52 protein-coding genes (2 of these 52 running past the window's edge) are annotated in these 57,671 nt (G+C 43.9%); 47 read left to right on the top strand and 5 right to left on the bottom strand.

Features of this window, described 5'->3' with window-relative positions; all coding sequences use genetic code 11:
* From ACZ42C_RS11960 to ACZ42C_RS11890, 15 genes are all read left to right on the top strand, one after another.
* Positions 1–29 carry the final stretch of a CTP synthase gene (locus ACZ42C_RS11960; RefSeq protein WP_461180082.1) on the top strand. It extends 1,588 nt beyond the left edge of the window, so the window shows 29 of its 1,617 coding nt (coding positions 1,589–1,617); its start codon lies off the left edge, out of view; it ends in the stop codon at positions 27–29.
* Positions 30–214: 185 nt separating this feature from the next.
* Positions 215–574 carry a response regulator gene (locus tag ACZ42C_RS11955; protein WP_461180083.1) on the top strand — a complete coding sequence of 120 codons (360 nt, stop codon included), beginning with the start codon at positions 215–217 and terminating at the stop codon, positions 572–574.
* Positions 575–806: 232 nt separating this feature from the next.
* Positions 807–1,445, top strand: a complete 639-nt coding sequence (gene fsa / locus ACZ42C_RS11950; RefSeq protein WP_461180084.1) for a fructose-6-phosphate aldolase — start codon at positions 807–809, stop codon at positions 1,443–1,445.
* A gap of 121 nt (positions 1,446–1,566) precedes the next feature.
* A complete protein-coding gene (locus ACZ42C_RS11945; RefSeq protein WP_461180085.1) occupies positions 1,567–2,853 on the top strand; it encodes a UDP-N-acetylglucosamine 1-carboxyvinyltransferase in 1,287 nt (428 codons plus the stop codon).
* 169 nt (positions 2,854–3,022) lie between these two features.
* Positions 3,023–3,991, top strand: a complete 969-nt coding sequence (gene glpX, locus ACZ42C_RS11940; protein WP_461180086.1) for a class II fructose-bisphosphatase — start codon at positions 3,023–3,025, stop codon at positions 3,989–3,991.
* A gap of 718 nt (positions 3,992–4,709) precedes the next feature.
* Positions 4,710–5,987: a transcription termination factor Rho gene (rho, locus tag ACZ42C_RS11935; RefSeq protein ID WP_461180087.1), complete on the top strand. Its 1,278-nt coding sequence runs from the start codon at positions 4,710–4,712 to the stop codon at positions 5,985–5,987.
* Positions 5,988–6,198: 211 nt separating this feature from the next.
* Entirely contained in the window at positions 6,199–6,444 is a 246-nt protein-coding gene (locus ACZ42C_RS11930; protein WP_461180088.1) for a type B 50S ribosomal protein L31, read from the top strand.
* Between the two features lie 521 nt (positions 6,445–6,965).
* Entirely contained in the window at positions 6,966–7,589 is a 624-nt protein-coding gene (locus ACZ42C_RS11925) for a thymidine kinase (protein ID WP_461180089.1), read from the top strand.
* 265 nt (positions 7,590–7,854) lie between these two features.
* Entirely contained in the window at positions 7,855–8,829 is a 975-nt protein-coding gene (locus ACZ42C_RS11920; RefSeq protein ID WP_461180090.1) for a nuclease-related domain-containing protein, read from the top strand.
* Between the two features lie 1,421 nt (positions 8,830–10,250).
* Positions 10,251–11,321 (top strand): peptide chain release factor 1, encoded by a 1,071-nt coding sequence (gene prfA, locus ACZ42C_RS11915; RefSeq protein WP_461180091.1) that lies wholly within the window; start codon positions 10,251–10,253, stop codon positions 11,319–11,321.
* 1 nt (position 11,322) lies between these two features.
* On the top strand, positions 11,323–12,189 hold the full coding sequence (prmC, locus tag ACZ42C_RS11910) for a peptide chain release factor N(5)-glutamine methyltransferase (protein ID WP_461180092.1): 867 nt from the start codon (positions 11,323–11,325) through the stop codon (positions 12,187–12,189).
* A 126-nt stretch (positions 12,190–12,315) separates the two neighbouring features.
* Positions 12,316–12,906, top strand: a complete 591-nt coding sequence (gene spoIIR, locus ACZ42C_RS11905) for a stage II sporulation protein R (RefSeq protein ID WP_461180093.1) — start codon at positions 12,316–12,318, stop codon at positions 12,904–12,906.
* Positions 12,907–13,109: 203 nt separating this feature from the next.
* Complete coding sequence (locus ACZ42C_RS11900) at positions 13,110–13,457, top strand: GNAT family N-acetyltransferase (RefSeq protein WP_461180094.1); 348 nt, start codon at positions 13,110–13,112, stop codon at positions 13,455–13,457.
* Positions 13,458–13,850: 393 nt separating this feature from the next.
* Complete coding sequence (locus tag ACZ42C_RS11895; RefSeq protein WP_461180095.1) at positions 13,851–14,876, top strand: L-threonylcarbamoyladenylate synthase; 1,026 nt, start codon at positions 13,851–13,853, stop codon at positions 14,874–14,876.
* Positions 14,877–15,018: 142 nt separating this feature from the next.
* Positions 15,019–15,567, top strand: a complete 549-nt coding sequence (locus ACZ42C_RS11890) for a manganese efflux pump MntP (protein WP_461180096.1) — start codon at positions 15,019–15,021, stop codon at positions 15,565–15,567.
* Between the two features lie 237 nt (positions 15,568–15,804).
* Here ACZ42C_RS11890 and ACZ42C_RS11885 read toward each other — a convergent pair whose 3' ends face one another.
* The 5 genes from ACZ42C_RS11885 to ACZ42C_RS11865 form a co-directional block, all read right to left on the bottom strand.
* Positions 15,805–17,394, bottom strand: a complete 1,590-nt coding sequence (locus tag ACZ42C_RS11885; RefSeq protein WP_461180097.1) for a bifunctional metallophosphatase/5'-nucleotidase — start codon at positions 17,392–17,394, stop codon at positions 15,805–15,807.
* Between the two features lie 59 nt (positions 17,395–17,453).
* On the bottom strand, positions 17,454–18,254 hold the full coding sequence (gene phnE / locus ACZ42C_RS11880) for a phosphonate ABC transporter, permease protein PhnE (RefSeq protein WP_461180098.1): 801 nt from the start codon (positions 18,252–18,254) through the stop codon (positions 17,454–17,456).
* On the bottom strand, positions 18,254–19,003 hold the full coding sequence (gene phnE, locus ACZ42C_RS11875; RefSeq protein ID WP_461180169.1) for a phosphonate ABC transporter, permease protein PhnE: 750 nt from the start codon (positions 19,001–19,003) through the stop codon (positions 18,254–18,256). Before phnE (ACZ42C_RS11875) ends, phnE (ACZ42C_RS11880) begins: the two co-directional genes overlap by 1 nt.
* 56 nt (positions 19,004–19,059) lie before the next feature.
* The gene (gene phnC, locus ACZ42C_RS11870) at positions 19,060–19,836 is read right to left on the bottom strand and encodes a phosphonate ABC transporter ATP-binding protein (RefSeq protein ID WP_461180099.1); all 777 of its coding nucleotides are present in this window, start codon (positions 19,834–19,836) and stop codon (positions 19,060–19,062) included.
* A 488-nt stretch (positions 19,837–20,324) separates the two neighbouring features.
* Complete coding sequence (locus ACZ42C_RS11865) at positions 20,325–21,317, bottom strand: phosphate/phosphite/phosphonate ABC transporter substrate-binding protein (protein ID WP_461180100.1); 993 nt, start codon at positions 21,315–21,317, stop codon at positions 20,325–20,327.
* Between the two features lie 346 nt (positions 21,318–21,663).
* On the opposite strand from ACZ42C_RS11865, the gene ACZ42C_RS11860 reads away from it, so the two are divergent.
* The 32 genes from ACZ42C_RS11860 to ACZ42C_RS11705 all read left to right on the top strand — a co-directional run.
* Entirely contained in the window at positions 21,664–22,575 is a 912-nt protein-coding gene (locus ACZ42C_RS11860) for a diacylglycerol/lipid kinase family protein (protein ID WP_461180101.1), read from the top strand.
* A gap of 214 nt (positions 22,576–22,789) precedes the next feature.
* Positions 22,790–23,395: a low molecular weight protein arginine phosphatase gene (locus tag ACZ42C_RS11855; RefSeq protein ID WP_461180102.1), complete on the top strand. Its 606-nt coding sequence runs from the start codon at positions 22,790–22,792 to the stop codon at positions 23,393–23,395.
* A 16-nt stretch (positions 23,396–23,411) separates the two neighbouring features.
* Positions 23,412–24,707 carry a methyl-accepting chemotaxis protein gene (locus ACZ42C_RS11850; protein WP_461180103.1) on the top strand — a complete coding sequence of 432 codons (1,296 nt, stop codon included), beginning with the start codon at positions 23,412–23,414 and terminating at the stop codon, positions 24,705–24,707.
* A gap of 37 nt (positions 24,708–24,744) precedes the next feature.
* Positions 24,745–25,185, top strand: a complete 441-nt coding sequence (gene rpiB, locus ACZ42C_RS11845; RefSeq protein ID WP_461180104.1) for a ribose 5-phosphate isomerase B — start codon at positions 24,745–24,747, stop codon at positions 25,183–25,185.
* 97 nt (positions 25,186–25,282) lie between these two features.
* Positions 25,283–25,858, top strand: coding sequence for a TIGR01440 family protein (locus tag ACZ42C_RS11840; protein WP_461180105.1), 576 nt, complete (start codon positions 25,283–25,285; stop codon positions 25,856–25,858).
* A 610-nt stretch (positions 25,859–26,468) separates the two neighbouring features.
* Positions 26,469–27,704 (top strand): serine hydroxymethyltransferase, encoded by a 1,236-nt coding sequence (locus tag ACZ42C_RS11835; protein WP_461180106.1) that lies wholly within the window; start codon positions 26,469–26,471, stop codon positions 27,702–27,704.
* A 321-nt stretch (positions 27,705–28,025) separates the two neighbouring features.
* On the top strand, positions 28,026–28,655 hold the full coding sequence (gene upp, locus ACZ42C_RS11830) for a uracil phosphoribosyltransferase (protein WP_461180107.1): 630 nt from the start codon (positions 28,026–28,028) through the stop codon (positions 28,653–28,655).
* A 421-nt stretch (positions 28,656–29,076) separates the two neighbouring features.
* Positions 29,077–31,254, top strand: a complete 2,178-nt coding sequence (locus ACZ42C_RS11825) for a S8 family serine peptidase (RefSeq protein WP_461180108.1) — start codon at positions 29,077–29,079, stop codon at positions 31,252–31,254.
* Positions 31,255–31,927: 673 nt separating this feature from the next.
* On the top strand, positions 31,928–32,326 hold the full coding sequence (locus ACZ42C_RS11820; protein ID WP_461180109.1) for an ATP synthase subunit I: 399 nt from the start codon (positions 31,928–31,930) through the stop codon (positions 32,324–32,326).
* Positions 32,327–32,475: 149 nt separating this feature from the next.
* Positions 32,476–33,198 carry a F0F1 ATP synthase subunit A gene (gene atpB / locus ACZ42C_RS11815; protein WP_461180110.1) on the top strand — a complete coding sequence of 241 codons (723 nt, stop codon included), beginning with the start codon at positions 32,476–32,478 and terminating at the stop codon, positions 33,196–33,198.
* A gap of 133 nt (positions 33,199–33,331) precedes the next feature.
* Positions 33,332–33,538 carry a F0F1 ATP synthase subunit C gene (atpE, locus tag ACZ42C_RS11810; protein WP_018930781.1) on the top strand — a complete coding sequence of 69 codons (207 nt, stop codon included), beginning with the start codon at positions 33,332–33,334 and terminating at the stop codon, positions 33,536–33,538.
* Positions 33,539–33,957: 419 nt separating this feature from the next.
* Positions 33,958–34,485, top strand: a complete 528-nt coding sequence (gene atpF / locus ACZ42C_RS11805) for a F0F1 ATP synthase subunit B (RefSeq protein ID WP_461180111.1) — start codon at positions 33,958–33,960, stop codon at positions 34,483–34,485.
* Complete coding sequence (locus ACZ42C_RS11800) at positions 34,482–35,027, top strand: F0F1 ATP synthase subunit delta (protein ID WP_461180112.1); 546 nt, start codon at positions 34,482–34,484, stop codon at positions 35,025–35,027. Before atpF ends, ACZ42C_RS11800 begins: the two co-directional genes overlap by 4 nt.
* 18 nt (positions 35,028–35,045) lie before the next feature.
* Positions 35,046–36,560, top strand: coding sequence for a F0F1 ATP synthase subunit alpha (gene atpA, locus ACZ42C_RS11795; protein WP_461180113.1), 1,515 nt, complete (start codon positions 35,046–35,048; stop codon positions 36,558–36,560).
* 44 nt (positions 36,561–36,604) lie between these two features.
* Positions 36,605–37,462: an ATP synthase F1 subunit gamma gene (gene atpG, locus ACZ42C_RS11790; protein WP_461180114.1), complete on the top strand. Its 858-nt coding sequence runs from the start codon at positions 36,605–36,607 to the stop codon at positions 37,460–37,462.
* A gap of 40 nt (positions 37,463–37,502) precedes the next feature.
* Positions 37,503–38,909, top strand: coding sequence for a F0F1 ATP synthase subunit beta (gene atpD / locus ACZ42C_RS11785; protein ID WP_461180115.1), 1,407 nt, complete (start codon positions 37,503–37,505; stop codon positions 38,907–38,909).
* An 85-nt stretch (positions 38,910–38,994) separates the two neighbouring features.
* Positions 38,995–39,390 carry a F0F1 ATP synthase subunit epsilon gene (locus ACZ42C_RS11780; RefSeq protein ID WP_461180116.1) on the top strand — a complete coding sequence of 132 codons (396 nt, stop codon included), beginning with the start codon at positions 38,995–38,997 and terminating at the stop codon, positions 39,388–39,390.
* 470 nt (positions 39,391–39,860) lie between these two features.
* Positions 39,861–40,091 carry a DUF1146 family protein gene (locus tag ACZ42C_RS11775; RefSeq protein ID WP_461180117.1) on the top strand — a complete coding sequence of 77 codons (231 nt, stop codon included), beginning with the start codon at positions 39,861–39,863 and terminating at the stop codon, positions 40,089–40,091.
* An 873-nt stretch (positions 40,092–40,964) separates the two neighbouring features.
* Complete coding sequence (murA, locus tag ACZ42C_RS11770) at positions 40,965–42,296, top strand: UDP-N-acetylglucosamine 1-carboxyvinyltransferase (RefSeq protein ID WP_461180118.1); 1,332 nt, start codon at positions 40,965–40,967, stop codon at positions 42,294–42,296.
* 638 nt (positions 42,297–42,934) lie between these two features.
* Positions 42,935–43,759 (top strand): M55 family metallopeptidase, encoded by an 825-nt coding sequence (locus ACZ42C_RS11765; RefSeq protein WP_461180119.1) that lies wholly within the window; start codon positions 42,935–42,937, stop codon positions 43,757–43,759.
* Positions 43,760–43,875: 116 nt separating this feature from the next.
* The gene (locus ACZ42C_RS11760; protein WP_461180120.1) at positions 43,876–44,808 is read left to right on the top strand and encodes an ABC transporter permease; all 933 of its coding nucleotides are present in this window, start codon (positions 43,876–43,878) and stop codon (positions 44,806–44,808) included.
* A gap of 1 nt (position 44,809) precedes the next feature.
* Positions 44,810–45,766: an ABC transporter permease gene (locus ACZ42C_RS11755; protein ID WP_461180121.1), complete on the top strand. Its 957-nt coding sequence runs from the start codon at positions 44,810–44,812 to the stop codon at positions 45,764–45,766.
* Positions 45,767–45,775: 9 nt separating this feature from the next.
* On the top strand, positions 45,776–46,780 hold the full coding sequence (locus ACZ42C_RS11750) for an ABC transporter ATP-binding protein (RefSeq protein ID WP_461180122.1): 1,005 nt from the start codon (positions 45,776–45,778) through the stop codon (positions 46,778–46,780).
* A gap of 17 nt (positions 46,781–46,797) precedes the next feature.
* Positions 46,798–48,477, top strand: a complete 1,680-nt coding sequence (locus ACZ42C_RS11745) for a peptide ABC transporter substrate-binding protein (protein ID WP_461180123.1) — start codon at positions 46,798–46,800, stop codon at positions 48,475–48,477.
* Between the two features lie 93 nt (positions 48,478–48,570).
* Positions 48,571–49,488, top strand: a complete 918-nt coding sequence (locus ACZ42C_RS11740; protein ID WP_461180124.1) for a S66 peptidase family protein — start codon at positions 48,571–48,573, stop codon at positions 49,486–49,488.
* A gap of 83 nt (positions 49,489–49,571) precedes the next feature.
* Positions 49,572–50,663: a dipeptide epimerase gene (locus ACZ42C_RS11735; protein ID WP_461180125.1), complete on the top strand. Its 1,092-nt coding sequence runs from the start codon at positions 49,572–49,574 to the stop codon at positions 50,661–50,663.
* 97 nt (positions 50,664–50,760) lie between these two features.
* Positions 50,761–51,702, top strand: coding sequence for a C40 family peptidase (locus tag ACZ42C_RS11730; protein WP_461180126.1), 942 nt, complete (start codon positions 50,761–50,763; stop codon positions 51,700–51,702).
* Between the two features lie 14 nt (positions 51,703–51,716).
* Positions 51,717–52,733 (top strand): ABC transporter ATP-binding protein, encoded by a 1,017-nt coding sequence (locus ACZ42C_RS11725; RefSeq protein ID WP_461180127.1) that lies wholly within the window; start codon positions 51,717–51,719, stop codon positions 52,731–52,733.
* A 142-nt stretch (positions 52,734–52,875) separates the two neighbouring features.
* Positions 52,876–54,063 (top strand): stage II sporulation protein D, encoded by a 1,188-nt coding sequence (gene spoIID / locus ACZ42C_RS11720; RefSeq protein ID WP_461180128.1) that lies wholly within the window; start codon positions 52,876–52,878, stop codon positions 54,061–54,063.
* Between the two features lie 944 nt (positions 54,064–55,007).
* The gene (locus ACZ42C_RS11715; RefSeq protein ID WP_461180129.1) at positions 55,008–55,922 is read left to right on the top strand and encodes a peptidoglycan DD-metalloendopeptidase family protein; all 915 of its coding nucleotides are present in this window, start codon (positions 55,008–55,010) and stop codon (positions 55,920–55,922) included.
* Positions 55,923–56,258: 336 nt separating this feature from the next.
* On the top strand, positions 56,259–57,266 hold the full coding sequence (locus tag ACZ42C_RS11710; protein WP_461180130.1) for an AimR family lysis-lysogeny pheromone receptor: 1,008 nt from the start codon (positions 56,259–56,261) through the stop codon (positions 57,264–57,266).
* A gap of 141 nt (positions 57,267–57,407) precedes the next feature.
* Positions 57,408–57,671: the 5' portion of a hypothetical protein gene (locus ACZ42C_RS11705; RefSeq protein ID WP_461180131.1), read on the top strand. Its footprint extends 60 nt past the window's final position; 264 of the gene's 324 nt are visible here — the first part of the coding sequence; its start codon is at positions 57,408–57,410; its stop codon lies off the right edge, out of view.

Below are 57,671 nucleotides of genomic sequence, written 5' to 3'. Positions count from 1 at the left end.
TAACATACCGTGAATCCGAAAAAGAATAATATGAGCATATAAAAGACTGTTTAACCGGGTTAAGCAGTCTTTTTGTTTTTATTTGTAAAAGAAGGATTTTTAACTGTTGTCATAGAATAGGTATGATAAATAGAAAAACAAAGATACAGAAAAAACGTGCCTTGTAAATGGGACAGTAAGGTAAGCTACTTTGGGGGAAAGAAGGAGCTTGGTGATGGAGAAAGAAATACTGATTATTGACGACCAGCCTGGAATTCGAATGCTATTAACGGATATTTTTGAAAACGAAGGATATAAAATTACCACTGCAGCAGACGGCAAAGAAGCAGTAAATAAAATTTATAAAAATGAGTATGATTTAGTGCTTGTTGACTATAATCTGCCTATAATGAACGGAATGGAAATTCTTGAAAAACTGGAAAGGGACAATATGAAGACGAAGATTATTGTCATGAGTGGTCTCAGTGACGAAGTTGAAAAAGAACTGGATGGTTTTCATCTCGTAAAAGAAGTTTTTGCAAAGCCATTTGACATACAGCAGCTTGTGGAGACAGTCAAAAATATTATCGGCTGATACCCCGGGATTGTTGCTTATCATTCCCGTTGTTGGTATTCTAATAACAGGGACACGGACACAGATCATTACAGTGGGACTAGTATGTAGCGCAGTCCCAGGTTTATCGTCCCGGCGCATGGCAACAGGTATCCGTTTTCTTGGAAAACGAAAGAGATTCATTATTCGTGAATACAACGTTGGGTGTGTGACCCCGCCATTAAATACATAGATGAACGAAGGAGGAATTCTGATGAAGTTTTTTATAGATACAGCAAATATTGAAGAGATCAAAGAGGCAAATGAACTTGGTATTTTGGATGGTGTAACAACCAATCCAAGTCTTGTATCCAAGGAAGGTGTGTCCTTCCATGACCGTCTGCGTGAAATTACCGCTGAGGTGTCCGGATCCGTCAGTGCCGAAGTTATTGCAGAAGATGCGGAAGGGATGATCAGTGAAGGAAAAGAACTGGCAGCCATTGCTCCGAATATTACGGTGAAGGTGCCGATGACACTCGAAGGCTTAAAAGCAGTGAAGGCATTCAGTGATTTGAACATAAAAACGAATGTCACATTGATTTTTAATGCCAATCAGGCTCTGCTCGCTGCCCGCGCAGGTGCTACCTATGTATCCCCGTTTCTTGGCCGCCTGGATGATATAGGCCACGATGGAATGGAATTGATTGCAACGATATCCGAAATATTTGAGAAACATGACATCCGTGCACAGATTATTGCTGCATCCATCCGCCATCCATTACATGTAATCGACGCTGCCATGAATGGAGCACACATAGCCACAATACCTTATAAAGTACTTGAGCAGCTTGTGAAACACCCGTTGACAGATCAGGGAATCGAAAAATTCCTGGCAGATTGGAATAAAGCCTAAATACTCATAAATGAAGACAAAATTGCCCAAACTATTAAAGAAAAACTTAAATGGGATTGGCTCTTGTTTGAAAATTCGGAATTGAGGGGTCAGACCCCATGAAAGCGGGGTAAATTAGGATATGCAAAAAATGCTAGTTGAAGGTGGTCACCTACTCCATGGCCAGGTGAGGATCAGTGGTGCGAAAAACAGTGCTGTAGCTTTATTGCCTGCAGCCATATTGGCAGATTCGGATGTTACGATTGAAGGGTTACCGGATATTTCCGATGTGTATACGCTAGGGGAATTGCTGGAGGAAATTGGCGGAACGGTTTCCTGGGACGGACAGACTGTTCATATTGATCCGGCAAACATGATTTCTATGCCATTGCCAAATGGAAAAGTCAAAAAGCTCCGTGCATCCTATTATTTCATGGGAGCCATGCTTGGGAAGTTTAAAAAAGCAGTCATTGGGCTTCCGGGAGGATGTTTTCTCGGGCCGCGCCCCATTGACCAGCATATTAAAGGATTTGAAGCGCTTGGTGCCGAGGTAACCAATGAACAGGGTGCCATTTACTTGCGTGCCAATGAATTAAAAGGGGCAAGGATTTACCTGGATGTGGTCAGTGTAGGTGCGACAATCAATATTATGCTTGCTGCAGTGAAAGCAAAAGGAAAGACGATTATTGAAAATGCTGCCAAGGAACCGGAAATCATTGATGTTGCTACTCTCCTTACTAATATGGGTGCAAAAATTAAAGGGGTGGGCACGGATGTGATCCGCATTGAAGGGGTGCCCCACTTAAGCGGTTGCGAACATACAATCATCCCCGACAGGATTGAAGCAGGTACATATACCATTGCTGCAGCAGCGCAGGGTAAAGAAGTGGTAATTGATAATGTTATCCCGCAGCATTTGGAATCGCTGCTCGCAAAACTGCGGGAAATGGATGTTACCGTGGAAGAAAGCGATGAACAGTTATTAATTAAACCGGGGAAAGTTCTTAAAAGCGTGGATATAAAAACACTCGTCTATCCCGGGTTTCCCACGGATCTTCAGCAGCCATTCACCTCCCTTTTAACGAAAGCGGCAAACACCGGTGTGGTGACAGATACAATTTATTCCGCCCGTTTAAAGCACATAGATGAATTAAGAAGGATGAATGCATCGATAAAAGTGGAGGGGGGATCTGCCATTGTCTCCGGCCCGGTTCAATTGGAAGGGGCCAGGGTGAAGGCAACTGATTTGCGTGCAGGCGCCTCCCTGATTATTGCCGGCCTGATGGCAAATGGGATTACGGAAATAACCGGTATTGAGCATATCGAAAGAGGCTATGAAAAGATAACTGATAAATTAAATCATCTTGGCGCAAAAGTGTGGCGTGAAGAGATGACAGAGGATGAAATAATTCAATTTCAAAACTCATAACTACCAATGTTTTACATTAGAAGGCCTGGCTGTCACTAAGCTTTAAGGTGACAACTTCATCACCGCAAGGGTACGCAACTGAAGGTAGACCAAAATTGGTCTGCCTAAAGGCTCTTGTACTTATGCAGAAAAAATACTTAAGAAGCTTACTAACGAGGAGAGGGAAATAATGGAAAGAAGCTTAACAATGGAATTAGTACGTGTGACCGAAGCTGCGGCTTTAAAATCAGCCCGCTGGATGGGAAGGGGCAAAAAAGAGGAAGCGGATGATGCGGCAACTTCAGCCATGCGTATGGTATTTGATACGATTCCAATGAAAGGAACCGTTGTAATTGGTGAAGGGGAAATGGACGAGGCACCGATGCTTTATATCGGAGAAAAGCTCGGTACCGGAGATGGCCCCGGTGTTGATGTAGCCGTCGACCCATTGGAAGGAACCTCCATTGTTGCGCAGGGCACATGGAATGCACTGTCAGTCATTGCCATTGCAGATGAAAAAACTTTATTGCATGCACCGGACATGTATATGGATAAAATTGCTGTAGGCCCGGAAGCCGTTGGGAAAATAGATATAAATGCCCCTACGATCGATAACCTAAGTGCTGTGGCAAAAGCAAAAAATAAAAATATTGAAGACGTGGTTGTAACGGTCCTGGATCGTCCCCGTCACAGTAAATTAATTGAAGAAATCCGACAAGCAGGTGCCAGAATTAAATTAATTCCAAACGGGGATGTGGCGGGAGCCATTAATACCGCTTTTGAAGAAACCGGCGTCGACCTGTTAATGGGTATTGGCGGTGCTCCTGAAGGCGTTATTTCAGCCGTTGCACTGAAATGTCTTGGTGGGGAAATACAGGGCAGACTTGTACCATCCAATGAAGAGGAGGAAACGCGCTGCAAAAGCATGGGAATTACCGATATCAACAAGGTTTATTACATGGACGACTTTTGCAGCGGGGACGATGCTATTTTTGCTGCAACCGGTGTAACAGACGGTGAATTATTAAAAGGGGTCCAGTTTAAAGGTGTGAAAGCAACAACACAAACAGTAGTCATGCGGGCAAAAAGCGGAACAGTCCGATTTATTGATGGGCAGCACAGCCTGCAGAAAAAGCCTGATCTTGTCATGAAAGGTTAATATGGATTGATAAGAAAAAAATAAACGAATACAGTATGGGAATAAGTTGAAATGGACAGACTGGAGTATACCCCCATGAAACCGTACTTTCCCGTAATATCCGGTTGAGAATCAGGAAAAGGAAGCCTGTATTTATATCCTGGCTTCCTTTTCTATTAAATTTAAAAAATAGTGTTGAATATTAATAAATAAAAGAGTAAGATTAAATTGCTCACTATATTTTCTGTTCAGTTCTAAAAAAGGATGCTCACCCTCTTGACATGTATTTGAATGCTTGACTGATTAAGAATAATGAAGGTGTACAGCAGCCTTGACGGTAAACTATTTTGCCGGCTTTGCATCTGTGTCATTTGACATAATGAGCCGGGTTTTCCCGATACGGACTTCTAATCTAGCTTCTAAATCTTTCTTCTTGCCAGATCCGGTAATGACCTTCCATAGCAGTAAGGAATCTCAATATAGATAAGATGCTACAGTCGGGGCGCTTCTGATTTTGGTTAAATAACTAAGCAAAAATGAAGGAATTGGCTTACCACTAAAGTAATTCCTGAAATGTAATGTATATTTGGAAGCTTGATGCCCTGGTTTACAAGACTTACATGCGGATTCCCCAGGTCAACGATTTGTGATGTACCGCTTCAAAGCACTTTTTGTGCGGGCAGGAAATTCATGCTTTCTTACCTGAAAAATAATAACAGTTAGATAGGTTGGTGATTACATGGCATTAACAATCTCTCATTTGGAAACCTTAACATTGAAAGAAATTTACACATTAGCGAAAGAATATAAAGTTTCCTACTATGCCAAATTGACAAAAAAAGAATTAATATTTGCGATATTAAAAGCACAGGCAGAAAAAGACGGCTATCTGTTTATGGACGGGATTTTGGAAATCATTCCTTCTGAAGGTTTTGGTTTTCTGCGTCCGATCAATTATTCACCGAGTGCAGAGGATATTTATATTTCCGCTTCACAAATTCGCCGTTTTGATTTGCGGAACGGGGACAAGGTGTCCGGAAAAGTAAGACCACCGAAGGAAAATGAGCGTTATTACGGTCTCCTTCACGTGGATGCGGTTAATGGGGATGACCCGGAAACCGCCAAGGAGCGTGTACATTTTCCGGCATTGACGCCACTATATCCGGAACGTGCAATGACATTGGAAACCAACACGAGGAAAATTTCCACACGGATTATTGATCTGATGACACCGGTAGGTTTTGGTCAACGTGGTTTAATTGTAGCACCGCCGAAAGCCGGGAAAACGATGCTGCTAAAAGAAATTGCCAACAGCATTTCGGAAAACCATCCGGAGGCCAAGCTGATTATTTTGCTGGTGGACGAGCGTCCGGAGGAAGTGACCGACATTGAGCGTTCTGTACACGAAGATGTCGATGTAGTCAGTTCCACTTTTGATGAAGTACCGGAAAGCCATATCAAAGTGTCCGAGCTCGTGCTGGAAAGGGCCATGCGGCTTGTTGAGCATAAACGGGACGTCATTGTGCTGATGGACAGTATTACCCGGCTTGCCCGGGCATATAACCTGGTGATTCCGCCGAGCGGAAGGACCCTTTCCGGTGGGATTGACCCTGCCGCATTTCACCGTCCAAAACGATTTTTCGGTGCAGCAAGAAACATTGAAGAAGGCGGCAGTTTCACGATTCTTGCTACCGCACTCATTGATACCGGGTCACGAATGGATGATGTTATTTACGAAGAATTCAAGGGTACGGGCAATATGGAACTGCATCTGGATCGCAGCCTGGCGGAACGCAGGATTTTTCCCGCGATCGATATTTTACGGTCCGGTACAAGAAAAGAAGAATTGCTGGTTGATAAAAGCCACCTGGATAAAATGTGGACGATCCGTAAAACAATGCAGGATTCCAACGACTTTTTCGATCGCTTCCTGAGAAAATTAAAGTCTGCAAAGAGCAACGAGGAATTCCTCGAGCAAATGGAAGAGGAAATGAAACGGAGGGGAATGAAACGATAACTGGTAATGCGGGTTTTATTGTAGAAAAAAGCAGCTTTGTTACAGGCGAGGAAATGATTGGATAGGACTTATTTTATATTTCTTCTATTGCAATCAAAACGGGAGACTGTTATAATCTTTTTATGTGAGTTTTGATAAGGTATTTCACCTGTGACGGCTCTTACAATAACTCTGATTCAACAAAGATTCAGGGCAAAAAGGAGTGGAAGACATGAAAAAGGATATTCATCCGGAGTACAGAAAAGTTGTATTTTTGGACACGAGCTCAGACTTTAAGTTTCTAAGTGGTTCTACACAAAGTTCTGAAGAAACGATTGAATGGGAAGACGGTAACACGTACCCGTTAATTCGTGTGGAAATCAGCTCTGATTCCCATCCATTCTACACCGGGAAGCAAAAAGCGGATAAAGTCGGCGGCCGTGTAGATCGATTCAAGAAAAAATATAATATGAAATAAAGGCGGAAGCATCGAAGCAGCCCTTCTTTAAGGCTGCTTTTGATAGCTGAAGCAACTGGAATAAAGGACTTGGCTAAAGTCTGAGGAAAACAGGCAAAACGTCTACATTTGCCTGTTTTTCGTTTTTATACGAGTTAATTGTATAATTGCTTATTTTTATTAAGTATCCGAACATTAATTAATAAAAACATTTTATGATGTGTTAATACAGAACGCCAGCCTGTTGGTTGGAGCGGAAGACAGCGACCCCAGCGGGAACAGCGATAGCCGAAGACCCCGCAGCGTAACGAGGAGGCTGAGGCAGAGCCCGCGGCAAAGAAAACACGACGAAAACGAGTTTGAGTCGATGTTGCACTTGTGCCAGTGGTGAAGGCGTCCGTCTGGAGCGGAAATCAACTTTGTTCGGATTCCTATACTAACTTCTCTATTATGAAATTGATTCATACATAAAAAAGGTTCAACTTGTGTTAAAAGTGGTATTGTTATATGAGAAAAAGCATTGGGGAAGGGAGTACCTGACCATGTACGTCATGAAACAAAACGGGTGGGTGGAAATCATATGCGGCAGCATGTTTTCCGGAAAATCCGAGGAGCTGATCCGCCGCGTCAAAAGAGCGACATATGCCAATTTATCGGTACGCGTGTTTAAACCTGCCATTGATGATCGATATAATGAGGAGGCTGTGGTGTCGCACAGCGGCCATTCCACTATGGCCCTTCCAGTCACGTCTTCAGAGGAAATACTTCACCATGTGGATGGGTCCATAGATATCGTTGGAATCGATGAAGCACAATTTTTTGATGAAAATATTGTAGAGGTTGTGGAAACACTGGCAAACGAGGGAGCCATTGTCATTGCAGCCGGATTGGATACTGATTTCCGCGGGGAACCGTTCGGCCCCATGCCTGCACTGATGACGCTGAGTGAATCGATCACCAAGCTGAATGCCATATGCCCTGTTTGCGGCTCACCTGCCAGCCGTACCCAGCGCCTGATTAATGGTAAACCGGCTTCCTACCATGATCCGGTCATTCTTGTCGGCGCATCCGAATCCTATGAACCAAGATGCCGCCACCATCACGAAGTACCGGGAAAGCCGGGAAAGAAAATAACGGAAAGTCTGGCAGAAGCTGCCACAGAGTAGAAGCACCCGAATGAGGTGCTTTTTTTACTTATAGGAAATGGAATTGCCCTAATGTCTGGCTTAGTAAGGTGGAACCCCCCCGAAACCCGAGGAAGAAGGCAATATCTAATTCCTGTTTTCTACTCTACATAAAAAGGATTTTGACCGTTTGCGTCGAATGGTATATACAATGGAAATGTAGTAATGAAAACCTTGTGTTCAGGGAGATTACTGGGTTTATCCATTTTTATTTCACTTTACCCACCAATAATTAAAAAAGGAGTGGATGATTACGATTTTTAAAGAACGTAATAAACAGATGGAAATAATGAGGTTTGATGCTTTGTTCAGAAGGACCCCTGCCCATCACCCGGAAAAAGAAAATATGCTAACTGATATTAAAAAGAAACAATCAGAAATTAACGGTGAAAAACAGGTGGATTATCCCTTGGGCTTTTTGGATGAACAAAAGTATTTCATATTGCATAATTTGCGGCTGCCGGATGACCATGGTTCTTTCCAAATGGATACACTCCTGTTGGTCGTAAACCTTAACTTAATAATTGAAGTGAAAAATTGGCAGGGTACTGTCATCTTTGGTGAGAATGGTCAAGTGACACGCAGGACCCCGGATGGCAGGGAAGAAGGTTTTGATAATCCGGTTACGCAGGTGAGGACACAGGTTCACCGACTTCAGAAATGGTTTCAAAAAAATAATTTCCCCGTAATGCCTTTTGAATACGTCGTAGTGATAAGCCATCCGAAAACGATGATCACCACCTCTTCCCCAAAAGTCAAAATCCCGCATGAAGTCATCCATAATAATGAACTCTTTTTTAGAATTCAAGCGCTGGAGGAAAAACATACGAAAAGAAATGTTTCTATGGAGCAGCTCCACAACATGGCAAACAGGTTAAAAGCAGCCCATGTGCCACCCCGTGTGAATCTTTTGGAAAAATATCATATACATCCCGACAACTTAATAAAAGGTGTGTTTTGCCCAAAATGCGGATTTCTGCCAATGATGAGAAACAGGCAGCAATGGTTTTGCTCACAATGCGAACACTACGACGATGCTGCTCATATTTCCGCACTAAATGATTATATGTTAATACTGGGCGATAAAATAACCAATAGGGAAGCACGTGCTTTTTTACGCATTCAATCCCGCGATGTTATGAAAAGACTAATGAAAAAGGGTGGTTACAATTTACTTGGATTTAAAAAAGGAAGTGTGTATGAGCTGAAATTAAAATTTTAACTATAAGGTGGGGGATTCGCTCAAAAGTCAGGGAAAGCGCTCATAACCCCGGGGATTCGCTCAAAAGTCAGGGGAAGCGCTCATATCCCCGGGGATTCGCTCATAAATCCGGGAAAGCGCTCATACCCCCGAGGATTCGCTCATAAATCCGGGGAAGCGCTCATATCCCCGGGGATTCGCTCATAAATCCGGGGAAGCGCTCATACCCCTGGGATTCGCTCATAAATCCGGGGAAGCGCTCATACCCCTGGGATTCGCTCATAAATCCGGGAAAGCGCTCATACTCCTGGGGAAGCGCTCATAAATCCGGGAAAGCGCTCACACCCCTGGGGATTCGCTCATAAATCCGGGGAAGCGCTCATATCCTCGAGGATTCGCTCATACCCCAGGGAAAGCGCTCATATCCCCGGGGATTCGCTCATATCCCGTGGGATTCGCTCATAAATCAGGGAAAGCGCTCATATCCCCGGGGATTCGCTCATAAGTCAGGGGGAGCGCTCATATCCCCGGGGATTCGCTCATAAATCCGGGGAAGCGCTCATATCCCCGGGGATTCGCTCATAAATCCGGGGAAGCGCTCATATCCCCGGGGATTCGCTCATAAGTCAGGGGAAGCGCTCATATCCTCGAGGATTCGCTCATAAATCCGGGGAAGCGCTCATACCCCTGGGATTCGCTCATAAATCAGGGAAAGCGCTCATACCCTCGAGAATTCGCTCATAAATCCGGGGAAGCGCTCATACCCCTCGAGGATTCGCTCATAAATCCGGGGAAGCGCTCATACCCCTGGGATTCGCTCATAAATCCGGGGAAGCGCTCATATCCCCGGGGATTCGCTCATAAATCCGGGGAAGCGCTCATATCCCCGGGGATTCGCTCATAAATCCGGGGAAGCGCTCATACCCTTGAGGATTTGCTCAAAAGTCAGGGGAAGCGCTCATATCCCCGGGGATTCGCTCAAAAGTCAGGGGAAGCGCTCATATCCCCGGGGATTCGCTCATAAATCCGGGGAAGCGCTCATATCCCGTGGAATTCGCTCATAAATCCGGGAAAGCGCTCATATCCCCGGGGATTCGCTCATAAATCCGGGGAAGCGCTCATATCCCCGGGGATTCGCTCATAAATCCGGGAAAGCGCTCATATCCCCGGGGATTCGCTCATAAATCCGGGAAAGCGCTCATACCCCCGGGAAAGCGCTCATACCCCCGTGGAATTCGCTCATACCCCCGGGAATTCGCTCATAACCCCGTGGAATTCGCTCATAACCCCGGAGAAGCGCTCATACCCGCCCGACAGGCCCACCCTAACCTAGCAGAAAAGCACTAACTATCACGTCCGCATCCCGGCCACCTCAAAATAATTTTGACCTCTCCCCTTGAGTGTACTATAATTATACTGTTAGTCTGAAAGAGGTGACTGTAATGCTGGAACGTTTGCAATCTTTGGAAGATCGTTATAACAAACTGAATGAATTGCTGAGTGATCCGGAAATTATTAATGACACAAAGAAACTCCGTGAATATTCGAAGGAGCAATCCGACCTGGAAGAAGTGGTTCAGGCATATCGAGCGTATAAGGATGCGAATTCCGAGTTGAAAGATGCCAAAGAAATGCTGGAAGATGATTTGGATGATGAAATGTATGAAATGGCAAAAGCGGAAATTGCCGAGCTCACGGAAACGATAGAGGAATTGGAAGAAAAAATGAAGATCTTGCTGCTGCCGAAAGATCCGAATGACGATAAAAACGTATTTATGGAAATACGCGGGGCAGCTGGGGGAGATGAGGCTGCATTATTTGCAGGTGATCTGTACCGCATGTATTCCCGTTATGCAGAGCATTATGGCTGGAAAATAGAAGTGATGGAAGCAAGCTCGACCGGGGTCGGCGGCTATAAGGAAATAATTTTCATGATTAATGGCAATGGTGCCTATTCAAGGTTAAAATATGAAAACGGGGCGCATCGTGTACAGCGTGTGCCTGAGACAGAATCGGGCGGCAGGATCCATACCTCTACTGCGACGGTTGCTGTATTGCCGGAAGCGGAAGAAGTGGAAGTCGACATTAATGAAAAAGATATCCGTGTGGATACATTTGCTTCCAGTGGTCCCGGCGGGCAGAGTGTAAACACGACAATGTCTGCTGTGCGGCTGACACATGAGCCGACCGGAATTATTGTTTCCATTCAGGATGAAAAGTCACAGATAAAAAATAAAGAAAAAGCGATGAAGGTGCTCCGGGCAAGGATTTATGACAAGTACCAGCAGGAAGCGCAGGCTGAATATGATGAAAACAGAAAATCCGCGGTAGGTACCGGAGATCGTTCGGAGCGGATTCGCACGTATAATTTTCCGCAAAACAGGGTGACAGACCATCGGATCGGCTTAACCATTCAAAAGCTGGATCAAATATTGCAAGGCAAGCTGGATGAATTTGTTGATGCCCTCTTGATGGAAGAACAGGCGAAAAAACTGGAACAAATAGGTGAATAACATGGAAAAACTGTACGAAGTCCTTCGCCGGGCTTCTCTTTTTTTAGAAGCGCATCAGCGGGAGCCGAAAGTGGCGGAACTGCTCCTGCAGCATCATTTACAAGTATCCAGGGCGTCATTTTTCACAATGATGCAGGATCCGGTGCCGGAAGCAACTTTGGCATCATTTGAAGCAGATATAAGAAAGCATGCCGAAACCGGTGTGCCCATCCAGCATATAATGGGAGAGGCGGAATTTTACGGGCGAAGCTTTCTCGTAAATGAACATGTGCTCATTCCCAGAATGGAAACAGAAGAGCTTGTCCAGCATGTGATCCAGGAAGGGGAAAAATGGAAAAACGAAGAACGACCACTGACCATCGTGGATGTCGGCACAGGCAGCGGGGTCATTGCCATTTCATTAAAACTCGAGTTGGAAGAGGCAGCGGTCTTTGCAACCGATATTTCTTCCGAAGCCTTATCCACAGCAAAGGAAAATGCAATGCAGCTGGGAGCAGATGTAACTTTTCTGCAGGGTAACTTTTTAACTCCGTTTATGAAAAGAAATATACAGGCTGATATCATTGTTTCCAACCCGCCCTATATTGCCGAAAAGGAGAAATCCCTCCTTGCTGATACAGTGAAGGATTTTGACCCGGAAATTGCATTATTTGCAGGCGATAATGGGTTATCGGCATATAGACAAATAATAGACCAGTCCCAATCAGCCTTGAAGGAAAATAGTCTGCTGGCATTTGAAATTGGTCATGAACAAGGTAACTCCGTGCCACAGCTTATAAAAAGTACCTTTCCCGAAAGCGACATAAAAATAATAAAAGATATCAATGGAAAAGACCGGATTGTTTCTGCGGCGCTCTCTGCAGAATAATCCGGTTTTTTTCGCTGATTTCAGCATCTTCTCAAATATATTAAAAAAATAAGAGATTACTAGTTTAAAATATTTATTCCCTGCCCATACTGATGTTAAATGAGAAAAACAAAGGAGCAGGAAGTCATGAAGAAACTTATCTTTTTTGCATTTATCTTTTTTATTATATTTCTTAGTATGCCGAGTCAAACAGTGAGCCATGAAGCAAATACGGATGGTGAATATCAGGTCATTCCCGATGAAGCGATCCGGCTCCGTATTCTTGCCAACAGTGACAGCGAGTCGGATCAGCAAATGAAATATACAGTGCGTGATCGGGTAAATGAGGAAATTACGGAATGGGTAAAGGATATTACAAATATTGATGAAGCGAGAGATTTAATAGAATCCCGCACTCCGGAAATAGAGAAAATAGTAGAAGAAGTATTGGAAGAAAAAGGGGAAGAAAGGAACTACAGTGTGGAGTACGGAAGTAATGTGGAATTTCCAACCAGACAATATGGACCTTATATTTACCCGGCCGGTGACTATGAGGCGGTACTGATTACACTCGGAGATGGTGATGGAGAAAACTGGTGGTGTGTCCTGTTTCCGCCGCTTTGTTTCCTCGACTTTTCCGATGAAACGAGTGCAGCAGCAGAGGATACGGATGAAGCGGAAAATGCCGAAGAAGCAGAAGTGAAATTTTTCATATTTGAATGGTTCGGCTGGTCATAAATCCGTTCCTATTGCATAGAATATAGAAAAGCTGCCCATACTATCATCGCAACTGGAATAGTTGAGACAGCAGGTTACACTTCCAGACATAACCTGAATACTGGACAGGGAAAGGAGGAAAGCGCGGGAATCAATCTGCGCAACTAACAATGAATCTAATCCGAGCGAACCAAGTTTCTGTAGAAAAGATGGAAGCATTTCTGATGAATAATGAGAATGTAAAAAAAGACGGACTGATGCAGCATGGCTACGTAGTAGAATTGAACGATAAAATTGAGGGATGTTTTGTACTGGAAGAGGTCGACAAGGAAATGTATTGGCTGAAGCAGCTGTACATAACACAAAATGAAGCAGCCAAATTGCCGGTGCTCCTGGAATCCATCCTTGCATTGGCGAAAGAACAGCATGCAAAAAAGGTATATGTACACAGCCATCAGCCGGTTGTTGATATTATTTTGGATGCATTACAATTTCATCCACAAAAAGGGGAGTTGTTTGTGGATAAACATACAAAACAGGAAGGAAATTGGTGGACGTATCAAGTGTCATAGATAACTAATTAACATGGGTAAAAAGATGTGGATAACCTGTGGAGTGTTTGTGTGTAAAACAGGATAGTTGTGCATAACACGTGGTTGTCCAAACGTCTGATACAAAAGATAGAAAAATAGCAAAAAAACACTTATAGTACGCGGTTAGAGAGGTTTTTAAATGAGCGTAATATAGGTGTTTTTTTATTTGTATTTTTCAAATAATAAGTAGTGTAAAAACATCTGAAATTGATGTGGATAGTTCTTTGTGAAATGATGTTTTCCTTCTCTGAACATGTGTGTAATAGTAAGAGAATTAAGGTTATCCACAAATGGCAGAGAGGCGTTCCTCATATTTTTGCGTATTCCGTTTATTTCCTTTAAACTGATAGAGAAGAAATGAGGTTCAAGAAAATGGAAACAAAGTTCTGGAATATAAAAAAGGATAATATATCTATGGAAAAATCCATTGAAGAGGCAGCGGAGTTGTTGTTAAACGGAGAGACTGTGGCCTTCCCGACGGAAACTGTATATGGGCTTGGTGCAGATGCAACAAATCCGTCAGCCGTAAGTAAAATTTTTGAGGCAAAAGGACGCCCCCAGGATAATCCCTTAATTGCACATGTGGCAACGAAGGAGCAATTAATCGGGCTTGTTACAACGAGGCCCGCTTATGTGGATAAGTTAATTGAACATTTCACACCGGGCCCGCTCACTCTCATTTTGCCGCATAATGGGAAGTGTGCAGAAAATGTGACAGCGGGCTTATCGACTGTTGCAATAAGAATACCGGACCACCCTGTGGCAAACCGATTGTTAAAAGCCTGCAATATCCCCCTTGCGGCTCCCAGTGCCAATGCTTCCGGGAAACCGAGCCCAACGACTGCAGCCCATGTACAGGCAGATTTGGACGGAAAAATCGCCGGTATTCTGGACGCAGGAGCTACTGGTGTCGGATTGGAATCTACAGTGGTGGACTGCACTGGGGATGTTCCTGTTATTTTACGGCCCGGCGGTGTGACCGGTGAGCAGCTGGAAAAAGTGCTGGGAGGAGTACTGCTGGATCCCGGCTTACATAGTGTGCATGGAAAACCAATATCGCCCGGTATGAAATATAAACATTACGCTCCTGATATGGATTTATGGCTGGTGGACGGGAAAGCGGAGCAGATACAGGAAATCATAAACAGAGAAAAAAGTAATGATAAAAAGGTTGGCGTCATGGCAACAAGCGGGACAGCAAAAGAGCTCCATGCCGACCAGGTATTTGACCTCGGAGCCCGCCCGGAAGAAATTGCAGCCAGTTTATACGAAGCACTAAGAGCCTTCAAAGAAGGGGAAACGGATCTCATTCTTTGTGAAGCACTACCGGAAAAAGGCATCGGACAAGCCATCATGAACCGACTGAAAAAAGCCGCCACTAAACATATTGGGGTCTGACCCCTCAATTCACACTATTCAGAATTCGGCATGAGGGTCTGACCCCTCAATTCACACTATTCTGAATCCGGCAAGCAAGTGTTGTACATATTCTTTTTTGGACGTGCATATATTTTATAAGTATGTCCAAGGGGGAAGCCGGATGTCAGGTTATATTGGTGAGTTTGTTTCATATATATTTTTAGCTGTAGCATTGGGGACGGATGCTTTTTCTGTCAGTCTCGGTCTGGGGATGCAGCGGTTGCGGCTGAAAAGGGTAGCGCTTATTGGGGTGGTAGTCGGATTGTTTCATATACTCATGCCTTTTCTGGGGATCATGCTTGGAAGAGTCATATCCACCCAAATGAATGAATTAACGGCATTGGCAGGGGGATTGCTGTTAGTGGGAATTGGTGCACAAATGCTCTTTTCCGCATTCAATCACGAAGCGAAAAAATTGATGCAGCCAATCGGCACCGGTCTTATTTTGCTCGCTTTTGGCGTAAGCATTGACAGTTTTCCGGTAGGGCTGAGCCTCGGCCTGTCCGGTGTTCAAACAGCGATGGCATTACTTCTGTTTGGGGCGGCCAGTATGCTGCTGTCCTGGATTGGCATGCTAGCCGGCCGAAAAATGTATGGGTTTCTCGGTGCCTACAGTGAAATGCTCGGCGGGAGCATTTTGATCGGATTTGGTTTGAATCTGATATTTTAACGGTAAGACTGCATTACAGACGAGAAATTTCATATCAAGCGCTCTGTTAATTTTATTGACATCAGCGTTTTGGGATTGAAGGATGGGGAGGCCCAGCTGCCCCACCCAATTCAGGTACGGGCGGCAGGGAAAACCACTACCCGTACAAGCATATAATTATAGGATGTTCTTCCACCGGTATAAAATAAAATGGTTCAGGGTCATTCTGCAAAAAAAATGAAAACTGCCCCGGATGTTTTATTCTGCTTTTATGATAAAATTTTTTGACAGTGTCGCTTTTACGGTTTTATGTTTCTCGAAATATTCGCGAATTAATTCTACGATATCCTTTTGGATTTCCCGGATGACCGGTTTACCTTTAAACATATCAAAATTTCCCCCGCCGGACGCCCGGTAATTATTGAGCACGACGTGATACGATTTATTTATGTCAATCGGATAACCATGATAGGTGATATTCTCCACCCTTTCCCCTGCAGGATGAGCTACATTAATCGTGTAGTCAATGCCTTCCCACATGTCGTAATTGTAATGCTGAGGCTTTGGTTCGGCATATGCCGGGTTTACGGTGATCTGCCCCTGTTCATTCAATACAAAATAGGCTGCGCTCTTTTCCAGAGCGGATATAATGTCCTCTCCCGTTAATTCAAGCACCACAAGCGTATTCGGGTAAATATAATTAGATACGATATCCCGCATTGTCACTGTACCGGAAAACCCTTTTGCGTTGTCATTGAGCAGGGAAGTGACGGAAATATCCGTATGGCCTGCCTCCATTTGTACTTTGTGGATAAATTCAATAAAAGGATGTTTGGACAATCTGACACGGAATGGGTCTTTGACGGACATGTCTCCGTCAATAAAGCCTGTTGGCTGATCAAGCCATTCTTGTGTGGAGGTTTCTAATTCATTCGTATATGCCAGGATGCCCGGGTCTGCCTGTACCCCCTCAAGCGTTTTTACCTGTGCACGTTTATCGGTGATCATCCATTTCCCGGATGCAAATTGCATATCTATGTGAACCTCTCCATATGCCTCTCCATCATGTCCCGGCTGAATGATCAGTACATCATTTATTTTTCCGGCTAGCTGACGATGTTGATGGCCTGTTAATAACACATCAATGCCCTCTATTTCCGTGCACATTTTATATCCCTGATTTTCTCCGGTTAATGGTTCCGTCGGTTCGCCTGTGTGTACATCACGTTCAAAGCCGCCGTGATACATGGCTATGAGAATATCCGGCTTTTCTGTTTCGCGGATTTTCCGGACCCATGTCTGTAAAGTGGAAAAGGCATCGGCAAATGCCATGTCTCTAATATGTTCCGTTGCTTCCCAATTGGGAATATAATGTGTGGTCACGCCGACGATGGCAATTTTTACGCCTTGATCCAATACTTTCATTATATAAGGAGGACCAAAATAAGGTTTACCGGTTCTTTTGTCGAGACAATTTGCCGACAACCACGGAAAGGCGGATTGATTCACGGCATCTGCCAAAATATCTCTCCCAAAATTAAATTCATGATTTCCTATGACAGCTGCATCCAGTCCGATTCGATTTATCACGCCAACCATTGGATTTTCTTTGTCGGCGTGTTCCTTCACATAATGGGTCATTAATGGTGTCCCCTGTATTAAATCCCCGTTATCCACAACGATGATAGCCTCATTTTCTTCACGTACCTGACCCACCGCCGTCGCATACTTCGCCAGGCCGATGTCAGCTGCCTCATTGCTTCCGTAAAAAATGGGCGTCGCCTGACCGTGCACATCACTCGTATATAATAAAATAACGTTTGCTTTATCCTTTTCCATAAGAAGCATCCTTTCTCAGGTGGAAATGTCTCACAGAAAAGAACCGTTCTGTGAGACATCCTTATTCATTATACAATTTTGTTTCTGATTCTGGAGGAAGCAAAGTCGATCACCGTTACAACAATGACGATGGCTAATAAAATCATGCCCATTTCATTCCAATCCCGGTTATTCGCTGCAAAAATAATCATCGTTCCAATCCCGCCGGCGCCCACGATCCCAAGGATGGACGATGCCCGAATATCGATTTCAAAACGATAGATGGCATAAGACAGGAACTCGGGAATAATTTGCGGGATGACCGCATAGAACAGGATTTGTATCCGGTTGGCACCATTTGCTTTCATGGCTTCCACCACTTGCATGTCAATAGACTCGATGATTTCAGAGAACATTTTTCCGAGCATTCCCGTAGAGCCGATAGCGATGGCAAGCACCCCGGCAAAAGCATTCGGCCCGACGGCTACGACGAACAGAATTGCCAAAATCAGATCTGGGAATGCGCGAACGGCGGACAACACCCACTTTCCGATGGTCGAGAATACTTTCCCCCCCATCATATTATGCGCAGCCAGGAAGGAGAGAGGCACGGCTAATATTGCCGCCATTAACGAACCGGCAAATGCAATAAAGACGGTTTCCAGCATGGCCATGGAAACTTCTCCAGCTGCTTCCCAGTCCGGATTGAACAGTCGCGGTACCACTCTCTGGAAGTTATTAACAGCCCGTTCAATGGCCCTGCCCCAGTCAATATTAATACTTACAAATGTCCAGACATACAAAGCAATGACAAGCATGGCGATGGTGATGTTTCTAATTCGTTTAAGGGCGGAGCCTTTTGGTTTTGGAGGTAAGGTGAAATTTTTCATTATAACAGTGCCTCCCTTATTTTCGAGCTGATATATTCAATAATGATCACCACTATGAAAATCATAATAATAATCATCATGGCATTGGGATAATTATAAAAACCCAGTTGCTGATTTAAAATAAGACCGATTCCACCGGCACCGACCAGTCCTAATACAACAGATGCCCGGATATTAATCTCAAAGACATACAGAACCAATGATGTATACTGCGGTAAAACCTGCGGAATTAATGCATACCAGATTACCTGGAACACATTGCCGCCGGATTCGCGCATTGCTTCAAGCGGATTCATATCCACCGATTCGATCGTTTCACTAATCAGTTTGGCCAATATGCCCAATGAAAAAATAATAAGCGCCAGGATACCCGGAAAAACACCGACTCCGAATAACCCAACGAAAATGACTGCCAATACAAGGTCCGGAATGGTACGCAGGATATTCAAGCCGGTCCGGGTCACATAGTATAATGGTTTCCATGCAACTATATTCCGTGCTGCCATCAATGCGAGGGGAACGGTTAAAACAGCCGCAACAGTAGTGGCGATAATGGCCATTTGAATGGTTTCCACCAGTGGCCTCCAAATGGCCGGTATAACTGCAGTGTTCGGCGGGAAAAATTTTTCGGCAACGGTATACATATTGCCGAGTGCACCGCCAAAGCCGCCGACCATTTCTTTTTGTGTCCAGTACATGCTGAAAAGATAAATACCCAATACAACAAAAAACATGAAGGATACCTGCATTTTTGTTTTGGCAGGATAAATGGAAGGGATGGTCTTCCCGGTTGATTTTTCCGTTGTCAAGATTCATTCGCCTCCCCACGCAAGTCATCCTTACGTATGGAGCGGCCGTATATCTCCTCAAATGTTTTTTCGGAAACTTGCGATACAGGTCCGTCAAAAACCACCTCACCCGCACGCATGCCGATAATACGATCTGCATACTCCATCGCCATATCAATAAAGTGCAGGTTTACAATGGTTGTAATGTTATCTTCTTTATTGATTTTTTTCAGGTACTTCATGACTTGGTGTGAGGTTGGAGGGTCAAGTGAAGCAACCGGCTCATCCGCTAATATATATTTTGGTTTTTGTGTCAGTACACGGGCAATACTTACCCGCTGTTGTTGTCCGCCGCTTAATTCATCCGCACGGTTGTATATTTTTTCATCAATATTTACCCGCTTCAGGCTTTCGTAAGCCAAAGACAAATCTTCTTTTTTATATAAATTTAAAATCGACCTTAATGTACCAGTATGCCCCAAACGGCCGGCAAGTACATTTTTCAGTACATTGGACCGTTTAACAAGATTATAACTTTGGAAAATCATACCGGTTTTCGTCCGGAGTTTTCTTAAGTTACTTCCGCGATAGGTAAGAATATTCTCTCCATCTATGTGCAGGGATCCCGAAGTAGGTGTCACCAGGCGGTTTATACTGCGTATGAAAGTGGATTTGCCGGCTCCGGATAAACCAACGATGACGACAAACTCACCATCATTAATGGTGACATTTATATTTTTCAGGCCTTCTGTGCCATTTGGATAGACAAGACCGATATCATTGAATTCAATCATTATATGTATTTCCTCCATAACAAACTAATATCATAAAAAGTGGAAAGATGAGGCCGGGACAAAACAATTTTAGTAAACAGAAGCCCGAACATCCTTATACTTTGCGCCTAAAACCCGCTCCGGAAATATACTTTGCTTTCACCTCAGTCACAAGTGCGACATCCGATCAACCTCCCGTTGGTCGTTTTCTCAGTGTCTTCTTTGCCGCGGGCGGCTGGTAATCCTCCTTGCCCCGACAAGGGATATGCCGACGTTGCCCGCAAAGGGCGTTTTTAGTCGGCCTTCATTAATGTTGCACTGCGGGGTCTCACCGATACCTTTGCTCCCGCTGGACAAGTAACGCTTCGGCAACATTACATCTTCGTGAGAAATGCATAGCATTTTCAAGGAGTCTACGTATATTTCCGGAGCTAATATGATGGTTTGTTCGTCTTTTCTATTCTTACTTCGAGTTCTGTCTCAGACTCTTCCCTAAAGATCCATTCAGCTTAAAGTTCGATATTATCCTGGAATTTTTCGTAAGTTTCTCTTACAACGTCATACTCTTCATCGGCAGCTTCGTCAATTTCATCCCAGTTATACACTTCATTCATGATTTCAATCATTTCGGGATCATCATTAAATGACAGGAAGGTCTCTTTAATTTTCTGAACAAAATCATCATCAAGCTCTTTAGTAACAGAAATGGTATCATTTGGAATGTCATCTGTATAACCTAAAATAGTCAGTTCATCCATAACATCCGGATATTCATCTTCCAATTCTGTACGCACATCATCAAATGTCGTTGCCACATCAGCATCTCCTTCATAAACTGCGATTGCTGAGTTATCATGTCCACCGGTTTGAAGTGTTCCGCCGAAAAAGTCACTTTCCAATTCAGCAGCATTTGCATAACTAAATTCTTCCATTAATTGGTTTGCAGGGAAAAGATATCCGGACGTGGAACCCTGATCCCCATATGCCCAGGTAGTGCCCTCTAAATCTTCCAGGCTCTCAATTCCTGAATCCGAACGTACAACATATTGGGCTTTATATGTACCTGATCCATATCGGATGGATTTTAAAATGACTTCCACATCATACTGCTCTTGGGCCAGCACGTAACCGAAAGCCGGGATGAAGCCGACTTGTACCTGGTTGGCACCCATTGCTTCCACTAATGCGTTATAGTTCGTCATAACCTGGCCCTGCACTTCAATATCCAATTCTTCCCCTAAGCGTTCTGCCAGCGGTTCAACCGTATCAGCGATTGTATCGGAATCCTGAGACGGCACAAACCCCATGACTAATGTGTCCGGAATCATCCCTTCCCCATCGGAGCCTGTTCCAGATCCATCTTCAGCTTCAACACTTGCTTCTTCTTCTGTCCCTGTCTCATCATCAGTGTCTTCCTCCGTGTCTGAGCCTTCAGCACTGCCGCATGCGGCAAGGATCAGTACCAACCCTAAAATAATCAGTAAACTATAAAACTTCTTCATGATGAACCTCCTATGTAATTAAAAAGTAGTTTGTCTTACAAAATATATTAAATACGATATGGGCAAAAAATACTATGCGATTTACTGAAACTTTACAATACTTTACAAGCGCTTAATAAACAGGTACTAAAGCAGTTTTTCAAGCGTGCCAATAAAGCGCATAGCTAATACGATTCTGGTGTCTTGTCCAAAATTCGAATCCCAAAATGAAATAAAAGAAGTATGAAAGGCAAAATCAACGGGTATAGAAAGACTAAACCGACGATGCGTATAATCACTTACACAAGCAGGTTTCCAACCTGAAATAAAAGGCAAGACTTATAAAAAATTGTCAGGAGAAGTGAAAATGTCCGGATTTGAGAGAGCATTATTTTTATATAACAGCAAAGCAGGCAGTGATGGTATAGAACAAAAGCTGGCCAAAACACTGCCCGTATTAGCGAAAAAAATAAAATCAATCACAATAATTCAAACCGCGAGTATTGAAGAGGCACAGGCAGCATGCGTGCGTTTTGCAGAAGAAATCGATCTTCTCATTATACTTGGCGGCGATGGAACTTTACATGCATGCATCAATGCAGTGGCACTACTAAAACGACGCCCGGTTATTGGTGTTTTGCCGGCTGGCACGGCCAATGATTTCAGCCGTATGCTGCAAATACCACAGGATCTTGAACAGGCTGCACAAACCATCGCAGCAGGTGAAGTGATGCCGGTGGATGTCGGTAAAGCAAATGACAGTTACTTTCTCAATTTCTGGGGAATTGGTCTGGTTGCCGAAGCCTCGCAAAACATTGATCAAGCACAGAAAAATAGCCTTGGTGTACTCAGTTATATTATGAGTACGATCCGCACCGTAAACGAGGCAGAAGTATTCCGTTATAAAATCACGACCGAACAACATGAGCATAACGGAGAAGCGGTCATGATCATTGTATTAAATGGTAAATTTATTGGAACAACAGAATTGCCAATCCCGTCCATCCAGCTAAATGATGGCATGTTCGATGTATTAATCATTAAAGAATCCAATCTCGCTGCTTTCCGTGAGTTGCTGTCCATGAAGAACCCGATGACAGATAAGGAGAGTTTTACGGAACTGGAGCACTTTCAGGTGCATAAATTAACATTAAACACCGATCCGCAAAAAGATGCCGACATGGACGGGGAAGTTTCCGGATCAACCCCTAACGAGATCATGTTATTACCAGGGCATCTGAAGATGGTCCGGGGAGTGGGCGATGCCAACAAGTGGTAAATGAAAAAGACATTATTTACGGTGATGTGTAGTAATATGTAAAAATCTGTAATTTCTGCTGCCAAGTCCAGGATGGCCCCGTCTCCTCCTGCTCCCGGCATTTAATTCAACGAAAAAACCCCCTCCTCACGCAATCCGGTTTTAACTTCAGTCTGACATGATCCCATTATCTATGATATATTTAATCTAGAGAAAAATTGTGGAGGTTCAATCAATGAAAATATTGTTTGTCTGTACAGGAAATACATGCCGGAGCCCGATGGCAGAAGCTTTGGTGAAAAAAAGAATGCCGGAAGCGGAAGTGAAGTCAGCCGGGATTTTTGCCATGCATCATCAGCGTGCAAATGAAAAAGCAACAGAAGCATTAAAAAACTATGATATTGAACTGGATCATCAATCCCAGCCTGTAACGAATGACTTATTAAGCTGGGCGGATATTGTATTAACCATGACCACACAGCACAAACAATCATTGATTATGGATTTTCCCGGTTACCAGGAAAAATATTTCACCCTAAAAGAATATGTCTCAGAAGCCGATAAAAAAGTATGGGATGAATTAAAGCAGGTCTATGCAGACTACGAAGAGAAAAGAGCAATGTTTATCAGGCAAAATGAGCATAAATTGAATAATAACCAGCTGGAACAGGAGCTGCACGTTCACATGGCAGAAGATATAGAACGTATTAAAAGCCTGGAAGCAAGCCTGATTAATTACGATATATCCGATCCATTCGGTGGTTCCCTGGAGGTATATGAAAAAACATTGCAGGAGTTATCCCATTATGTCGATCTGTTAAAGAAAAAAATAAATAAATAGACAGGGGAAAACTATCATGGGGAAAAACAAATACCGCTTCAGTCTACGATTAAAACTCGTATTGTTCGCAACGGCATTAGCCATCATTACGTACACGACAAGTGCTTTATTTCTTTATGTAGTGTTTGATTATGTACAGGTGTACTGGCAAATCCCGGAAGAAATTTTTACCATTGCAACACTGACCCTTGGAATCATCTGGTCGGGTCTCTTGGCTTTTTTTGCTGCCCGAGTCATTACAAAACCATTGGAAAAACTGAATGAAGCAGCATCGATGGCTGCAAGTGGAAATTTGAACCAGCAAGTGGAAATACCAAAATCGGATGATGAAATACGGGCCCTCAGCAAATCATTTGATACGATGCTGAAAAACCTGAGGAGCATGGTGCATAATATTGACAAACATTTTGATAATACAAATGAATCAGTGATCCACATGAAAAAAGTATCGGATCAGGCTTCCCGCCATGCTTCGCTCATCCGGGCATCGATCGATGATATTTCAAACGGAGCTGAAAACGCCTCTGAGTCCATTCAATATACGGCAGAATCAATCGAAATGGCGACAGAGCTGGCAAAAAATGTGCAAAGTAAAGCAACACAGTCAAAAGAAAAATCAATCACGATGCTGGATACGTTAACGAACAGTCAAGATGTGGTAAACCAATTAGTAGAGGGGATTCAAAACCTCGCTGATGATCAGGAAGTTTCGCTTGCCGATGTGGAGCATTTAAATCAAAATGCCAGGCAGGTGGAATCGATTATTTCCATGGTCGGGGAAATTGCCGAGCAGACAAATCTGCTGGCATTAAATGCATCCATTGAAGCTGCAAGAGCTGGAGAACACGGAAGGGGTTTTGCCGTAGTAGCGGAAGAAATCCGTAAATTGGCAGATCAAAGTGCAACGGCAGTAAATCAAATTGCCGAATTATTGACAACGATTCAGGAAGATGTGGAAAGCGTAGCAGCGAAAATGAAAAATACTGTAGGATTGGCGAAAGCAGAAGCAAAAAATGGAGAAAAAACAAATACAGCTATTGAACAAATGGCCGGTTCTGTGCAGGACACGGCTTCAGAGATTGATGTTATTTCCAGTCTGGTGGACCAGCAGCTGGAATCCATTCAGGAAACGGTAACCCAATCCCAGGAAGTGGCTGCCATTTCTGAAGAAACTTCCGCGGGTGCCGAGGAAATGAATGCGGCCATTCACGAACAGACCGCTACTATAGAAAAAGTGGATGAACTTGCACATGAACTGGAAGACCAGGCAAAAGAGTTAAACAATCAAATAAATCAATTCAGGGTTTCCTGATATAACGGAAACAATAAACCCGAAAGGAGTCATAAAAATGAAAGTAATTATTACCGGAGACCATGCAGGGATGACCATCCGCAACGCTGTAAAGGAGTTATTGGAAGAAAAAGGAATTGAATATGAGGATACAGGCTGCAGCTGTGAAACTTCCGTGGATTATCCGGACTATGCCCTCCCGGCTGCTGAACGGGTAGCGAGTGGGGAGTTTGATCGTGGTATTTTTATTTGCGGAACCGGCATCGGCATGTCAATTGCAGCAAATAAAGTAAAAGGAATCCGCTGTGCCCTGACGCATGACACATTCAGTGCACAAATGACCCGTAAGCATAATGATGCCAATGTACTTGCCATGGGAGAACGTGTTGTTGGCCCGGGACTGGCACGTGAAGTAGCGAAAGCCTTTCTCGAAACGGAATTTGAAGGTGGCCGCCACGCAAACCGCCTCGGCAAAGTGGACGAGTATGAAAATAAATAACGCTTATATTTAGCTTATATTTATAAGACATCTCACCTGCAGATGTCTTTTTTTGAAAAAGAGGAATATGTTTTAAAAAAATCATGGAGGGATTCAGATGGCGAGTTTACAGCAAAAAACTTCTGAAGATATGCAACACATTGTCAAAGAATGGGTGGCTTCCGGTTACCTGCATCAAGGTGACTTATTTGTCATAGGCTGCTCCACCAGTGAAATTGCCGGTGAAAAAATAGGAACTTCCGGAAGTGAGAATATAGCTGAAGCGGTCCTCAATAAATTGAAAAACCTGCAGGAAAAAACCGGCGTCCATCTTGCATTTCAATGCTGTGAACACTTAAATCGTTCGCTTGTAGTGGAAAGGAATACGGTAAAACAATTTCAGCTCTCGGAAGTATCTGCTGTGCCCGTACCGGAAGCAGGCGGATCTATGGCTTCCTATGCATATAAACATATGGACCATCCTGTTTTGGTCGAACACATTCAGGCCAGTGCCGGAATCGATATCGGCGAAACGATGATTGGCATGCACCTGAAGCATGTTGCTGTTCCTGTCCGTTTGGAAAAGCGCTGGGTTGGAAATGCCAGGTTAACCGCTGCCCGAACACGTCCAAAGTTAATCGGCGGGGAAAGAGCCAAGTATACCGACACAAGTGCAAATAACAGCTGTAAGTGAAGCAAACCGGCAAAGAAGAAGAGGTAGGGACATAACTAATTTTGTCGGAGAAGAATCCAAACAAACACTTACCCAGCTCCGGGAATATACGGAGACTCCAGCAGGAGAAAAGGCATCGATGAGATCCCGCAGGGCAACATTAATGAAGGCCGACTAAAAACGCCCTTTGCGGGCAACGTCGGCATACCCCTTGCCGGGGCAAGGAGGCTCATCATCCGCCTGCGGCAAAGAAGACACTGAGAAAACGACCAACGGGAGGTTGATCGGATGTCGCACTTGTGCCTGAGGTGAAAGCGAAGTATATTCCCGGAGCTGCCGGTGATACTCTATCGTCATAATTTGTTCGGTTTTTTTGATATTTTAAAGTTATGAACCATCCTCAAAGAAGAAGCCTTCTGAACACAAAATTTTCCATTAAACATTTATTTCTGTCTTTTCCCCCATGAAAAATAAATTATATGCTATAATAGCTTCGTAAAAGCAGAAAACACAATCTTTCCTTGGCCCTGTTACCTTAACAGGTCCAGGATTTATCCATCGACTGCGTAAAGCAGAGCACTTCCCATTTATGATCACATGCAACAAAAATATACAGGAGGTTTTCAACAGAATGGAATACATAAAACAGAGTGACAGTGAAGTTTTTGACGCAATACAGGCGGAGAAACAACGACAGCAGCAAAAAATCGAATTGATCGCATCGGAAAACTTTGTCTCGGAAGCAGTCATGGAAGCGATGGGGTCCGTACTTACGAATAAATATGCTGAAGGCTATCCGGGCAAAAGATATTACGGCGGCTGTGAACATGTGGATGTAGTGGAAAACCTTGCCCGTGATCGTGCAAAAGCACTATTTGGTGCCGATCATGCTAATGTGCAGCCACATTCCGGTGCACAGGCAAATATGGCTGTTTATTTTACTGTGCTGGAGCCGGGTGATACCGTATTGGGTATGAACTTGAATCATGGTGGACATTTGACACATGGCAGTCCCGTTAATTTCAGCGGAACCCTGTATAATTTTGTTGACTATGGTGTGGAAGAAGGTTCTGAGAAACTTAATTACGATACGGTGCTGGAAAAGGCAAAGGAAGTAAAACCAAAACTGATTGTAGCAGGGGCCAGCGCTTATTCCCGCACCCTTGACTTTGGGAAATTCCGGGAAATTGCCGATGAAGTGGGCGCATATCTAATGGTGGACATGGCACATATTGCCGGTCTTGTTGCAGCCGGATTGCACCCGAATCCGGTACCGCATGCGGATTTTGTAACAACAACGACGCATAAAACCTTGCGCGGACCACGCGGAGGAATGATTCTCTGCAAAGAAGAATATGCGAAGAAGATAGACAAGTCCGTGTTCCCGGGAATGCAGGGCGGCCCGCTCATGCACATTATTGCCGCTAAAGCAGTGGCGTTCAAAGAAGCACTTTCCGATGAATTTAAAACCTATAACAGACAAATTATTGCTAATGCCCGGACTTTGAGTGAAGCATTGGAAAACGAAGGAGTGCGCGTCGTATCCGGAGGTACAGACAACCACTTGTTGCTTCTGGATGTGACACCATTAAATCTATCCGGAAAAACTGCTGAAAAAGTACTGGATGATATTGGAATTACTACAAATAAGAATACGATTCCTTTTGACAAAGAAAGTCCGTTCGTTACGAGTGGCGTGCGCATCGGAACAGCAGCGGTGACTACGCGCGGATTTGGCGAGTCCGAGATGAAGGAAATTGCAGCGATCATCTCTCTGACCCTGAAAAATCACGAAAATGAAGAAAAACTTTCAGAAGCAAAAGAACGCGTATTTGCGTTAACAAACAAACTGCCAATCTATGCATAAATTTAAGAGGATGCCCGATCAGCGGGTGTCCTTTTTTAATGTGTCCGTAATTGGAAGGGAAGTATCGGCATCGTTCCAGAACTGGTACGTGACGTTCAGGCTATTCGGTAATTGATCAGGCAAATACGCCTGAACGGAAATAAATCACATCCCTTTGGTCCATTACGAATGAAAAATAAAAACCGCTTCTATGTCCTTACTTGAAATATGACGATCTTCGAGGAAAGTAAATTAATTAACTGACTTTCCTGCCACTTGAAACCAGTGTATTTTTTGAGTACAATTTTAAAGATGTTACAAACTTATAAGGAGTGATCGCGAATGGGAAATGTATTTGTACTGGATCATCCGTTAATTCAGCATAAATTGACGTACATAAGGGATAAAAACACGGGAACGAAAGAGTTCCGTGAACTGGTTAATGAAGTATCCACACTGATGGCATTTGAAATTACAAGAAATCTGCCGTTGCAGGAAAAAACGGTGGAGACCCCTGTCACGGAAGCAAAAGCCAAAGTACTTTCCGGCAAAAAGATAGGACTTGTCCCTATTTTGCGTGCCGGCCTGGGCATGGTGGATGGTGTGCTCAAACTGATTCCTGCTGCCAAGGTTGGACATGTCGGGTTATACCGTGACCCGGAAACACTGCAGCCGGTGGAATATTACCTGAAGCTGCCTACCGATATACATGAACGTGAATTAATCGTTATCGATCCTATGCTTGCAACAGGCGGCTCTGCAAATGATGCCATTCACTCCTTGAAAAAGCGCGGCGCGCAAAATATTCGGCTGATGTGTCTCGTAGCAGCCCCGGAAGGCGTGGAAGTGTTAAAAAAGGAGCACCCGGATGTGGACATTTATTTGGGCGCCTTGGATGAAGGACTTGATGAAAAAGGGTATATTGTTCCCGGACTGGGAGATGCGGGCGACCGCTTATTCGGCACCAAATAATATATTTGGTGTCTCTTTTTTTTACTGCTTCACCTGCCGTCCGCTGCCATAACGCCAAGAAAGTTATAATCGGACAAACTTTTCAGTGTAAAAATGAAAACCTGCTTTCCACCGGCACAGACCAAGAACAGCCGGCTCCCTACCCGAATATACTAAAGTATATGTTAAAGGAGGTCTGCTGGCTTATGACTGCAAAAGTACAAACGCCCGAAACGGATAATGAAACGAATGCGATCCAGGATATGATTAATGAAGGCGGCCTGGGGGCCGAGTTTTATTATCTCTATGAAAGTCCGGATGAATAACGAAAGATTCCGCTTTTGATCATCCACGAATGACGGTAAGGCAGGGAACGCCCTCCTACGCCCGTGTATAATATCCTGCTTTTTCCAAAAACTAGATGAAAAAGGAGGGTCCACTCATGCGCTTCGTCCTGCTTCCGGCGATACTATTATTCATCATCCTGCTCCCGCAACCTATACAAGCCGAAAGAGAAGATATCCAATCGGTCATCATTGAAGTGGAAGGAAACCCACAGGCACACAAAGAGTATATTGAGACATACCATCCCTTTATTGAGGTTGTCGCAACATATGAGATTCTGCTGAATGGTCTTGCATTACAAGGGGCGCCTGATAAATTGGAACGAATGGAGTCACTGGAATTTATTAAAAGTATTCACACTGCCCAGACGTATGAAACGATGCCTGCCCCTTTTAAGGATGTAAGTAATTTGGAAGAAGGTGTTGTTTTTCCTTCCGATTTAAATAATACTCCCTACACCGGAAAAGGCGTGAAGGTTGGAGTGATCGATACAGGGGTGGACTATACCCACCCTGATCTGCAGCTCAATTATCGTGGCGGCTATGACCTGGTGGATTTGGACGATGATCCTATGGAAACGGTTCCTGCAGAAGGGATACCAACAAACCATGGTTCCCATGTAGCAGGCATTATTGCTGCAAATGGTGATTTGAAAGGAGTGGCCCCGGATGCGGAGATTTATGCTTACCGGGCCCTTGGGCCTGGTGGAAGGGGGACTTCGGTTCAAGTCATTGCAGCAATGGAAAAGGCAGCCGAACAGGGAGTGGATGTCATCAACCTCTCCCTGGGCAATAATGTAAATGGGCCGGATTATCCGACCAGCTTAGCTGTAAACCGTGCTGCTGAACTGGGAATTTCCGTGGTCACTGCCAATGGCAACAGTGGACCTGAAAATTGGACAGTTGGCTCACCGGCAACCGCTACCGGAGCACTGTCGATTGGAGCATACAGCCCGGAAATGGAAGTTCCCTATTTATATGAAGCAAAAAATGACAGAGAAATAGCCTTCGCTCCAATGGTTGGTTCCCCGCCATGGAACGTGGATAAGGCATATCCGATCACAAGCAATGAAAATGATTATGCCGGAAAAATTGCCTTAATAGCACGTGGGGATGTCTCCTTATTTGAGAAGGCGAAAAGAGCGGAAGAAAATGGGGCAATTGCGGTCATTATTCATAATAACGAAGAAGGGTTATTTCAAGGTATCATTCAGCATGAATACGACCCCGTCACCATTCCGGTTGCAGCAGTTTCCAAGGAAGACGGACTGTGGCTGGAGAAACAATTGAACGAAAAAACAACCTACCTGGAAACCGATTATAAAGAAATGGCGAGTGGGGTTGCAGAGTTCAGCTCCAGGGGACCTGTAACCGTGAACTGGGATATTAAGCCGGACATATTGGCGCCGGGCACAAACATCCTCAGCACTGTTCCGGGCGGGTATCAGGCGATGCAAGGGACAAGCATGGCGGCCCCACATGCCACCGGAGTCATTGCATTACTGAAAGAGGCCCGGCCTGAGTGGACGAATGAACAAATTCATGGTGCATTAAAAACTACTGCTTTCCGCATGGAAACAGAGGATCAAACCCCAATCGAACCGATTATGCAGGGAATGGGAGAAATTAATCCGGAAGCAGCCATCGAAACCAATACTATTATTTATGACCCATTACTTTCTTTTGGAAAAATAGATGCCTATACAGAGATATTATCCACCGAATTTCCGATTGAAAATACAACAGAGAATGAAAAAACATACCATTTTTCCTATCCGAAAAATCAGCCGGGAATCACGTGGGAATTACCACAGCAAGTAACATTGGAAGCAAAGGAAAAAAGAAATATCCCCGTGAGCATCAAAGTGACCGCCCCTCTGCTGGATGAAGGGGTGCATCAGGGATGGCTGACATTGAATGAGGGGGAGGAAAACTATCATCTGCCTTATCTATTTGTGAATCAGAAAGCGGATAATCCGAAAGTGATGGGCTTTGAATTTTCACTGAAGCCTTTTTCCGATGAGGTGTTTGCCTACCAGTTGTATATAACGGATCCTGCGAGAAACGTGCGGGTGGATTTATATGATCCGGATACTTTAAGGTTTGAACGCAATTTACTGGAGTTGGAAGATGTACAGGTTGGAAACAATGAAGGGCAGCTGGAAAAAGCGGAAATAGGAGAGCCGGGACACTATGAAGCAATTATCACTATAGCTTTGGAAGATGGAACCTATGAAAGTTATCAGATGCAATTGTATATGGAACCGGAGGAGTAGATGCAAACCGTTATTGCATTTTTAAGCCGGGAAAGGGCTCAGGAAATCCGCTCCGGGGGGGGTTATCCTCCGGTACGGCCGGGGACCGCTGCTCCATTATTTTTTTGAATATACTCCGAGCATCCGAATCTACAGCCAAAAGAATTAACGATGACAATTTGTTCACAAAAATGTCACTTAAATTTATGGAGGAAATCCAGTAAAATGACAAGTTAAGACTGCTTCACTTTCCGGCTTTGTGAAATTTGCACACGGTTATTAAAAAATTGCAAATGACCCGCAGGGGAGCAGTGAATGAGAGGGTTGCAAAAATGCCGGAATAATAAAGGGAAAACATACTTTATTGTAATTGACAACACCTACCGGCTATTGTAAACTATCTTAGTGTGGAATGGTAAGGCCTTCATACAAAAGAGGCTATTTAAAGCGGCATATAAGTTTATACATATAGTACCGTTGTTAATGATGCAAATACTGTGATGGAGATTGTGATTGGTGGACAGGTTCAGCAAAGGATGGCGAAACAAATTGCAGCGAAGAACAGCAGGGTGCCCCATCTTAATGAGCCCCAAAACAATGCGCTTATTTATAAAAAGCACGATTCATTCTATCAATAATGCAATCATTCATTCACGAAAGCTATTTGCGAAAATTGATGAGAGAAGTGGACCAGATGTCACAATTTGAAAAGATGGCAATACGTCAGCGAAAATGGATGCTGTACCTTCTTTCGATATTGGTACTTGGAGCCGGCTTCACACCATATCCGCGAGTTTTCCTCGGGCTCCTTTTAGGGAGTGTCGTAAGTTTCTATAATCTATGGTTATTGCAGCGAAAAACAAGGCAATTTGGCCAGGCTGCCGCTGAACAGGGGTCGATCGTTGGCATCGGTACATTTTCCCGGTTGGCTGCCGCGGCGTTAGCTGTAGTAATCGCACTTCGGTTTGACGAAAACTTTCATATTATTGCTGTAGTTGTTGGACTGGGGACCTCATATGTTATTATCATGCTGGATTACCTCATGTTTTCACTGCGAAAAGACTTGAACTCCAACAGCAAAGGCAAAAAATGAAGTTTTTCCAAACGAGAACCTGGGTTTTTGCCTAAATTGCCGGCAATCGCCTTAGTAACGCAAGGGGATGAACTGGGGCCTTTGCGCGCTAGCAGGTGTAAGTTTACGCCTCTAAGAAAAAGGATGCTTGATGAAAAGGGGTGAAGAATTTGGATCACACAGCACCAATAGTTGAAAATGTTTTCGGGATACCATGGCTTGATTTTAACTTATCAAACGTCATGATGATCATTATTGTTTCCACCATCGTTTTCGTGTTTGTAACATGGGCAACGAGAAACCTGCAAATGAAGCCTACCGGCATGCAAAATGCCATTGAGTGGCTTGTTGAATTTATTAAAGGGGTTATCGGTAATACGATGGACTGGAAAACCGGAAAGTTATTCCTGCCACTGGGCCTGACCCTGATTCTGTATATTTTTGTGGGAAACGTATCCGGTGTTGCATTTATGGTAGTACATGATCATGACCTGTGGTGGAAATCCCCGACGGCAGATGCAACACTAACTTTAACCCTCTCCGGAATGGTGGTTTTACTTACCCATTTTTATGGCATAAAGCTGAGAGGATTTAAAGAATACGGGAAGGATTACTTCCGTCCGGTGCCCTTTTTATTCCCGTTGAAAATCATTGAAGAGTTTACCAATACGCTTACATTGGGTCTGCGTCTTTTCGGGAATATGTTTGCCGGGGAAATCCTGCTGACGCTTTTGGTCGGCCTGGCAGTAACGGGAGTTGGAGGATTCCTATTGTCAGCATTACCAATGATGGCCTGGATGGGCTTTAAACTATTTATTGGGACAATCCAAGCATTTATTTTTGTTATGTTAACAATGGTTTATATGTCACATAAAGTGAACGCGGACCATTAACTGCGAGCACACGGCTGAATAGAGCCTTCAGTGTGTACGCTGGTTGAATGTATGAAGATAGAAAGTATGGTGCTTTCCTATCTGTCAAATAAAAAATTATAAGGTTTTACTATAAAAAGGAGGAAATTATAAAATGGGAGCATTAGCAGCTGCAATAGCAATTGGTTTAGCCGCATTGGGTGCGGGTCTTGGTAACGGGATGATCGTAAGCAGAACGGTAGAAGGGATTGCACGTCAGCCGGAACTTCGCGGTGCACTTCAAACCACTATGTTTATCGGGGTAGCATTGGTAGAAGCGATTCCGATTTTCGCGGTAGTTATCGCATTTATGGTAATGTAATACATTTATTCAGCACAAGATGGCGAAGTTCATTCGTATGAAATCTTCGCCATTCCTTTATGTAGTCTGTAAGCAGGAATAAAATCCTTCATTTAAATGTAACCGGATGAAGGAAAAAGTAAACATGTAAGTTATAAAAAAGCAAACGCCTTTTACAGCGATAAACAGGGAGGGCTATAGGATCTTTGGAATACACCCCCCGTCCAAACTGACTGTAACTGAGCAAGTCCGATGCAAGGGCAAGTTGACAGCAGTTCCTTTGCTGTCGCGGGTGCTGTTCAATGGAAAAGACCGCATCTTATTGGCATAACTGACATAAAGACAAAGCCAATACTTAATTTAAATATGATTCACAAGTCAAAATATACGATGTTATAAGCACTTAAAAGTTGCATTTAAGGGTGAAAGGAGTGAAAGCTGTGCACCAATACGTTGATTTTCTGACAATCGGTGCGACTGTCGGCGGATTTCAGGTAGGAGATATGATTGTTCAGCTCGTCTTCTTTATTCTATTGCTGTATCTCCTCAAGAAAGTGGCTTGGGGTCCGGTAATGAACATCATGGAAAAGCGGGAAAATTACGTCGCAAATGAAATAGAAGAGGCGGAAAAAAGCCGCAAGGAAGCGGAAGAAGCATCCCAAAAAGCGACAGAGCAATTGAATCAGACAAAACAGGAAGCACAAAAGATCATTGAAGATGCCAAAAATGCTGCAGAATCTCAGGAAGAGAAAATTATTGCAGCGGCACGTTCTGAAGCTGACCGTTTGAAGGAAGCAGCCCAGGCTGATATTCAAAATGAGAAGGAAAAAGCACTGCAGGCATTACAGGATCAAGTTGCATCACTTTCTGTACTTATTGCAAGCAAAGTTATTGAAAAAGAACTCAGTGCACAGGATCAGGAAAAGCTGATTAATGAATATATTAAAGAGGTAGGAGAAGAGCTATGAGTGAAGCAGTAGTTGCTAAACGATATGCAGATGCTCTTTTCCAGCTTGGAAATGAAAAAGCAGTGCTGGATCAATTTATGGAAGAATTCCGCACAGTAAAAGAAGTTTTTGATACAAATACCAATCTTATTACATTCCTGAAGCATCCTCGCGTCCATCATGCGAAAAAGATACAATTCCTTGAGAAGGCGTTTCAAGGTTTGTCAGCAGATGTCGTAAATACAATCAAGCTACTTGTAGAGCGGCAGCGGAGCGAGATCATACCATCCATTATTGATCATTTTATCCAGCTGGTAAATGATGCAAAAGGAATTGCAGTAGCAACCGTATATTCCGTCCGTGAACTGAATGAAGCCGAGCAGAAAGAGCTGGAGAGCAGTTTTGCCAAACGCTTCACCAAAAATGCGATTCAGTTTGAAAACGTAGTTGATCCTACCATACTGGGCGGGATCAAAATACAGCTTGGCAATACCATTTATGATGGTTCTGTCAGCGGAAAACTGAGAAGAATGGAACGGAACATTGTGACTGCAAACAAATGACGATAGGGGTGAACGGCGATGAGCATAAAAGCTGAAGAAATAAGTAAGCTGATCAAGCAGCAAATCGAATCATTCGATTCAGATATTGAAGTTAGCGATGTCGGAACGGTTATTGAAATCGGTGACGGGATCGCACGTGCTCACGGACTGGATAATGTCATGTCCGGGGAGCTGGTGGAATTCTCAAACGGTGTCATGGGCCTTGCACAAAACCTGGAAGAAAGCAACGTTGGTATTGTTATTCTCGGTCCATACACGGACATAAAGGAAGGCGATGAAGTACGCCGTACAGGCCGGATCATGGAAGTTCCGGTGGGGGAAGAGTTGCTGGGACGTGTGGTTAACCCGCTCGGCCAGCCGATAGACGGAAAAGGGCCTGTCGAAACGACGAAAGCACGTCCCATTGAAGCACAGGCACCTGGTGTTATGGATCGTAAATCCGTTCATGAGCCGCTGCAAACCGGTATTAAAGCGATTGATGCGCTTGTACCGATTGGCCGTGGACAGCGTGAATTAATTATCGGGGACCGTCAGACAGGTAAAACAACTGTTGCAGTTGACACAATTCTAAACCAAAAAGACCAAGATATGCTGTGTATCTATGTTGCGATTGGACAAAAAGAATCCACGGTAAGAAGTACGGTTGAAACATTCCGCCGTCACGGTGCCCTGGATTATACCATCGTAGTTTCTGCAGGGGCATCCGACCCGGCGCCATTGCAGTACCTTGCACCATATGCAGGTGTAGCTATGGGTGAAGAATTCATGTATAACGGCAAACACGTAACAGTCGTATATGATGATTTATCGAAACAGGCTGTTGCTTACCGTGAATTATCCTTGCTATTGCGCCGTCCGCCGGGACGTGAAGCTTTCCCGGGTGATGTGTTCTATATCCACTCCCGTCTGCTTGAACGTGCAGCCAAGCTAAGCGATGATTTAGGCGGTGGATCATTAACTGCATTGCCATTTGTGGAAACACAGGCTGGAGATATTGCAGCTTATATACCAACGAACGTTATTTCCATTACAGACGGCCAGATCTTCCTGCAGTCGGATCTATTCTTCTCCGGTGTACGGCCGGCCATTAACGCAGGACTTTCTGTATCCCGTGTTGGTGGGTCTGCGCAAATCAAAGCGATGAAGAAAGTTGCCGGTACATTGCGTCTTGACCTGGCATCCTTCCGTGAGCTGGAAGCATTTGCCCAATTCGGTTCAGATCTGGATAAAGCGACACAGGCTAAATTGAACCGTGGTGAGCGCACAGTAGAAGTGCTGAAACAGGGATTGAATAAACCGATCGATGTGGAAAAACAAGTAATGATCTTCTATGCTTTAACAAAAGGGTTCCTGGATGATATTGCAGTGGAGGATGTTACCCGGTTTGAAGCAGAAATGAGTGACTGGCTGGATAACAACCGGAAAGAGTTGCTGAATCAGATTAAAGAAACAGGCAACCTGCCGGAAGAAAATGATATGAACGATGCAATTGAATCATTTAAGAAAACATTCCTGCCTGGCGAAAATAAATAATCCTGAGATTACGACCTTTTAATAAGAGAGGGCGGTGAAAAAGCTTGGCATCATTAAGAGATATTAAAGGAAGAATTGACTCAACAAAGAAAACAAGAAAAATAACTTCTGCGATGGAAATGGTATCTGCTTCCAAAATGGCAAAGGCAGAGCAAAATGCAAAAAATTACGTACCATACAGTGAAAAAATGCAGGAAGTTGTAGCGGATATTGCGGGAAGTTCCACTGATGTCACCCACCCGATGCTGGAAAAACGGGAAGTGAAAAAGACTGGATACCTGGTCATCACCACTGATCGCGGTCTTGTCGGTGCGTATAACAGTAATATTCTGAGAAAACTGCAGCAAACGATCAATGAGCGACACAGTTCAACAGATCAGTATACCATTATTGCTGTAGGACGTAATGGATATGAGTATTGCAAAAAGCAAAACCTGCCGATATCCAAAAGCATTCTCGGAATTGCCGACCACCCGGAATTTTCCGATATAAAAGATCTGGCATCCGAGACGGTGCAATTATATGCAGATGAAGAGATCGATGAATTGCATATTATTTATAATCACTATATTAGTGCTATTTCCCAGAAAGTAACGTCAACACAATTGCTGCCGATAGCAAACATGCAGGATGGCAATAATGATAGCGAATATGAGTATGAACCAGACGAACAGCAGATTTTGCAAGTACTTTTGCCACAATATGCCGAAAGTCTGATATACGGAGCATTACTGAATGCAAAAGCGAGTGAACACGCGGCAAGTATGACGGCTATGCGCAGTGCAACAGACAATGCCGGTGAGTTGATTGATGACTTAACCTTGACATATAACCGGGCCCGTCAAGCAGCGATCACTCAGGAAATAACAGAAATCAGTGGCGGGGTAGCAGCACTGGAGTAATTATTCCGGCCACTATAAATGCCAGTTAGGAGGGAAAGCCATGAGTAAAGGACAAGTTACACAAGTTATGGGACCTGTCGTTGACGTAAAGTTTGAAGACGGCCAGCTCCCGGAAATATATAATGCTTTAACTGTCCAGGTAGAATCAGATGAAGGCACAACAGAGCTCGCTCTGGAAGTAGCACTTCATCTTGGGGATAATACGGTACGGACGATTGCTATGTCTGGTACAGAAGGCGTTCAGCGTGGCAACTCGGTACTAGATCAGGGTAATCCAATCTCTGTACCTGTTGGAGATGTCACTCTTGGAAGGGTATTTAACGTGTTAGGTGAAAAAATAGATCTTGATGAAGATCTGGCAGATGACGTTCGCCGTGATCCAATTCATAGAGCGACACCTGACTTTGAAAACCTGTCTACGGAAACAGAAATTCTGGAAACAGGAATTAAAGTAGTTGACTTATTGGCACCATATATTAAAGGTGGAAAAATCGGACTTTTCGGTGGAGCCGGTGTTGGTAAAACCGTATTGATCCAGGAATTAATCAATAACATTGCCCAGGAGCATGGTGGTATTTCTGTTTTTGCCGGGGTTGGGGAGCGTACCCGTGAAGGAAATGACCTTTACTATGAGATGAAAGATTCCGGTGTTATTGAGAAGACAGCCATGGTATTCGGTCAGATGAACGAGCCGCCGGGTGCACGTATGCGTGTGGCGCTGACTGGACTGACAATGGCTGAGTACTTCCGTGATGAAAAAGGTGCGGACGTACTTCTGTTTATTGATAATATTTTCCGGTTTACACAGGCTGGTTCGGAGGTATCCGCCCTGCTTGGACGTATGCCATCTGCCGTTGGTTATCAGCCGACACTTGCAACGGAAATGGGACAACTGCAGGAACGTATTACATCAACAGATAAAGGTTCTGTTACATCCATCCAGGCTATTTATGTACCTGCGGATGACTATACAGACCCGGCACCAGCTACTACCTTTGCACACTTGGATGCCACAACAAACCTTGACCGTGGACTCTCCGAGCAGGGTATTTACCCGGCGGTGGACCCACTTGCATCTACATCCCGTGCACTGGACCCGGAAGTAGTCGGCAAGGATCATTATGAGGTAGCTGCTGAAGTACAGCAAACATTGCAGCGCTACAGAGAATTGCAGGATATCATTGCAATTCTAGGTATGGACGAACTTGGAGATGAAGACAAACTCGTCGTAGCACGTGCACGTCGTATTCAATTCTTCCTATCACAAAACTTCCACGTTGCAGAGCAGTTTACCGGACAAAAAGGTTCTTATGTGCCTGTTTCGGAAACAATCAAAGGCTTCAGGGAAATCCTTGACGGGAAACATGATGACTTGCCGGAGGATGCATTCCGTCTTGTCGGACGTATAGAAGAAGTAGTGGAAAAAGCAAAGCAGATGGAAGTATAATTTCAGCATAAAATAAAATTGGTGGCTGCAGAAAGGCGCTGTCCTGAAATAGTGGCCACCTTCATGCCTGATGAGGAGGGGTTACATGAAAACACTAACGGTGAGTGTTGTTACTCCTGATGGCCCTGTATTGGAAGATACATTTGATATGGTCAGCTGCAGGGCAGAAAGTGGAGAGCTTGGTATTTTACCGGGACATATCCCACTCGTTGCCCCATTATCCATTAGTCCCGTTCGTTTAAAACGGGAAAATAGTGAGGATCAACTGGCTGTAAATGGCGGCTTTATGGAGGTTCAACCCGATAAAGTAACCATTCTTGCCCAGTCTGCGGAAAAGCCAGTGGATATTGATGTCCAACGCGCACAAGAAGCAAAAAAACGTGCCGAACGCCGACTGCAGTCCAAACAAGATGATATTGACTTCAAAAGGGCCGAATTAGCACTCAAACGAGCAATGAATCGATTGAATGTAGGAAAATAAAAAATTGCAACAAGGGGAAGATTCTCCTGTTGCAATTTTTTTCTGAAGGAGCTTGTTTTTTTTCTGATTTGTGAGATTATTGCATTCTGTAATCGAAGAAATAAATCAACTGATCTCGGTGACTGAGGGGATGAAGGAAGTATTGGATACATTAATGTTAAAAAGTGGATATTAAATGAGGTTAATCTGTCTGGTACGTACTGCGAAAGTTGTTGCAACTCGATTACTAATAGAAATCGAACCAAAGAAGCAGCTTTTTCACAGGCGCAAGTAAAAAAGACAAAAATTCAAATATTTGGAATAACACGCCCCGCTGTCGATATTTCCCGGGAAATGAAAATTCATGCTCCATATTAAAATAACGTCATGTTATTTGTTGAATTTGGTAGTGCTTACATCAATAAAATGATTTGACTTCCAGCTTAATACATGGCAAAGTTGCTAATAGCAAGAAATAAAGGTGGCTTTATATGATACCAATAGGACAATTAGCAATCATAAGTATGATATCGCATCTGCTTTTTATCTACATAACATGGAAAGTAATGTTGGGGATAAACTTCGAACCAATCATTCGCAAAGGGCGTACAACAGAAGCGAGGATTTTCTTTCTTTTTATTGCCATCGTAATTGGTACGGGTATCAGCAGATTCGTATTGGAGATCCTGCAATGGTCCAGGGATCTCATGTACTTGTTTTAGGACTGAAGACAAAATTAAAATTATTTAAGAACTGAATGTTTTACACTTAGAATCACTGCTTCGGCAACATAAGGAGACTCCTTAAAATGGTTTGCATTTACTCCCAAAGATGTCATGCTGCCGAAGCACACTACTTGTCTTTAAGGATAGAGGCATCAGCCAGAGCTGGCTCACAATCGGAATGCAGAAACCAGAGAGCAGCGCTGGAGAGGGCTGTCTATTAAAGTATGGCTTCCCCCATTAAGGATATGCTTTTCTCCCAGCCTCTTCCCTTACCCTAACGTTTTCTCCTTCCGACGATTCTTTATATACCTACAAAAAAGATCCAATTCCATCCATAATTCTGACATTTGTGTGAACACAAGAAAAAAAGTTCAATACGCTACCACAAAAAATGATAATCGGTTAAACTAATTATAACCGTGTCAAAATATGCGGGTTTGAGACGAATACTATAGATGATTCATGCATTCAGGCGATTGAAACATCTTAAGTCAAGTGCAAAACGATAAGCTTCTACCGTGTTAAAGAGAGAAAAACAAACCGGATGACGGAGCAAAAAATGTGCTTGTCTGCCAATAGTTAATAATGCTATAATGGATATTGGTTATTTTAAAAAAAGATAACATACAGTTGCAGTAAAAGGAAAAAAAGACAAAAACCGACATTGTTAGGTAAGTTCCATGAATAAAAAAGCTGTTTTCGGGTATATATGACTGTGAAGGGAAATGAAGAAACCGTCCGATATACCCATAAGTAACTGATTCGATGCAGCTATTGATCGAGAGAGAGTTACATACACGATTGGAACACCTATCCTGTTAAATGAATATTAATATAATGTGAAACTGGATCTGAAGGAGACTTGAAAATATGGATAAAATCATCGTGAAAGGCGGACAACAGCTCAAAGGCACCGTCAAAGTAGAGGGTGCTAAAAATGCAGTTTTACCTGTCATTGCAGCAAGCCTGCTTGCAAGTGAAGGGAAGAGCAGGATTACCGATGTACCTGAATTAGCTGATGTATATACAATTAACCAAGTATTACGAAATATGAATGCAGATGTGCATTTTAAAAATAACACCGTTTCTGTAGACGCCTCGGCAAAGCTGCAAACAGAAGCCCCTTTTGAATATGTACGAAAAATGCGGGCATCCGTTTTGGTGTTGGGACCACTGCTGTCACGATACGGACATGCGAAAGTTGCCATGCCTGGAGGATGCGCGATTGGTTCACGACCGATCGACCTGCATTTAAAAGGTTTTGAAGCAATGGGAGCAAAAGTACATGTTGGAAATGGTTTTGTGGAAGCTCATGTTAATGGGCGTCTTCAAGGTGCAAAAATTTATCTGGATATGCCAAGTGTAGGTGCTACCGAAAATATTATGATGGCAGCAGCATTGGCAGAAGGGAGAACCATTCTGGAAAATTGTGCCAAAGAACCGGAAATTGTTGATTTGGCTAACTATTTAAATAAAATGGGTGCCAAAATAGTGGGGGCAGGAACTGAGACCATCCGTATTGATGGGGTTGAAAAGCTAACAGGAACTGAACATGCTATTATACCCGACCGTGTGGAAGCCGGAACATTCATGGTAGCAGCGGCTATTACCGGTGGAAATGTTCTAATTGAAAATGCAGAAAGTGAACATTTACGTTCCGTTATTTCCAAGCTGGAAGAAATGGGCGTCATCATTACGGAAGAGAAAAACGGTGTTCGGGTCATTGGACCTAAGGAATTAAAAGCAACAGACATTAAAACATTGCCTCATCCCGGATTTCCAACCGACATGCAATCTCAGATGATGGCATTAATGTTGACTGCACATGGCACCAGTGTGATTACTGAAACCGTATTTGAAAATCGCTTTATGCATGTAGAGGAATTTCGTCGCATGAATGCCAAGTTAAAAATAGAAGGTCGCAGTGTCATTATGGAAGGTCCGAGTGACCTGCAGGGAGCAGAAGTTGCAGCAACAGATTTACGTGCAGCGGCAGCGCTCATTTTGGCTGGATTACGATCTGATGGTATAACGCGAGTAACCGAATTAAAACATCTTGACCGCGGTTATGTAAATATTACAGGCAAGCTTGCATCTCTTGGAGCGGATATTGAACGCGTAGATGAAAATGGGAATAAGCTTGAGCCTTTTGTACAAGTAGATTATCAACCGACACAGCAAATTGTTGCTGAGCTTTCATAATGAATTCTATATTGCAGGCAAAAAACAGATGGAGATTCTTATCCATCTGTTTTTTGCTGCCTGGAATTATTTTGCAGGAACCTGCATTCACTATGACCTAATAAAAACCACTTGATCCATGGACTTCCGCGTCTGGTTCTCCTGCTGTATATTCAAGTATAGTGGCATCTGGCCTCTCCTTATATTTATGTACAGCCATTCTCCCAGTAAACATAAGGGACATGACCATCCCGTATTTGCCCATTTTTTTCGACCCTCATTTAATAAAATAAATTAATTTTAAAAAAATATGGCGAAAATGAGCAAATCGTCGTATAATATAAATATTCAAATGAAAATAACGTCATTTTTCAAAAAAGTAAAAATATCTTATCATACATTCTTTAGCAATAATCTGCACTATTGTCAGGATGGAAAAGATTGTAAGTATAAAAGCAAAATTTGTTGTCATATTTCTTCATTTTGCGACTTTTCATTCCGTTAATACTGTGGTAATATTGTAAGAAAATTACGCAATCAAATAAACGGATAAGCTTTTTTCCGGTTAATTAGATGCAAAACTATTTAGGTAAACAAGGAAATATCCGGCATCTCTACATACTGATTTTTAAAATTTCCAACATAAAGGAGCTAACTTCATGAAACTTTACATCTCGGTGGATATGGAAGGGATCTCAGGCATGCCCGACTATACATACGTATTGGCAAATGAACATAATTATGAACGAGCCAGAAAAATAATGACTGAGGAAACAAATTACGTGATTGATGCTGCTCACCAATATGGCTGCAAAGAGATTCTTGTGAACGATAGCCACTCAAAAATGAATAATCTGCTTATTGACTGCCTGCATGATGAAGCAGAATTAATTACTGGAGACGTGAAACCGTTTTCGATGGTACAGGGTCTTAATGAAACATATGACGCTGCCATGTTTATCGGCTACCATTCCAGAGCAGGAATGCCCGGCGTCATGTCTCATTCCATGATTCATGCTGTCCGTAATTTTTACATAAACGACCATGTCATTGGAGAGATGGGGTTTAATGCATATGTTGCCGGTCATTTTGGAGTTCCGCTAGTGCTTGTCAGCGGGGATGAACAGGCAGCAAAAGAGGCAAATGAATTAATCCCAGGGATTACTACTGCTATTGTAAAAAAGTCGATCTCCAGGTCATCAGTGAAAAGTCTTACACCAAAAAAAGCTGGTTTACTACTGACGGATAAAGTAAAAGAAGCACTGGAAAATCGGGAAAAGGTCTATCCTTTGGAACCGCCCAAGCATCCGGAACTAAAAATAGAATTTGCAAATTACGGACAGGCGGAATGGGCTCACTTAATGCCGGGAACAGAGATCCTCCCCGGAACCACAACCGTCCGCTACCAGGCAAAGGATATACTGGAAGCTTACCGGGCTATGCTTGTGATGATAGAACTGGCATTGCAAACCAAGTTTTCATAGACATCATGTGTTAGAGATAGATGCCAGGCAGCCTCAACTTGCTGCCTGCAAAATGATTGGCATTCACCATCCTGAGCCGATGGTGAACGCCGGGTTTTCCGGAGGGGGGAATACAAATGCTGCAATACATATTAAAACGCATGCTCATTATGATAGCTACATTATGGATTATCGTTACGTTGACATTTATTCTCATGGTCAGCATTCCGGGCTCGCCTTTTAACAGTGAACGGGCTTCCAATGAAACTGTTCAGGCGAACCTGGAGGCGCATTACAATTTGGATGAACCATACTACGTCCAATATCTGCTCTATATTAAATCAATTGTTACCTTTGATTTTGGCCCATCGATTAAAAAGCCGGATCAATCGGTAAATGATCTGCTCGGGAGAGGTTTTCCCATCTCAGCAGAGCTGGGTATTATAACAGTCGTAGTCGCATTAATTTCAGGGGTGGCCCTTGGTGTTTTTGCCGCCCTGAGGCATAACGGCATTATCGACTATATGGCAATGGGTTTTGCCGTTCTTGGTATATCCATACCGAACTTTATTCTTGCGACCCTGCTCATTCAGCAGCTTGCGGTAAACCTGTCCATCTTTCCGGTCGCAACCTGGTCAAGTCCGGCCCATATGGTGCTGCCGACACTGGCATTGGCGACCGGTCCGATGGCGATTATTGCCAGATTGACGAGATCGACGATGCTGGAAGTGCTGACGCAGGACTATATTAAAATGGCCAGGGCAAAAGGGCTTGCCCCGTGGAAGGTTGTCATCAAGCATGCACTCAGAAATGCATTAATGCCGGTGGTAACTATTATGGGTACACTGCTGGCAGGGATTTTAACCGGAACATTTGTCATTGAAGAAATCTTTGCCATTCCCGGAATGGGTAAATACTTTGTGGAAAGCATTAATCAGCGGGATTATCCGGTCATTATGGGGACAACAGTATTTTACAGTGCCTTTCTGATTATTATGCTGTTCCTGGTGGATATCGCTTATGGCATATTGGATCCGCGAATTAAGGCGAGCAGAAAGGGAGGCGAGTAACATGGAGACGAACAAAACGAATGGCCTTCCTTCCAGTCCTTCCCAAGTTCCGGATGACTGGTTCAGTTGGAAAAGAAAGGACAAAGATGCTGCCGAGGCGGTTTCCAGACCATCCCTGTCCTATTGGCAGGATGCCTGGAAGCGGCTCGTGAAAAATAAAATGGCCATGGTCGGGTTGGTATTCTTGGTCCTGCTCATTTTCATGGCCATATTTGGACCGATGCTCTCCCCTTATGATGTGAATAAACAGGAACTATCCAATCAGTACCAGGCCCCGTCTGCGGAACATTGGTTTGGCACGGATAATCTGGGGAGAGACGTGTTTACCCGTACGTGGCACGGAGCAAGAATTTCCTTGTTTGTCGGCTTTATGGCAGCGTTAATTGATGTCTCCATCGGGATTATTTACGGTGGGGTAGCCGGCTATAAAGGCGGCCGTGCAGATGGCATCATGATGCGTATTATCGAGATTCTTTACGGACTTCCGTACTTGCTTGTTGTCATCTTGCTGCTTGTTGTACTTGGACCGAGCCTGACGACAATTATTATTGCACTGTCGGTCACCGGCTGGGTTGGGATGGCGCGAATTGTGCGGGGACAGGTCATGCAGATTAAGAATTATGAATTTGTCCTCGCTTCTCAATCTTTTGGTACAAAGACATCCAGGATTATCAGGAAAAACCTGCTGCCGAACACGATGGGGCCAATTATCGTGCAAATGACCCTGACAGTTCCCACAGCGATATTTGCAGAAGCATTTTTAAGCTTCATCGGTCTTGGTATACAAGCGCCATATGCCAGCTGGGGTGTCATGGCAAACGACTCCCTCGGAGCGATTTTGTCAGGGAACTGGTGGACATTATTCTTCCCGGCATTCTTTATCTCCTTTACGATGTTTGCATTCAACGTATTGGGGGACGGACTGCAGGATGCCCTGGATCCGAAGTTAAGGAAGTAGGTGAGGAAATTGGAAAAACTTTTGGAAGTAAAAGACTTGCATGTCACATTTAAAACATATGGCGGGACTGTTCAAGCGGTCCGGGGAGTTGGTTTTTCCCTGGATAAAGGAGAGACACTGGCCATCGTCGGCGAGTCCGGCTGCGGTAAAAGTGTAACTGTGAATGCCGTTATGCGGCTCATTCCGAACCCGCCCGGCAAAATTTCCAACGGTACGATTTTATTTAAAGGACAGGACATAACGAAGAAATCGGAAAAGGAAATGCGCGCGATTCGCGGCGTGGATATATCAATGATTTTTCAGGACCCGATGACGGCGTTAAACCCGACATTAACGATTGGCACACAATTGATGGAAGGGCTCCGTCAGCATCAGAATATCAGTGGTAATGCCGCCAAAGAAAAGGCGTTGGAAATGATGGATTTGGTAGGAATACCCAATCCCGAAGAACGGCTGAAGCAATATCCGCACCAATTCAGCGGCGGAATGCGCCAACGGATTGTAATTGCTATTGCGTTAATCTGCGAGCCTGAGCTGCTCATTGCCGATGAGCCGACGACAGCGCTCGATGTAACCATACAGGCACAGATTCTGGAGCTTTTTGAAAAAATTCAGGAAGCGACAGGAGTTACTATCATATTAATTACACATGATTTGGGGGTGGTTGCAAAAATCGCTGATCGTATTGCTGTTATGTATGCAGGGAAGATCATCGAAACAGGAACAAAACGGGAGATCTTTTATAAACAGGAGCATCCCTATACACAAGGTTTATTGAAATCCGTTCCCCGGCTTGATTTGAAAGGGGAGAAATTAATTCCGATAGGAGGAACACCACCGGATTTATTCTCACCTCCACAAGGGTGTCCGTTTACAGCGAGATGTCCTTTTGCCATGGAGGTGTGTGATAAAGTTTATCCCGCAAGTACTGCTTTAAGCGATTCACACAGTGTGGATTGCTGGCTGCAGGATGAGCGGGCAAAAAAACTGCTGGCTGCTACAGCCGCAAAATAATTAAAGGGGGCTTTAAGATGAAGAAGTTTTTACTAGTTTTGTTTGCCTTATTTGTGGCACTGGTACTTGCTGCTTGTACGGCGAATGAAGATGCCGGCCAGGAACCGGATGATACCGGAGATGCCGATGCGGCAGAGGAAACCGATGATGGTAATGAGGATGCCGATGCTGCAGAAACGGACAGCGGAGGGGAGAAAATATTGCGCCTGAACAATGGCACAGAACCTTCCTCACTTGATCCGTCCATTGGATTTGACGCAGTTTCATGGGATCCATTAAACAACCTGATGGAAGGTTTGACCCGCCTTGCTGAAGATCATACCGCCCAGGAAGGGGTGGCAGAAAGCTGGGATATTTCCGATGATGGCTTAACGTATACCTTCCACATCCGGGAAGAGGCAAACTGGTCCAATGGAGATCCGGTAACAGCTGCAGATTTCGAATTTGCATGGAAGTATATGCTTGATCCCGAAACAGCTTCCCCGGCAGCATTTCTTGCTTACTTTATCGAAGGAGCAGAGGAATACAATAATGGAGAAGGTTCAGCTGATGACGTCCAAGTAACAGCAGTGGATGATAAAACATTGGAAGTTGTACTGCATTCACCAACAGGGTTTTTCCTGGATTTACTGACAAATCCGGCATTCTTCCCGATTAACCACCAGGTAGCAGAAGAGAATCCTTCCTGGCATGCAGAAGCAGATACCTTTGTTGCCAACGGGCCTTTTGACCTTGAGGCATGGGAGCATGACAGCGAATTGGTCATGGTGAAAAATGAAGAATACTGGGATGCAGATGCGGTGAATCTGGATGGCGTACACTTTGCCATGGTAAATGATACAAATACACAGTATCAAATGTTTGAAAGTGGAGATTTGCACACGGCAAGCATTCCGCCGGAGCTTTCCGACCAGCTGATCGATGACGATAACGTATTTATTGGTGATTACGGCGGCCTGGAATTTTTCCGTTTTAACATTACGGAAGAACCTTTCCAGAATAAGAAAATCAGACAGGCGTTTGCCCACGCGGTAAACCGGGCTGATATTGCTGAATACGTTGTTAAAAATGGCGTAGAGCCTGCCTATGGATTTGTCTCTCCAGGCTTTACCGCACCAGACGGTTCCGATTTCCGAGATGAAAATGGAGACCTTGTCTCTTATGATCCGGAACTTGCACAGCAGCTGCTTGAAGAAGGTATGGAAGAAGAAGGCTATGACGAACTTCCTGACATCGTTATTTCCTATAACACAAGTGACCTGAACCAGGAAGTGGCGGAAGCAATGCAGAGCATGCTCTCCGAAACACTTGGTGTGGAAGCAACGCTGGAAAATACGGAGTGGAATGTTTTTGCTGAATCACAGCAAAACCTGGAACTTCAGTTTTCCCGAAGTTCATTTATTAATGACTACAATGACCCGGTAAACTTCCTGGAAAGCTTCATCACGGATTCCTATATGAACCGTACCGGTTTCTCCAGCGAAGAATATGATGAGCTGATTGAAAAAGGAAAAGCAGAAACCGATGAAGAACAGCGATGGGAATACCTGTATGAAGCAGAAAGATTGTTGGCAGATGAAATGATTGCCATGCCAATCCGTTACTACAACACAGTCGTGCTGGAATCGGAGGAAATATCAGGCATTCTGCGTCATCCGGTAGGCTATTTTGATTTAAAATATGCTGATTTGGAGTAATAGGCATAAGAACATGTTCAAGTGTATAAAAAATGGAGAAAGGCCCATCTTCCTGCATGGGCCGCTCCTTTTTTACAGAAAGGAGAAAGCTGCATGATCTTACCTGAACGACTGAAAAAAGGGGATACGATCGGCATCATCGCTCCATCCGGACCGATAGACACGGATAAACTGAAAAAAGCTGTTCCATTCTTTGAGGAGATGGGGCTGCATGTAAAGCTGGGAAAATATATTTCCCATGTCAACGGCTATCTTGCCGGAACAGATGAAGAACGCCTGACTGATTTACATGCGATGCTGGCAGATGACACAGTAAAAGCAATTATTTTTGCCCGGGGCGGTTACGGTGCTGGACGCATTGTTTCATCCATTGATTATTCATTAGTGAAAAATAACCCGAAAATTATTTGGGGATATAGTGATATTACCTATTTACATACAGCAATCAGGCAAAAGGCAGGCCTCATCACATTTCACGGTCCCATGGCGGTTTCCGATGTAGCAAAGGACGATTTTGATGAACTATCCGCAAAGCTTTTCAAGCAGCTGTTTCAGCCTGCTGATCTTATCTACACGGAAAAAATCTCCCCGATTGATGTACTCGTATCCGGCGAAAGTGAAGGGGAACTCATTGGAGGAAACCTGTCACTCATTGCCAGTACGATCGGCACCCCTTTTGAAATAGATACAAAGGATAAGTTGTTGTTATTGGAGGATATCGGCGAAGAACCATACCGGATCGACAGCATGCTGAACCAACTGAAATTGGCGGGAAAACTGGAAGCAGCAGCAGGGGTGATCCTCGGCGATTTTGCCGAAACAGAATCCGACTTAAAAACAACCCTTTCCGTCTCCGAAGTGTTTTCCGATTACTTTGGGGGTCTCAATTGTCCGGTGATGTCCGGCTTTAAAATTGGCCATTGCTTTCCGCATTTCTCCGTCCCGCTCGGAACCAAAGCAGTAATGTCAACAAAGGAAAAAACATTAAAGATAGCTCCCGGTGTAAAATAGTCTGCCCGATTATAGCGGTGGAGTACGTGGGGCTATCCAAATAAAATAAATAATTGTTACCGGTAAATTGGAGGACGATCGTCGTGAATATACAATCAATCGAAACATATAATATGCAAATCCCGCTGCACACGCCATTTAAAACAGCACTGCGCACGGTGACCGTGGCAGAAACGATTGTCGTAAAAATAGCTGCCGACAATGGTATTACCGGCTGGGGGGAAGCACCGCCGACCCATGTGATCACAGGGGACAGTCTGGCGAGTATAGAATACGCTGTCCAGGAAATTCTAAAGCCGGTATTGCTTGGTGAATCATTACACCACCCCGAGCAGATATTTGAAAAAATACATACTAGTTTAGTAGGCAATACAAGTGCCAAAGCAGCCGTGGATATGGCGGTGTATGATTGTATTGCCCAAGAAGCAAATATGCCGCTCGTGCAATTTCTCGGCGGCTATAGTGAAGCAATCGAAACAGATTACACCGTCAGTGTCAACAGTCCGGAGCAGATGGCAGCTGATGCGCTGGATTATAAAAATAATGGGTTTGATGTTTTGAAGATTAAGGTCGGTAAAGACGATATAAATAAGGATATTGCCCGGATTCAGTCCATTCGCGAGCGTGCAGGAAAAGAAGTCATCATCCGGCTGGATGCAAATCAGGGGTGGGAAAGAAAAGAAGCAGTTAAAGCCATCCGGAAAATGGAAGATCTCGGATTAAATATCGAGCTCATTGAACAACCGGTGAAAAGACATGATATTGCCGGATTAAAATATGTTACAGATCATACGGATACACCAATCATGGCTGATGAAAGTGTTTTTTCTCCTTTGGATGCCAGACACGTTCTGGAACAGGAAGCAGCAGATCTTATTAATATTAAATTAATGAAAGCAGGAGGTATTCACGAGGCGATGAAGATCGCCAGCCTGGCCGAGGTATATGGCGTGGAGTGTATGGTCGGAAGCATGATTGAAACAAAACTTGGCATCACAGCAGCCGCCCATTTTGCAGCAAGCCGCCCCAATGTAACAAGGTATGATTTTGATGCCCCCTTAATGCTGACGGGTAACTCGATCGAAGGCGGGATCAGTTACAGTAAGAATAAAATATCATGGGGAACCGAAGCAGGACTGGGAGTACAGAAGTTGAATAAGGATTTTATCGTTTAATACATGGGGAAAATGACATTGGCTGTATCTGGTTTTAAGCAAATAAGTAATTTTATTTTAAGATAAAAGATTTCAGTTACGGAAAGGAGCTTCTGAAATGACTAAACAAACGTTTAACCAATTCCCGGAAGACATGTGGGTTACCGCTGTCCAGGTTGCCACTGTCTGGACGGAACCGGAATCGGCAAGGGAGATTGACCGCTCGGGTACAACAAACCCGACCAATATAGAAGCGTGGATTGACGGATTATCCTATGAAATGAATTTGGCGTTATGCACAGAGAACCGCGTCCAGTCCCAGCTGTTATTCGGCGAAGCGGTGCTTGTAACGGAAACAAAGGGCGACTGGGCACATGTCGTTATTCCTTCCCAGCCTTCCAAAAAAGATGAGCGTGGCTATCCCGGCTGGGTGCCATTAAACCAGCTGAAGCAAGTAAAAAAATCAGCCTGGAAGAAAGAACAAACAGCAGCAGTAATTACGGATAAAGCATGGCTGGAAAATGAAGAAAAAGAATCTGTTATGAAACTCAGCTATATGACATTATTGCCGGTAGCAAATATCAGCCATGACCGGGTAGAAGTAGTGACTCCGCTCGGTAATCATTATTTGCCAAAGGACACGGTGGAAGTTTTCCACTCTGAAGAAGGTTTAAGAAAAGGCGATGGAGCAGATATTGTAAAAGCAGGTGAGCCCTTTCTTTCCCTTGATTATTTTTGGGGCGGCATGAGTTCATTCGGCTATGACTGTTCGGGACTTTCCTATGCCATGCATAAAGCAAATGGATACAAGATTGCCAGAGATGCAGGAGATCAGGCAGAAGCAGGAAAAAAAGTGGCCTTTGACGAATTAGAGCAGGGGGATTTGCTTTTCTTTGCCTATGAAGAAGGGAAAGGCAGGCTGCATCATGTAGGTATTTATTATGGAGACGGGAAAATGCTTCATTCCCCCCAAACCGGAAAAGGCATTGAAATCATCGAACTGAAAGATACCATATACGAAAAAGAACTCTGTGCAGCCAGAAGATACTGGGAGCAATAAAGGGGAGAATAATCATGCAGGAGAAAATATTGCAGGTCAGGAATTTAAAAAAACATTTTGTAATGGGGAAAGGTCAGATTCTTCAGGCTGTCCATGATGTCACCTTTCATGTAAATAAGGGGGAAACATTTGGCCTGGTTGGAGAGTCGGGATGCGGGAAGTCAACGATCGGCCGTACTATTCTCGGCCTTTATGACAAAACAGACGGTTCCGTGCTCTATGATGGCAAAGATATTCACGCACTGAATGAAAAAGAACGATTTGATTACTACCGCAGCATGCAAATGATTTTTCAGGACCCTTATGCCTCATTGAACCCGCGGTCGACTGTCAAGGAAGTCATTTCTGAGCCGATGGAAGTTCATGGATTATATAAAAACAAAACAGACCAATTGGACAGAGTCTATCAATTATTGGAAGAGGTCGGTCTGAACAGGGACCACGCCAACCGTTATCCTCATGAGTTCAGCGGGGGCCAGCGTCAGCGCATCGGTATTGCCCGGGCATTGGCATTGGATCCGGATTTCATTATCGCCGACGAACCGATTTCAGCGTTGGATGTTTCCGTGCAGGCACAGGTGGTTAATTTGCTGAAGGATCTGCAGCAGGAGAAAGGATTGACTTTCCTGTTTATTGCCCATGATTTGTCCATGGTCAAACAGATTTCCGACCGGATTGGTGTCATGTATTTGGGCAACCTGGTGGAATTGACGACGAGCGGCCAGTTGTATGATAACCCGCTCCATCCGTATACGCAGGCACTGCTGTCTGCCATTCCGATCCCAGACCCGGATATAGAAGAAAGCAGGGAACGAATTATTTTGGAAGGCGACTTGCCAAGCCCGATTAACCCGCCAAGCGGATGTGTCTTCCGGACCCGCTGCCCGTTTGCAATGGAAGTATGTTCCATCAAAAAACCGGTATGGCAGGAAGTGGAACAGGATCACTACGTAGCCTGCCATCTATATGACGACACCCTGGAAGACCAGGAAAAAGCAAAAACACAGCCAAACCCGGAAGTACTTGTCTGAAGACGAAACAGCGGGAAGGTTCTCCTATTACACTGCAACAGGAGAACCTTCCCGCTGTTGCAATTTCTTGTTCTATTACTATCTTTGTATGTATATAGTTAATAGTAGGAATGCTAGATTATTATCCGAAAAGGGGGCCAAGATGAGTAAACAAAGATTTTCATACAATCCAGCAAAGAAAAAGAAAACCGATGTATTAAAAAAGATTAAAGCAAAACAGCAGGCTGCGACAAAAAAGGTAACTCCTGCTGAAAAAATGGCATCGATCACAAAAAAGAAGCCCATCAGGAGATTCAACAAACGGAATATGTTAAGTAAACGAAATATGAATTGGAAAATTCCGTCCATCTTTTTGGTAACCACGCTCATGGTAATTATTCTGGTGATCCCGACCTTAATTGTAATCCCTTTTAGTTCAGAAGAGCAGCATGAAGCGGCTTCCGTGGAAACGAAAGCCGAACCGGCCGTGGAACTGGCTTCATCCCCTGTTTCCGTTTCCGTCATGCGTCAAGCATATAATGAAGTGGAGAATGTGGATCTGGAAGAATATGTTGTACGGGTAGTAGCTTCGGAAATGCCGGCAGAGTTCGAAAAAGAAGCGTTAAAAGCACAGGCGCTGGCAGCAAGAACCTATATTATAAATCATAAAATGTACAACGATGAAACGGAAGAGTATGATGTAACCGATACCGTCACGCATCAGGTGTATAAAGATGATTATGAACTTCAGACACAGTGGGGAAGCGACTATGAGTGGAAAATCAATAAAATTAAAGAAGCAGTAAATGAAACCCGGGGCGAAATTCTGACATATCAAGATGCACCGATTACTCCTGCGTTTTTCTCAACAAGCAATGGCTACACGGAAAACTCCGAGGATTACTGGGAGAATGAATTGCCTTATTTACGAAGTGTGGAAAGCCATTGGGATGAGGATTCACCAAAATTCATGGATCAAAAAACATTTTCCGTTGAACAGATCGAGGAAGCATTGGGAATTGACCTTCCATATAACGAATCATTTCATATTGAAGTATCCCGTACAGACAGTGAACGGGTGGACCAATTGGTGTTACATGGGAACGAAATATCCGGCAGAGAGGTAAGAGAGAAACTGGAACTGCAATCGAGTGACTTTTCTATTAAACAAAGAGACAATCATTTAATTTTCACGACCAAAGGCTACGGCCATGGCATCGGTATGAGTCAGTACGGTGCAAATGGCATGGCGGAAGAAGGGAGCAGCTACGAGGATATCGTGTATTATTATTATCAGGATGTTGAAATAAGCTCACTGAGCGATGCTGTTCCGGCCCTCGTTAGTAAATAACGGGGGTTTTTTCTTGTTTTGCAAAGGGATCTGGGGACGTTGGTGCGTCGATATCGCAAAGGGTCAGCAGAAGATGGTGAAAGCGGTTAGAAAAACTAATGCTGGTGTATGGGCATATTCTTCTGAATTATGAGTGATTTTTAAGGTGTTTGAGAATTTTACTGTGTTATGAGCGAATTCCCAGTTTTATGAGCGCCTTCCCGGAAGTATGAGCGGATCCTGAGTTTTATGAGCGCTTTTTCGAAAGTATGAGCGAATTCCCGGGTTTATGAGCGCTTTTCGGAAATATGAGCGAATTCCCGGGTTTATGAGCGCTTTTTCGGAAATATGAGCGGGTTCCCGTGTTTATGGGCGCTTTTTCGGAAGTATGAGCGGATCCTGAGTTTTATGAGCGCATTCCCGGAAGTATGAGCGTATTACCGAGTTTATGAGCGCTTTTTCGGAAGTATGAGCGAATTCCCGGGTTTATGAGCGCTTTTTCGGAAATATGAGCGGATCCCGATTTTTAATAGCGCATTCCCGGAAGTATGAGCGAATCCTGAGTTTTATGAGCGCTTTTTCGGAAGTATGAGCGGATCCCGATTTTTATGAGCGCATTCCCGGAAGTATGAGCGAATTCCCGGGTTTATGAGCGCTTTTTCGGAAGTATGAGCGGATCCTGAGTTTTATGAGCGCATTCCCGGAAGTATGAGCGGATCCTAAATTTTATGAGCGCTTTCCCGGAAATATAAGTGTCTCCCAGTATTATGAGCCCTATCCCAGTCATAAGAGCCCTCACCCTCCAGATAATGAGCACATTCCAGTCAACCGATCATCCCCCCACAACGAATAACTGGTTAATTTACCCTGATTCGCCCAAAAAATACATAAATTCAAGAAATTTTTATGCATTGATGTATAGATTTTCCTTTTTCTGATCAGAATGGTTGTTGAGGTGATAACATATGAAAGAGGAAAACAATGGCGCTTCAAAAAATAAGTGGAGACGCATTTTCCGGAAGAAATGGTTTTTCCCGGCACTTTATTTAACCATTGCAGCTGTTCTGTTAACGACAGTAATCTGGTATCAAAACCTGGATAATCAGATTCCTGAGGTGGAGCAGGATGGGCAGGAAGTGGAAACGGATGATTTTACTCCGACACCAAATGAAGAAGAAGCTCAGCCTGTAGTTGACCAGCAGGAGATTATTCAAATGCCTGTGTCAGATCAAGAGCAAGCAGAAATCGTAACTAAATTCTATGATTACAACGCAGATCAGGAGGATCAGGAAAGCGCACTGGTTCTTTATAACAACCGCTACTATCAAAGTACAGGTGTGGGAATTGCTACCCCAGAAGGTGAAACATTCGATGTTATTGCAGCATTGAGCGGAACAGTCACAGAAGTCAAGGAAGACCCGCTCTTGGGAAATGTGGTCATCATGTCGCATGAGGACGAAGTAATGACCTATTATGCTGCATTGGAAGATGTGCAAGTATCAGCAGGTGACACTGTAAACCAAGGTGAACAGATTGCTTCAGCCGGGAACAATCTATTTGGCAAGGACGATGGAACCCATGTGTATTTTGAGTTGAGAAAAGATGGCGAGGAAGTGAACCCGGAAGAATTCTTCGGACAGCCTGTCAGCAGCCTGAGCAGCTTGACAGAAGAAGCAACTGAAGAAACGGAATCCACGGGAGAAGCGGAAAATTCCGGCATGCCGGAAGACGATGCAACAGAAGATGAGCAGACCGGGACTTCGCCCAGTGAAGATGAAGATGGTGAACCTGAGGATGAAGTGACGGATCCGATTCAAGATCCCGTAGAAGATGAAATCACAGACCCATCTGAGGAAGAAACGGACACAGAAAATGAATAAATGATTAGCACAAAAGAGTGCCCTCATCAAATATTTGATGGGGGCCATTTTCATGAACTGTTTTCTTCATTTTCAGTAATAAATGTGACCAATGCAGCAGATGGTGACCTTCTTTTGCTGCTTTTCTCCACCGTAACTTATTCTTCAAACGCCAAACATAGACAGGCGCGTAATTTGTCGAACGATTTTCCTAGAAATTAGGTAAAATTGTGATAAAATAGTCAATAAGAAAAAATAAATGCTGAATCATGACGAATTAAAGTTTGCCAATAAACCAAACACCTAAGAATCTCACTGCTTGTGTACATGTATATTTTATGAAAGGAGTCCGCCTTTATGCACTTGCCGACAACAATCCTGGCGAACAAGGATGAGTTAACGTTGGAAGAACTCATGGAAATCCTTCTGCAGGAACATGATAATGAGACGGTAACGGAAATGGTAAAAAAATATTGCATGCAATCCGGATCATTGGATATACAGAAAAAAAGCATGGAATTCTTGTATATGCACGGATATTACAAGGAACTGCAGCAGCTGGTCAATAAAAATAAAGAATCTGATCATGCATCGAATCAGTTATGGGCAAAAGTGTATCAGATTAACATAGACCGAAGATTTGGCTCATGTACACCGAATGAATCCCTTAAGCAGATTAGACAGGTTCGCACCAGTGAGGCTGAATTGAAATGTATCGTTGAATTTACGAGAGTCACGATTTATTATGACCTGAATCAATTCAGCAAAATAGGCAACTTTTTGGATATTCAGCATGAGCTATTCGGTGCAGTAAGGGACAAATTATTGTTGTCCTACTTTAAAATACGGCTGAATCAAATATTAATGACCTACTATTTAATGCGAAATGAAATTATTATGGCAAGAAAATATGGATATCGCGTATTGAACCATTCCTTCAGTCCGAGAACCAAGGCAAGTACGCATGTAAGGTTAGGGCTGTCCTATACCTTTGATACGTATTTTCAGGCTATGCATCACATCCAGCAGGCACTGCAAATAGCCAAAAAACATAATCTGCACAATGCTGTCCGGCTCATTGAAGGTAATACCATTCCATTTCTGTCCGCGCATTTTAATAAACCGGATGGAATTACCGCCAAGGATCAAAGTGAACAGGCCCATCTCGAAATTGCCAGAGGAAATAATGAAAAAGCCATTGAAATCCTGAGTGAACTTTCACTCGACAGCCCTTTCGTCCTGTATTATCTGGGAAAGGCCAAGCGGGATAAAGATCTTCTTCTCCAGTCTTACAGCTACTTCATAGAAAAAAGAAGTGACTACTTCTTCAGCAGATTGCCGCTTAATATTTTACGAAATATGTAGCGAAAATCCCTATTACCAATCATCCCGTGGATTTCACGGGATGCCGCGTCATATAACTTCATCCTATGTCCAATCACAAACGCTTGTTGACTAAGGTTCAATTTTTCCTTAAAAGTATTTAATTTACGTAGGAGGAATAATATGAAAAAAATGCAGTCCTTAATGTTGGTTGGCTTCGTTGTACTGGGAATTTCTTCAGCCCCCGGGATGGTCAGTGCAGATCCATGGCTGGGTGAATTGGATGAAACCGGGACTGGAGTGGGGACGAATAGTGACCCGTGGCTTGGAGAACTGGATGGATACAATCCGGAAGCTGGGACGAATAGTAGTGACCCGTGGCTTGGAGAACTGGATGAATACAATCCGGAAGCCGGTACGAATAGTGACCCATGGCTTGGAGAATTG

This window comes from Virgibacillus kimchii (genome assembly GCF_055379185.1).
Note: the sequence above shows the minus strand (reverse complement) of the source record. Positions and strands in the feature narration are given on the sequence as shown.

Excerpts from the sequence above, each read along its gene's own strand:
- ACZ42C_RS11955 (WP_461180083.1), top strand. The coding sequence starts at position 215 with ATGGAGAAAGAAATACTGATTATTGACGACCAGCCTGGAATTCGAATG.
- fsa (WP_461180084.1), top strand. The coding sequence starts at position 807 with ATGAAGTTTTTTATAGATACAGCAAATATTGAAGAGATCAAAGAGGCA.
- ACZ42C_RS11945 (WP_461180085.1), top strand. The coding sequence starts at position 1,567 with ATGCAAAAAATGCTAGTTGAAGGTGGTCACCTACTCCATGGCCAGGTG.
- glpX (WP_461180086.1), top strand. The coding sequence starts at position 3,023 with ATGGAAAGAAGCTTAACAATGGAATTAGTACGTGTGACCGAAGCTGCG.
- rho (WP_461180087.1), top strand. The coding sequence starts at position 4,710 with ATGGCATTAACAATCTCTCATTTGGAAACCTTAACATTGAAAGAAATT.
- ACZ42C_RS11930 (WP_461180088.1), top strand. The coding sequence starts at position 6,199 with ATGAAAAAGGATATTCATCCGGAGTACAGAAAAGTTGTATTTTTGGAC.
- ACZ42C_RS11925 (WP_461180089.1), top strand. The coding sequence starts at position 6,966 with ATGTACGTCATGAAACAAAACGGGTGGGTGGAAATCATATGCGGCAGC.
- ACZ42C_RS11920 (WP_461180090.1), top strand. The coding sequence starts at position 7,855 with ATGATTACGATTTTTAAAGAACGTAATAAACAGATGGAAATAATGAGG.
- prfA (WP_461180091.1), top strand. The coding sequence starts at position 10,251 with ATGCTGGAACGTTTGCAATCTTTGGAAGATCGTTATAACAAACTGAAT.
- prmC (WP_461180092.1), top strand. The coding sequence starts at position 11,323 with ATGGAAAAACTGTACGAAGTCCTTCGCCGGGCTTCTCTTTTTTTAGAA.
- spoIIR (WP_461180093.1), top strand. The coding sequence starts at position 12,316 with ATGAAGAAACTTATCTTTTTTGCATTTATCTTTTTTATTATATTTCTT.
- ACZ42C_RS11900 (WP_461180094.1), top strand. The coding sequence starts at position 13,110 with ATGAATAATGAGAATGTAAAAAAAGACGGACTGATGCAGCATGGCTAC.
- ACZ42C_RS11895 (WP_461180095.1), top strand. The coding sequence starts at position 13,851 with ATGGAAACAAAGTTCTGGAATATAAAAAAGGATAATATATCTATGGAA.
- ACZ42C_RS11890 (WP_461180096.1), top strand. The coding sequence starts at position 15,019 with ATGTCAGGTTATATTGGTGAGTTTGTTTCATATATATTTTTAGCTGTA.
- ACZ42C_RS11885 (WP_461180097.1), bottom strand. The coding sequence starts at position 17,394 with ATGCTTCTTATGGAAAAGGATAAAGCAAACGTTATTTTATTATATACG.
- phnE (WP_461180098.1), bottom strand. The coding sequence starts at position 18,254 with ATGAAAAATTTCACCTTACCTCCAAAACCAAAAGGCTCCGCCCTTAAA.
- phnE (WP_461180169.1), bottom strand. The coding sequence starts at position 19,003 with ATGCAGGTATCCTTCATGTTTTTTGTTGTATTGGGTATTTATCTTTTC.
- phnC (WP_461180099.1), bottom strand. The coding sequence starts at position 19,836 with ATGATTGAATTCAATGATATCGGTCTTGTCTATCCAAATGGCACAGAA.
- ACZ42C_RS11865 (WP_461180100.1), bottom strand. The coding sequence starts at position 21,317 with ATGAAGAAGTTTTATAGTTTACTGATTATTTTAGGGTTGGTACTGATC.
- ACZ42C_RS11860 (WP_461180101.1), top strand. The coding sequence starts at position 21,664 with ATGTCCGGATTTGAGAGAGCATTATTTTTATATAACAGCAAAGCAGGC.
- ACZ42C_RS11855 (WP_461180102.1), top strand. The coding sequence starts at position 22,790 with ATGAAAATATTGTTTGTCTGTACAGGAAATACATGCCGGAGCCCGATG.
- ACZ42C_RS11850 (WP_461180103.1), top strand. The coding sequence starts at position 23,412 with ATGGGGAAAAACAAATACCGCTTCAGTCTACGATTAAAACTCGTATTG.
- rpiB (WP_461180104.1), top strand. The coding sequence starts at position 24,745 with ATGAAAGTAATTATTACCGGAGACCATGCAGGGATGACCATCCGCAAC.
- ACZ42C_RS11840 (WP_461180105.1), top strand. The coding sequence starts at position 25,283 with ATGGCGAGTTTACAGCAAAAAACTTCTGAAGATATGCAACACATTGTC.
- ACZ42C_RS11835 (WP_461180106.1), top strand. The coding sequence starts at position 26,469 with ATGGAATACATAAAACAGAGTGACAGTGAAGTTTTTGACGCAATACAG.
- upp (WP_461180107.1), top strand. The coding sequence starts at position 28,026 with ATGGGAAATGTATTTGTACTGGATCATCCGTTAATTCAGCATAAATTG.
- ACZ42C_RS11825 (WP_461180108.1), top strand. The coding sequence starts at position 29,077 with ATGCGCTTCGTCCTGCTTCCGGCGATACTATTATTCATCATCCTGCTC.
- ACZ42C_RS11820 (WP_461180109.1), top strand. The coding sequence starts at position 31,928 with ATGTCACAATTTGAAAAGATGGCAATACGTCAGCGAAAATGGATGCTG.
- atpE (WP_018930781.1), top strand. The coding sequence starts at position 33,332 with ATGGGAGCATTAGCAGCTGCAATAGCAATTGGTTTAGCCGCATTGGGT.
- ACZ42C_RS11800 (WP_461180112.1), top strand. The coding sequence starts at position 34,482 with ATGAGTGAAGCAGTAGTTGCTAAACGATATGCAGATGCTCTTTTCCAG.
- atpA (WP_461180113.1), top strand. The coding sequence starts at position 35,046 with ATGAGCATAAAAGCTGAAGAAATAAGTAAGCTGATCAAGCAGCAAATC.
- atpD (WP_461180115.1), top strand. The coding sequence starts at position 37,503 with ATGAGTAAAGGACAAGTTACACAAGTTATGGGACCTGTCGTTGACGTA.
- ACZ42C_RS11780 (WP_461180116.1), top strand. The coding sequence starts at position 38,995 with ATGAAAACACTAACGGTGAGTGTTGTTACTCCTGATGGCCCTGTATTG.
- ACZ42C_RS11775 (WP_461180117.1), top strand. The coding sequence starts at position 39,861 with ATGATACCAATAGGACAATTAGCAATCATAAGTATGATATCGCATCTG.
- murA (WP_461180118.1), top strand. The coding sequence starts at position 40,965 with ATGGATAAAATCATCGTGAAAGGCGGACAACAGCTCAAAGGCACCGTC.
- ACZ42C_RS11765 (WP_461180119.1), top strand. The coding sequence starts at position 42,935 with ATGAAACTTTACATCTCGGTGGATATGGAAGGGATCTCAGGCATGCCC.
- ACZ42C_RS11760 (WP_461180120.1), top strand. The coding sequence starts at position 43,876 with ATGCTGCAATACATATTAAAACGCATGCTCATTATGATAGCTACATTA.
- ACZ42C_RS11755 (WP_461180121.1), top strand. The coding sequence starts at position 44,810 with ATGGAGACGAACAAAACGAATGGCCTTCCTTCCAGTCCTTCCCAAGTT.
- ACZ42C_RS11745 (WP_461180123.1), top strand. The coding sequence starts at position 46,798 with ATGAAGAAGTTTTTACTAGTTTTGTTTGCCTTATTTGTGGCACTGGTA.
- ACZ42C_RS11740 (WP_461180124.1), top strand. The coding sequence starts at position 48,571 with ATGATCTTACCTGAACGACTGAAAAAAGGGGATACGATCGGCATCATC.
- ACZ42C_RS11730 (WP_461180126.1), top strand. The coding sequence starts at position 50,761 with ATGACTAAACAAACGTTTAACCAATTCCCGGAAGACATGTGGGTTACC.
- ACZ42C_RS11725 (WP_461180127.1), top strand. The coding sequence starts at position 51,717 with ATGCAGGAGAAAATATTGCAGGTCAGGAATTTAAAAAAACATTTTGTA.
- spoIID (WP_461180128.1), top strand. The coding sequence starts at position 52,876 with ATGAGTAAACAAAGATTTTCATACAATCCAGCAAAGAAAAAGAAAACC.
- ACZ42C_RS11715 (WP_461180129.1), top strand. The coding sequence starts at position 55,008 with ATGAAAGAGGAAAACAATGGCGCTTCAAAAAATAAGTGGAGACGCATT.
- ACZ42C_RS11710 (WP_461180130.1), top strand. The coding sequence starts at position 56,259 with ATGCACTTGCCGACAACAATCCTGGCGAACAAGGATGAGTTAACGTTG.